53 protein-coding genes, 1 tRNA gene, 6 pseudogenes and 1 riboswitch (1 of these 61 running past the window's edge) are annotated in these 53543 nt (G+C 68.8%); of the genes and pseudogenes, 30 read left to right on the forward strand and 30 right to left on the reverse strand.

Annotated features, from left to right (window positions below; translation table 11 throughout):
- Positions 1-28: 28 nt before the first annotated feature.
- Entirely contained in the window at positions 29-469 is a 441-nt protein-coding gene (locus tag ACZ7IB_RS37900; RefSeq protein ID WP_470918997.1) for a hypothetical protein, read from the reverse strand.
- Here ACZ7IB_RS37900 and ACZ7IB_RS37905 point away from each other — a divergent pair.
- Positions 456-542: pseudogene (locus ACZ7IB_RS37905) on the forward strand (transposase); the annotation flags it as partial. The gene ACZ7IB_RS37900 and the pseudogene ACZ7IB_RS37905 sit on opposite strands and share 14 nt — an antisense overlap.
- 174 nt (positions 543-716) lie before the next feature.
- Here the strand turns inward: ACZ7IB_RS37905 and ACZ7IB_RS37910 are convergent.
- Positions 717-1982, reverse strand: coding sequence for a PTS transporter subunit EIIC (locus ACZ7IB_RS37910; RefSeq protein WP_470918998.1), 1266 nt, complete (start codon positions 1980-1982; stop codon positions 717-719).
- Positions 1983-2241: 259 nt separating this feature from the next.
- Positions 2242-3552 (reverse strand): PTS transporter subunit EIIC, encoded by a 1311-nt coding sequence (locus tag ACZ7IB_RS37915; RefSeq protein WP_470918999.1) that lies wholly within the window; start codon positions 3550-3552, stop codon positions 2242-2244.
- A gap of 222 nt (positions 3553-3774) precedes the next feature.
- Between ACZ7IB_RS37915 and ACZ7IB_RS37920 the strand changes: the two genes are divergently transcribed.
- The 4 genes from ACZ7IB_RS37920 to rdgB all read left to right on the forward strand — a co-directional run bounded on the left by ACZ7IB_RS37920 (position 3775) and on the right by rdgB (position 5984).
- A complete protein-coding gene (locus ACZ7IB_RS37920; RefSeq protein WP_014046255.1) occupies positions 3775-4008 on the forward strand; it encodes a PTS sugar transporter subunit IIB in 234 nt (77 codons plus the stop codon).
- A gap of 119 nt (positions 4009-4127) precedes the next feature.
- Positions 4128-4865 carry a ribonuclease PH gene (gene rph / locus ACZ7IB_RS37925; protein ID WP_470919001.1) on the forward strand — a complete coding sequence of 246 codons (738 nt, stop codon included), beginning with the start codon at positions 4128-4130 and terminating at the stop codon, positions 4863-4865.
- A 102-nt stretch (positions 4866-4967) separates the two neighbouring features.
- Positions 4968-5360 carry a hypothetical protein gene (locus ACZ7IB_RS37930; RefSeq protein WP_470919002.1) on the forward strand — a complete coding sequence of 131 codons (393 nt, stop codon included), beginning with the start codon at positions 4968-4970 and terminating at the stop codon, positions 5358-5360.
- Positions 5361-5381: 21 nt separating this feature from the next.
- On the forward strand, positions 5382-5984 hold the full coding sequence (rdgB, locus tag ACZ7IB_RS37935; RefSeq protein ID WP_470919003.1) for an RdgB/HAM1 family non-canonical purine NTP pyrophosphatase: 603 nt from the start codon (positions 5382-5384) through the stop codon (positions 5982-5984).
- A gap of 53 nt (positions 5985-6037) precedes the next feature.
- On the opposite strand, the gene ACZ7IB_RS37940 is transcribed toward rdgB, so the two are convergent.
- From ACZ7IB_RS37940 to ACZ7IB_RS37950, 3 genes and pseudogenes are all read right to left on the reverse strand, one after another.
- Positions 6038-6111 (reverse strand) — tRNA-Leu (locus ACZ7IB_RS37940).
- A gap of 72 nt (positions 6112-6183) precedes the next feature.
- Positions 6184-6849, reverse strand: coding sequence for an HNH endonuclease (locus ACZ7IB_RS37945; protein ID WP_470919005.1), 666 nt, complete (start codon positions 6847-6849; stop codon positions 6184-6186).
- Positions 6846-7506, reverse strand: a pseudogene (locus ACZ7IB_RS37950) (HNH endonuclease signature motif containing protein). Before ACZ7IB_RS37950 ends, ACZ7IB_RS37945 begins: the two are co-directional and overlap by 4 nt.
- A 191-nt stretch (positions 7507-7697) precedes the next feature.
- Here ACZ7IB_RS37950 and ACZ7IB_RS37955 point away from each other — a divergent pair.
- Positions 7698-8207: a GrpB family protein gene (locus ACZ7IB_RS37955; RefSeq protein ID WP_470919006.1), complete on the forward strand. Its 510-nt coding sequence runs from the start codon at positions 7698-7700 to the stop codon at positions 8205-8207.
- 22 nt (positions 8208-8229) lie between these two features.
- Here ACZ7IB_RS37955 and ACZ7IB_RS37960 read toward each other — a convergent pair.
- The 3 genes and pseudogenes from ACZ7IB_RS37960 to bcp all read right to left on the reverse strand — a co-directional run bounded on the left by ACZ7IB_RS37960 (position 8230) and on the right by bcp (position 10169).
- A pseudogene (locus ACZ7IB_RS37960) lies at positions 8230-9032 on the reverse strand (IS5 family transposase).
- Positions 9033-9127: 95 nt separating this feature from the next.
- Positions 9128-9478: pseudogene (locus ACZ7IB_RS37965) on the reverse strand (MFS transporter); the annotation flags it as partial.
- Between the two features lie 223 nt (positions 9479-9701).
- Positions 9702-10169, reverse strand: a complete 468-nt coding sequence (gene bcp, locus ACZ7IB_RS37970; protein ID WP_470919007.1) for a thioredoxin-dependent thiol peroxidase — start codon at positions 10167-10169, stop codon at positions 9702-9704.
- Positions 10170-10297: 128 nt separating this feature from the next.
- Between bcp and ACZ7IB_RS37975 the strand changes: the two genes are divergently transcribed.
- From ACZ7IB_RS37975 to ACZ7IB_RS37985, 3 genes are all read left to right on the forward strand, one after another.
- A complete protein-coding gene (locus ACZ7IB_RS37975; RefSeq protein WP_470919009.1) occupies positions 10298-10618 on the forward strand; it encodes a DUF3618 domain-containing protein in 321 nt (106 codons plus the stop codon).
- A 61-nt stretch (positions 10619-10679) separates the two neighbouring features.
- The gene (locus ACZ7IB_RS37980; RefSeq protein WP_470919010.1) at positions 10680-11018 is read left to right on the forward strand and encodes a GroES family chaperonin; all 339 of its coding nucleotides are present in this window, start codon (positions 10680-10682) and stop codon (positions 11016-11018) included.
- A 56-nt stretch (positions 11019-11074) separates the two neighbouring features.
- A riboswitch (guanidine-III (ykkC-III) riboswitch) is annotated at positions 11075-11139 on the forward strand.
- Positions 11140-11179: 40 nt separating this feature from the next.
- Positions 11180-11500: a DMT family transporter gene (locus ACZ7IB_RS37985; protein ID WP_093900307.1), complete on the forward strand. Its 321-nt coding sequence runs from the start codon at positions 11180-11182 to the stop codon at positions 11498-11500.
- Here ACZ7IB_RS37985 and ACZ7IB_RS37990 read toward each other — a convergent pair.
- The gene (locus tag ACZ7IB_RS37990; RefSeq protein ID WP_470919012.1) at positions 11494-13887 is read right to left on the reverse strand and encodes a transglycosylase domain-containing protein; all 2394 of its coding nucleotides are present in this window, start codon (positions 13885-13887) and stop codon (positions 11494-11496) included. The two genes, ACZ7IB_RS37985 and ACZ7IB_RS37990, sit on opposite strands and share 7 nt — an antisense overlap.
- Positions 13888-14056: 169 nt before the next feature.
- On the opposite strand from ACZ7IB_RS37990, the gene ACZ7IB_RS37995 reads away from it, so the two are divergent.
- From ACZ7IB_RS37995 to ACZ7IB_RS38010, 4 genes are all read left to right on the forward strand, one after another.
- Complete coding sequence (locus ACZ7IB_RS37995) at positions 14057-14857, forward strand: ABC transporter permease (RefSeq protein WP_470919079.1); 801 nt, start codon at positions 14057-14059, stop codon at positions 14855-14857.
- Positions 14850-15731, forward strand: coding sequence for an ABC transporter permease (locus ACZ7IB_RS38000; RefSeq protein WP_470919014.1), 882 nt, complete (start codon positions 14850-14852; stop codon positions 15729-15731). Before ACZ7IB_RS37995 ends, ACZ7IB_RS38000 begins: the two co-directional genes overlap by 8 nt.
- A 44-nt stretch (positions 15732-15775) precedes the next feature.
- Entirely contained in the window at positions 15776-16810 is a 1035-nt protein-coding gene (locus tag ACZ7IB_RS38005; protein ID WP_470919015.1) for an ABC transporter ATP-binding protein, read from the forward strand.
- Between the two features lie 61 nt (positions 16811-16871).
- On the forward strand, positions 16872-17579 hold the full coding sequence (locus ACZ7IB_RS38010; RefSeq protein WP_470919080.1) for a DUF1707 SHOCT-like domain-containing protein: 708 nt from the start codon (positions 16872-16874) through the stop codon (positions 17577-17579).
- On the opposite strand, the gene ACZ7IB_RS38015 is transcribed toward ACZ7IB_RS38010, so the two are convergent.
- Positions 17576-19057, reverse strand: coding sequence for an MFS transporter (locus ACZ7IB_RS38015; RefSeq protein ID WP_470919016.1), 1482 nt, complete (start codon positions 19055-19057; stop codon positions 17576-17578). The genes ACZ7IB_RS38010 and ACZ7IB_RS38015 overlap by 4 nt on opposite strands.
- Before the next feature lie 24 nt (positions 19058-19081).
- Here ACZ7IB_RS38015 and ACZ7IB_RS38020 point away from each other — a divergent pair, with 24 nt between their 5' ends.
- Positions 19082-19537 (forward strand): MerR family transcriptional regulator, encoded by a 456-nt coding sequence (locus ACZ7IB_RS38020; RefSeq protein ID WP_470919017.1) that lies wholly within the window; start codon positions 19082-19084, stop codon positions 19535-19537.
- 68 nt (positions 19538-19605) lie between these two features.
- Here the strand turns inward: ACZ7IB_RS38020 and ACZ7IB_RS38025 are convergent, their stop codons facing one another.
- Positions 19606-20856 carry an SGNH/GDSL hydrolase family protein gene (locus tag ACZ7IB_RS38025; RefSeq protein ID WP_470919018.1) on the reverse strand — a complete coding sequence of 417 codons (1251 nt, stop codon included), beginning with the start codon at positions 20854-20856 and terminating at the stop codon, positions 19606-19608.
- 146 nt (positions 20857-21002) lie between these two features.
- On the opposite strand from ACZ7IB_RS38025, the gene ACZ7IB_RS38030 reads away from it, so the two are divergent.
- The gene (locus ACZ7IB_RS38030; protein ID WP_470919020.1) at positions 21003-22385 is read left to right on the forward strand and encodes a DUF445 domain-containing protein; all 1383 of its coding nucleotides are present in this window, start codon (positions 21003-21005) and stop codon (positions 22383-22385) included.
- A 175-nt stretch (positions 22386-22560) separates the two neighbouring features.
- Here the strand turns inward: ACZ7IB_RS38030 and ACZ7IB_RS38035 are convergent, their stop codons facing one another.
- On the reverse strand, positions 22561-22863 hold the full coding sequence (locus ACZ7IB_RS38035) for a hypothetical protein (RefSeq protein WP_470919022.1): 303 nt from the start codon (positions 22861-22863) through the stop codon (positions 22561-22563).
- A gap of 175 nt (positions 22864-23038) precedes the next feature.
- Here ACZ7IB_RS38035 and ACZ7IB_RS38040 point away from each other — a divergent pair, with 175 nt between their 5' ends.
- The 3 genes from ACZ7IB_RS38040 (at position 23039) to ACZ7IB_RS38050 (ending at position 25751) form a co-directional block, all read left to right on the forward strand.
- Positions 23039-24541 carry an MFS transporter gene (locus ACZ7IB_RS38040; RefSeq protein WP_470919023.1) on the forward strand — a complete coding sequence of 501 codons (1503 nt, stop codon included), beginning with the start codon at positions 23039-23041 and terminating at the stop codon, positions 24539-24541.
- Positions 24538-25140 (forward strand): TetR/AcrR family transcriptional regulator, encoded by a 603-nt coding sequence (locus ACZ7IB_RS38045; protein WP_470919025.1) that lies wholly within the window; start codon positions 24538-24540, stop codon positions 25138-25140. The genes ACZ7IB_RS38040 and ACZ7IB_RS38045 overlap by 4 nt, the downstream gene beginning before the upstream one ends.
- A 62-nt stretch (positions 25141-25202) precedes the next feature.
- A complete protein-coding gene (locus ACZ7IB_RS38050; protein ID WP_470919026.1) occupies positions 25203-25751 on the forward strand; it encodes a hypothetical protein in 549 nt (182 codons plus the stop codon).
- Between the two features lie 42 nt (positions 25752-25793).
- On the opposite strand, the gene ACZ7IB_RS38055 is transcribed toward ACZ7IB_RS38050, so the two are convergent.
- Positions 25794-26360: a MepB family protein gene (locus ACZ7IB_RS38055; protein ID WP_470919027.1), complete on the reverse strand. Its 567-nt coding sequence runs from the start codon at positions 26358-26360 to the stop codon at positions 25794-25796.
- 203 nt (positions 26361-26563) lie between these two features.
- On the opposite strand from ACZ7IB_RS38055, the gene ACZ7IB_RS38060 reads away from it, so the two are divergent.
- Together ACZ7IB_RS38060 and ACZ7IB_RS38065 are read left to right on the forward strand one after the other, a co-directional pair.
- Positions 26564-26869 (forward strand): hypothetical protein, encoded by a 306-nt coding sequence (locus ACZ7IB_RS38060; RefSeq protein ID WP_470919028.1) that lies wholly within the window; start codon positions 26564-26566, stop codon positions 26867-26869.
- 552 nt (positions 26870-27421) lie between these two features.
- The gene (locus tag ACZ7IB_RS38065; protein WP_470919029.1) at positions 27422-28177 is read left to right on the forward strand and encodes an IPT/TIG domain-containing protein; all 756 of its coding nucleotides are present in this window, start codon (positions 27422-27424) and stop codon (positions 28175-28177) included.
- A gap of 132 nt (positions 28178-28309) precedes the next feature.
- Here ACZ7IB_RS38065 and ACZ7IB_RS38070 read toward each other — a convergent pair whose 3' ends face one another.
- Complete coding sequence (locus ACZ7IB_RS38070) at positions 28310-28864, reverse strand: NADPH-dependent FMN reductase (protein ID WP_470919030.1); 555 nt, start codon at positions 28862-28864, stop codon at positions 28310-28312.
- A 97-nt stretch (positions 28865-28961) separates the two neighbouring features.
- A complete protein-coding gene (locus ACZ7IB_RS38075) occupies positions 28962-29309 on the reverse strand; it encodes a hypothetical protein (RefSeq protein WP_470919031.1) in 348 nt (115 codons plus the stop codon).
- Positions 29310-29884: 575 nt separating this feature from the next.
- Between ACZ7IB_RS38075 and ACZ7IB_RS38080 the strand changes: the two genes are divergently transcribed.
- Complete coding sequence (locus ACZ7IB_RS38080; RefSeq protein WP_470919032.1) at positions 29885-31714, forward strand: acyl-CoA dehydrogenase family protein; 1830 nt, start codon at positions 29885-29887, stop codon at positions 31712-31714.
- Positions 31715-31820: 106 nt separating this feature from the next.
- A complete protein-coding gene (gene cpt, locus ACZ7IB_RS38085; RefSeq protein ID WP_470919082.1) occupies positions 31821-32342 on the forward strand; it encodes a chloramphenicol phosphotransferase CPT in 522 nt (173 codons plus the stop codon).
- A gap of 36 nt (positions 32343-32378) precedes the next feature.
- Here cpt and ACZ7IB_RS38090 read toward each other — a convergent pair whose 3' ends face one another.
- From ACZ7IB_RS38090 to ACZ7IB_RS38100, 3 genes are all read right to left on the reverse strand, one after another.
- A complete protein-coding gene (locus ACZ7IB_RS38090) occupies positions 32379-32855 on the reverse strand; it encodes a GNAT family N-acetyltransferase (protein ID WP_470919033.1) in 477 nt (158 codons plus the stop codon).
- Between the two features lie 133 nt (positions 32856-32988).
- Positions 32989-33816 (reverse strand): hypothetical protein, encoded by an 828-nt coding sequence (locus ACZ7IB_RS38095; RefSeq protein ID WP_470919035.1) that lies wholly within the window; start codon positions 33814-33816, stop codon positions 32989-32991.
- A 257-nt stretch (positions 33817-34073) separates the two neighbouring features.
- A complete protein-coding gene (locus ACZ7IB_RS38100) occupies positions 34074-34637 on the reverse strand; it encodes a DinB family protein (RefSeq protein WP_470919036.1) in 564 nt (187 codons plus the stop codon).
- Between the two features lie 151 nt (positions 34638-34788).
- Here ACZ7IB_RS38100 and ACZ7IB_RS38105 point away from each other — a divergent pair, with 151 nt between their 5' ends.
- Positions 34789-34998: a hypothetical protein gene (locus tag ACZ7IB_RS38105; protein ID WP_470919037.1), complete on the forward strand. Its 210-nt coding sequence runs from the start codon at positions 34789-34791 to the stop codon at positions 34996-34998.
- A 40-nt stretch (positions 34999-35038) separates the two neighbouring features.
- Here ACZ7IB_RS38105 and ACZ7IB_RS38110 read toward each other — a convergent pair whose 3' ends face one another.
- The 8 genes and pseudogenes from ACZ7IB_RS38110 to ACZ7IB_RS38145 all read right to left on the reverse strand — a co-directional run bounded on the left by ACZ7IB_RS38110 (position 35039) and on the right by ACZ7IB_RS38145 (position 42708).
- Positions 35039-37606: an FtsX-like permease family protein gene (locus tag ACZ7IB_RS38110; protein WP_470919038.1), complete on the reverse strand. Its 2568-nt coding sequence runs from the start codon at positions 37604-37606 to the stop codon at positions 35039-35041.
- On the reverse strand, positions 37606-38391 hold the full coding sequence (locus ACZ7IB_RS38115; RefSeq protein WP_398631818.1) for an ABC transporter ATP-binding protein: 786 nt from the start codon (positions 38389-38391) through the stop codon (positions 37606-37608). The genes ACZ7IB_RS38110 and ACZ7IB_RS38115 overlap by 1 nt, the downstream gene beginning before the upstream one ends.
- Positions 38385-38972, reverse strand: coding sequence for a hypothetical protein (locus ACZ7IB_RS38120; protein ID WP_470919039.1), 588 nt, complete (start codon positions 38970-38972; stop codon positions 38385-38387). Before ACZ7IB_RS38120 ends, ACZ7IB_RS38115 begins: the two co-directional genes overlap by 7 nt.
- Positions 38870-39100: pseudogene (locus tag ACZ7IB_RS38125) on the reverse strand (hypothetical protein); the annotation flags it as partial. The gene ACZ7IB_RS38120 and the pseudogene ACZ7IB_RS38125, both read right to left, overlap by 103 nt.
- Positions 39101-39115: 15 nt before the next feature.
- Positions 39116-40324 carry an MFS transporter gene (locus tag ACZ7IB_RS38130; protein WP_470919041.1) on the reverse strand — a complete coding sequence of 403 codons (1209 nt, stop codon included), beginning with the start codon at positions 40322-40324 and terminating at the stop codon, positions 39116-39118.
- 87 nt (positions 40325-40411) lie between these two features.
- Complete coding sequence (locus ACZ7IB_RS38135; RefSeq protein WP_470919042.1) at positions 40412-40723, reverse strand: ArsR/SmtB family transcription factor; 312 nt, start codon at positions 40721-40723, stop codon at positions 40412-40414.
- A 132-nt stretch (positions 40724-40855) separates the two neighbouring features.
- The gene (locus tag ACZ7IB_RS38140; protein ID WP_470919043.1) at positions 40856-41503 is read right to left on the reverse strand and encodes a response regulator; all 648 of its coding nucleotides are present in this window, start codon (positions 41501-41503) and stop codon (positions 40856-40858) included.
- Positions 41488-42708: a sensor histidine kinase gene (locus ACZ7IB_RS38145; RefSeq protein WP_470919044.1), complete on the reverse strand. Its 1221-nt coding sequence runs from the start codon at positions 42706-42708 to the stop codon at positions 41488-41490. The genes ACZ7IB_RS38140 and ACZ7IB_RS38145 overlap by 16 nt, the downstream gene beginning before the upstream one ends.
- Before the next feature lie 110 nt (positions 42709-42818).
- Here ACZ7IB_RS38145 and ACZ7IB_RS38150 point away from each other — a divergent pair, with 110 nt between their 5' ends.
- Positions 42819-43586, forward strand: a complete 768-nt coding sequence (locus ACZ7IB_RS38150) for an ABC transporter ATP-binding protein (protein WP_470919045.1) — start codon at positions 42819-42821, stop codon at positions 43584-43586.
- Complete coding sequence (locus tag ACZ7IB_RS38155) at positions 43586-45967, forward strand: ABC transporter permease (protein WP_470919047.1); 2382 nt, start codon at positions 43586-43588, stop codon at positions 45965-45967. Before ACZ7IB_RS38150 ends, ACZ7IB_RS38155 begins: the two co-directional genes overlap by 1 nt.
- A 228-nt stretch (positions 45968-46195) precedes the next feature.
- Here ACZ7IB_RS38155 and ACZ7IB_RS38160 read toward each other — a convergent pair whose 3' ends face one another.
- Entirely contained in the window at positions 46196-46621 is a 426-nt protein-coding gene (locus ACZ7IB_RS38160; protein ID WP_470919049.1) for a hypothetical protein, read from the reverse strand.
- A 290-nt stretch (positions 46622-46911) separates the two neighbouring features.
- On the opposite strand from ACZ7IB_RS38160, the gene ACZ7IB_RS38165 reads away from it, so the two are divergent.
- Together ACZ7IB_RS38165 and ACZ7IB_RS38170 are read left to right on the forward strand one after the other, a co-directional pair.
- Positions 46912-47265, forward strand: coding sequence for an antibiotic biosynthesis monooxygenase family protein (locus ACZ7IB_RS38165; protein WP_470919050.1), 354 nt, complete (start codon positions 46912-46914; stop codon positions 47263-47265).
- A gap of 81 nt (positions 47266-47346) precedes the next feature.
- Positions 47347-47467 (forward strand): annotated as a pseudogene (locus tag ACZ7IB_RS38170) (IS630 family transposase); the annotation flags it as partial.
- 5 nt (positions 47468-47472) lie between these two features.
- Here ACZ7IB_RS38170 and bla read toward each other — a convergent pair.
- Positions 47473-48402: a class A beta-lactamase gene (gene bla, locus ACZ7IB_RS38175; RefSeq protein WP_470919052.1), complete on the reverse strand. Its 930-nt coding sequence runs from the start codon at positions 48400-48402 to the stop codon at positions 47473-47475.
- Between the two features lie 245 nt (positions 48403-48647).
- Here bla and ACZ7IB_RS38180 point away from each other — a divergent pair, with 245 nt between their 5' ends.
- From ACZ7IB_RS38180 to ACZ7IB_RS38190, 3 genes are all read left to right on the forward strand, one after another.
- On the forward strand, positions 48648-49559 hold the full coding sequence (locus ACZ7IB_RS38180) for a LysR family transcriptional regulator (protein ID WP_470919083.1): 912 nt from the start codon (positions 48648-48650) through the stop codon (positions 49557-49559).
- 2 nt (positions 49560-49561) lie between these two features.
- Positions 49562-50464, forward strand: a complete 903-nt coding sequence (locus ACZ7IB_RS38185; RefSeq protein ID WP_401989778.1) for a serine hydrolase — start codon at positions 49562-49564, stop codon at positions 50462-50464.
- Between the two features lie 380 nt (positions 50465-50844).
- Positions 50845-51624, forward strand: coding sequence for an LPXTG cell wall anchor domain-containing protein (locus ACZ7IB_RS38190; RefSeq protein ID WP_470919054.1), 780 nt, complete (start codon positions 50845-50847; stop codon positions 51622-51624).
- Positions 51625-51738: 114 nt separating this feature from the next.
- Here ACZ7IB_RS38190 and ACZ7IB_RS38195 read toward each other — a convergent pair whose 3' ends face one another.
- Positions 51739-53543 carry the 3' portion of a bifunctional YncE family protein/alkaline phosphatase family protein gene (locus ACZ7IB_RS38195; RefSeq protein WP_470919056.1) on the reverse strand. Its footprint extends 943 nt past the window's final position, so the window shows 1805 of its 2748 coding nt (coding positions 944-2748); its start codon lies off the right edge, out of view; its stop codon occupies positions 51739-51741.

The raw sequence follows: 53543 nt of genomic DNA on the forward strand, positions 1-53543 counted from the left end.
CACGATGTGCTCATCCATCTGCACCGGATCAACGCGGCCGGTCTGCTGGACCACTGAGCTCGGCGCTCTGGTGGCGGGCGTGCTCGCGGCGCAGGCCGCCCCAGAGCAGATTGAGCGGATGGCCCGGGGCCGGTGCGGTGCGCAGGCGCTCATCGCCGGCGCCGGTGGTCAGGGTGCTGCCGCAGACCAGGTCGAGGTCATGGCTGTCGAGTTTGCCGAGCAGTTCGGCGGTACGTACATGGGCGACCGTCAGCCGCACTCCGTCCGATTGGAAGGTGTCCGTCACTCGTTCCACCGCGTTCAGCAGGAAGCCGAGGGTGTAGCGGGTGGAGCCGACGGCGAGCCGGGCGCCGGATCGGCTGCGGCAGCGCTCGGCACCCTCCTCCCACCCGTCCAGGGTGCCGCGTGCCAGCTCGGCGAGGGCCACGCCGGTGGCGGTGAACAGCACGCTCTCGGTACGAGACGGCATACGCTGGCGCACCCGCGCTGGTGCTCCCTGGCGGGACGTGCCCGAGCGGTACGGCCCGTGGGAGACGGTCTACGGCCTGACAAGCTCGCCGTCCGGTACGAGGCAACCGTCCTGTTCGCAGCCATCAACGAGTGGCTGTGACCAGCACTTTCGAAACGCACCCTGGTCGTCCCGCACATCCGGTGCACGACGAAGCCCTCACCTCCCGCGGGGAAGGTGAGGGCTTCGTCGTTCACCGGCGTGAGGCCTACTTCGCCTCGGCCTTGAGGAGCTCGGCAAGCTCCTCGTCGGACTCGCGGCCCGGAGTCGGCAGGTTGAACCTGGTGATCGCGAAGCGGAAGACCACGTAGTAGACCACCGCGAAGCAGAGGCCGACCAGGACCAGCAGCCATGGCTTGCTCGCGATGCCGAGGTTCAGGAAGAAGTCGACCGCACCCGCGGAGAAGCCGAAGCCGTCCTTTATGCCGAGGCCCCAGGTAAGGGCCATCGAGACACCGGTGAGCACCGCGTGGATCGCGTACAGCGCCGGCGCGATGAACATGAAGGTGAACTCGATCGGCTCGGTCACGCCGGTCACGAAGGCGGTGAGCGCGAGGGAGAACATCATGCCGCCGACGACCTTGCGGCGCTCCGGACGGGCACAGTGGACGATCGCGAGGCAGGCCGCCGGGAGGGCGAACATCATGATCGGGAAGAAGCCGGTCATGAACTGTCCGGCCGTCGGGTCACCGGCCAGGAAGCGGTTGATGTCGCCGTGGGCGTCGTTGTACTCGCCCGCCTGGAACCACGGGAACGAGTTCAGCAGGTGGTGCATGCCGACCGGGATCAGCGCACGGTTGGCCACACCGAAGATGCCCGCTCCGACCGCGCCGGAACCGACCAGCCACTCACCGAAGTTGTGCAGCACGGTGCCGAGTACCGGCCAGATGTATCCGAAGACGATGCCGATGAGCAGACCCGCGAAGGCGGAGAGGATCGGAACCAGGCGGCGGCCGCCGAAGAAGCCCGCCCAGGCCGGCAGCTTCGTCCGGTAGAACTTCTGGTAGAGGAGCGCGACGACGATGCCCATCACCACACCGCCGAGGACCCCTGCGTCCACGGGGGCGTCCGTCATGACTATCTTGCCGTCGACCACCGTCGCGATCTTCGGAAGATTGCTGTCCGTGAAGGTGGCGAGCACCTTCTGGAAGACCAGGTAGCCGGTGACGGCCGCGAGCGCGGTCGAGCCGTCCGACTTCTTGGCGAAGCCGATCGCGATACCGACGGCGAACAGCAGCGCCAGATTGGCGAAGATCGCGTTGCCGCCCGCGTCCATGAAGCTCGCGATCTTGGTGACGAAGTCCGGGAACGACTTTCTGCCGAGCATGTCCTCGTGACCGAGCCGGACCAGCAGCGCGGCCGCGGGCAGCACCGCGACCGGCAGCATGAGGCTGCGGCCGATGCGCTGCATGACCGCCATCACGCCGGCGCCCTTCTTCTTGGTGACCGCGGGTGCGGTGTCTGCCGTGGACATCAACTTCCTCCATTGGACAAGGCGCCGCCCAGGTCGTTGACGGGGGGAGGCGGCGACTCGAGAAACGCGGCAGAACGCACGCGGTCTGGACCACTCAGTGGTGTAGACCAGTTGTAGCACGGTATGGGTTGGATAAGGAACCTGCAATTTCCGACTACTTCGCATGAGCTATCACCCACGCTCGGTCACATGGCGAGGGCCCCCGGGCCACAAGGGTCCAAGGGCCTGCTCCGGCCGAGCTGAAAGCCCGTCTGAAGTGCTACTTCGTGAGGTTCCTCTCGATCTCCTCCTCCAGCTCGTCGGGCTCCCGGCCCGGAGTCTGGAGATTGAATTTGGTGATCGCGAACCGGAAGATCGCGTAGTACACGACGGCGAAGGCCAGGCCGAGCGGAATGATCAGCCAGGGTTTGGTCGCCAGGCGCCAGTTGATGACGTAGTCGATCAGCCCGGCGGAGAAACTGAAGCCGTCCTTGACCCCGAGCGCCCATGTCACGGCCATCGAGACACCCGTGAGCACCGCGTGGATCGCGTAGAGCAGCGGTGCGACGAAGAGGAACGAGTACTCGATCGGTTCGGTGATTCCCGTCACGAACGAGGTCAGGCCGACCGAGAGCATCATGCCGCCGACCGCCTTCCGGCGATTCGGCTTGGCGCAGTGGTAGATCGCCAGCGCCGCCGCCGGGAGGGCGAACATCATGATCGGGAAGAATCCCGAGGTGAACTGACCGGCCGTCGGGTCGCCCTGCAGGAACCGGTTGATGTCACCGTGCACGACCGTCCCGTCCGGCTTGGTGAAGTCGCCGAACTGGAACCAGACGAAAGTGTTCAGGAACTGGTGGAGGCCGATGACCAGCAGGGCGCGGTTGGCGATGCCGAAGATTCCGGAACCCACCCAGTCCAGGTCCACCAGCCACCTGGAGAAGCTGGTCAGGCCGTCGCCGATCGGCTGCCAGAGCCATGCGCACAACGCCGCGACGAGAAGGCCGACGAACGCCATGATGATCGGGACGAGCCGGCGGCCATTGAAGAAGCCCAGCCAGTCCACCAGCTTGACCCGGTGGTACCGCTGCCAGAACCAGGCGGACAGCAGACCCATCACGATGCCGCCGAACACCCCGGGGTTCTGGTACTCCGCGGCCGTGACCTTGGCGTTGCCGGTGACGCAGGTGCCGAACCAGGTGCCGCCCGAAGTGAACGTGGAACCGGGCGCGCAGTCCACCGGGAAGGCGTGCAGCACCGCGTAATAGACGAGGAAGCCGGTCACCGCGGCGAGCGCGGTCGAACCGTCCGACTTCTTCGCCATGCCGATGGCGACACCGACGCAGAACAGCAGCGGAAGGCCGAGCCCCGAGTCGAGCAGCGCGCCACCCGCGGCCGCGAACACCTTGGCGACATTGCCCCAACGCAGGCCCTTGTCGCCGAATACGTCCGGCTGGCCCAGCCGGTTGAGAATGCCTGCCGCCGGCAGAACGGCGATCGGGAGCTGGAGGCTGCGGCCCATCTTCTGGAGGCCCTGGAAGAGGCCGTTCCACCACGTCTTCCGTGGAACTGCGGCGCTGCTCGAGCTCATCGGCATCCTCCCGGAACAAGACGCGTTCGGCGGTCGTTGCACACTGGTGTAGACCAGTTGAGGTACGGTGCGTAACCCACCTGGAAGACAGGGCACCGGTGATCGTCATCATTGGGGACGGTCCAGTCGCTCGCTCGCGAAGCTGGGCCAAACGTGCGTTACGGTGACGAAACGGACCCATGGTGGGCCGTCGCATGCATGTGAACAACCAGGGAGAAGGCCATGGCCAGCAAGGCTGAGAAGATCGTCGCCGGGCTCGGCGGTATCGACAACATCGACGAGATCGAAGGCTGCATCACGCGCCTGCGCACCGAGGTCCACGACCCCAGCAAGGTCGACGAAGCCGCGCTCAAGGCCGCCGGAGCCCACGGTGTCGTCAAGATGGGCACCGCGATCCAGGTCGTCATCGGCACCGACGCCGACCCCATCGCCGCCGACATCGAAGACATGATGTGACCAGCCGCCGAATCCCCCGCTGAGCCCAAGCACTCAGCACCACGCAGGCCCTGCCCACCCGGACGGGGCCTGCGGTGCACCCGAACGGCCGCCACCCCGCACCCGATAAAGTCGACACCATGTCTCGTATCGACGGCCGCACCCCCGAACAGCTCCGCCCCGTCACCATCGAACGCGGATGGAGCAAGCACGCCGAAGGCTCCGTACTCATCTCCTTCGGCGACACCAAGGTCTTCTGCACCGCCTCCGTCACCGAAGGCGTCCCGCGCTGGCGCAAGGGCAGCGGCGAAGGCTGGGTCACCGCCGAATATTCCATGCTGCCCCGCTCCACCAACACCCGCGGCGACCGCGAATCCGTACGCGGCAAGATCGGCGGCCGCACCCACGAGATCAGCCGCCTCATCGGCCGCTCCCTGCGCGCCGTCGTCGACTACAAGGCCCTCGGCGAGAACACCATCGTCCTCGACTGCGACGTCCTCCAGGCCGACGGCGGCACCCGCACCGCCGCCATCACCGGCGCCTACGTCGCCCTCGCCGACGCCGTCAGCTGGGCCCAGCGCAAGAAGCTCGTCAAGCACGGCCGCAAGCCGCTGACCGACACCGTCTCGGCGATCAGCGTCGGCATCGTCGACGGCACCCCCCTCCTCGACCTCTGCTACGAGGAGGACGTCCGCGCCGAGACCGACATGAACGTCGTCTGCACCGGCGACGGCCGCTTCGTCGAGGTCCAGGGCACCGCCGAGGCCACCCCCTTCGACCGCAAGGAACTGGGCGCCCTCCTCGACCTCGCCACCGCCGGCTGCGCAGACCTCACCGCTTTCCAGAACGAGGCCCTGGCCCGCACGCTGAGCGAGTAAAGAAGCAACCAAATACGCACCACAACGCGTCGTTACGAACACGGGCGCACGGGTCGAACCGTGCGCCCGTCCGCGTATCCGCACCTGGGGAGGAACCGCACCATGGCCGAGGCCACCCGCCACCGCCGCATCACCGTCGCGCTGACCCTGACCGCCCTCACCCTCACCGCGACAGCCGGCTGCGGGGCCGTCGACAAGGCACTCGACTGCGTCCGCACCGCCGACGCCATCGCCACAAGCGTCGACAACCTCCAACAGGCCGTCTCCAACGCCTCGAACGACCCCACCCAGGCATCCGAAGCCCTCGACGACATCGACAAGGAACTCGGCAAGCTCGGTGACGCGACCGACAACGCCGACCTCTCCAAAGCCGTCGACGACCTCCAGGCCGGTGTCAAGAACGTCCGCACCGCCGTAGACAAGGGCGACGCCACCCCCGACATCACCTCGGTCACCGACGCCGCCAAGGAGATCGGCAAGGTCTGCACCCCCTGATCACCCCCGATACTGGGTGACATGACCCGCCTCATCCTCGCCACCCGCAACACCGGGAAGATCACCGAACTCCACGCGATCCTCGCCGACGCAGGCCTCGACCACGAGCTCGTCGGCGCGGACGCGTACCCCCACATTCCCGACGTCAAGGAAACCGGCGTCACCTTCGCCGAGAACGCCCTCCTCAAGGCCCACGCCCTCGCGAAGGCCACCGGCCACCCCGCCATCGCCGACGACTCCGGCCTCTGCGTGGACGTACTCGGCGGCGCCCCCGGCATCTTCTCCGCCCGCTGGGCCGGCACCCACGGCGACGACCGGGCCAACCTGGACCTGCTCCTGGCCCAGCTCTCCGACATCGACAACCCCCACCGCGGCGCCCACTTCGCCTGCGCGGCAGCCCTGGCCCTCCCCGACGGCACGGAACGCGTGGTCGAGGGCCGCCTGCTGGGCACCCTGCGCCACACCCCGTCCGGCACGAACGGCTTCGGCTACGACCCGATCCTCCAGCCGGACGGCGAAACCCGCACCTGCGCGGAACTGACCCCGGCGGAGAAGAACGCGATCAGCCACCGCGGCAAGGCGTTCCGGGCGCTGGTGCCGGTGGTGCGGGAGCTGGTGGGGTGACACAGAGATGCCTGGTCTCCTCCCGGGAGGAGACCAGGCATCTCTGTGTTCGGTGCGCCCGGTCGGATTCGAACCGACATACACGACCACCTAAAGATCGCCGCTCAACCAGATGGCGTACGGGCGCATAGCAGCGCCTAGCTTACTTCCCTCTGTGGGCTGACGGTGGCAGGTACGAGGAAGACCCCTGTTGCCAATGTCAGACGTCACGGCGCAGGTTGCCACCTCTACACCAAGTGGCCGTGACAGCGTGACAGTTCGGGCAGAGCAGACGGAGGTTCTCCTGACGGTCATCGCGCCAGTCGCCATTGATGTGATCGATTTCCAGCGTCATCGGCTTGCCCTGCCACACGGCGCCGGTTCCGCACTCGGCGCATTCCTCGGGGACACCGATCTCCAGCAGAGCGCGACGGAGTAGGACGGTCTTCGTGCGGCGCTCGCCATCGTGCTTGAGCAGCACATGCTTGGCGGTCTTCAGCGGGGTGGGGCCAGCTCGCCCTCGCTGATGACCCTGGCCCAGAAAATGTGCAGTGGTGAGACCGTCCTCGGCGATCCAACGCCGCAGATGGTTCCGCTCGCTCGTGGTGTCGAGCCGCCCCAGTAGCCGGAGCGTGCCCGCGATGGAAATGGACGCGGCGACGGCTTCGCTGAGCTCCGCTCTGGAGGGACGTGGCCGGATTTTACGGTAGACGCGGCTGCGGAGGTGTGAGATGTCGATACCGAAGTGTTCGAAGCGCTTGAAGAGATGCCGGCGGAGTTGTCCGTAAGGACGTGTGTCCAGGAAAGTGATGACTTCGTCGATGTCGTCGCATTTCTCGGCTGCTTCAGCCAGCCGTTCGCGTGTGTATCGGATGCCGGTGCTCACCGCGTCGTACCTGCCGCCGAGTTATGACGTCCTTTGCCGCGACCCCGGTAAGTGTCTGTCGTCGAGTGGCAGTTAGGGCAGAGCAGACGTAGATTCCGGGGTTGATTGTTCCGCCAGTTGCCGTCGATGTGATCGACCTCAAGCGGGAGCGGTCGGCCCCGCCAGGTCGGCTCTGCGCCGCACATCGCACAGCGCTCCTCGGTGCCGATGGCAATCATGGCGCGCTTGAGTCGGTCGCCCGGTATCCGGCGCGCATTGGACGGATCCTGGTCGATCAGAAGTTCCTCGGGGCGACGGCGTCTTGTTTCCCCTTTCCTGCGGGGGCTGCGCAAAGTGCGACGTGTCGATGCCGAGAGCCTTCACTCGGCGGCTGATGTGAGCGTGATGACCGCCCACCACTTCAAGGCCAAGACTCCGCAGCACCTGGCACATGTTTGTCGAGGAAGCGATCACAGGCTCCAGGACTTCCCTTGTCCAGCGCGTGCCCTCGCGCTCGAAGTGTCCGGTGGCTATGCCCATTTTCCTCATGCGATCGGTGATGTATCGCCGTGTTGAACTCTTCGGATCGACCCCGAGTTTCGTCAGTGCCTCGGACAGTGTCCTCGATGACGAGGCAGCCTGTTCTAGGCGCTCGCGCGTGTACGGGCTTAACGACATGCCCCCTCCGTATCCGACCGCACGTTCGCGGCCTCGTACGGAACAACGAACCGTTTATCGGGAAGTCACGTCCGATATCTGAAAATATGCGGAATGGCCCGCACCGCTTTAGACATCGTTTCTAATGGTTGGATGAGTCGACTACTACCGGCGCACCCACCCGGTGCGCCGGCTGTCGTTACTCTGGCGTCATGGTGGATCTCGATGAGCCCATCCACGTTGTGCCCTATGACCCAGCCTGGGCACAGGTGGGGCATGCGCTCGTCCGTGACGTCTCACGTCAGCTGGCGTGGGCCTCCGCTGACGTCGAACACATCGGCTCCACGTCCGTGCCCGGGCTGGACGCAAAGCCGGTCATCGACGTGCAGGTGGGCTGTGCGTCCGCTCGTATCCCGGCCGTCGTCGAGGCCATCCAGCGTTTGGGATTCGAGCATCTTGGCCCCGCCGGTGTCCCGGGACGCGAGTACCTCAGGAGGCGCTCCGTGTGCCCTGCCAACATCCACGTCATGGAACGCAACGGGCAACTATGGAAGGACAATATTCTCTTCCGGGACTTCCTCATTGCCCATCCGGAGCTGGCACGACGGTATGCCCGTACCAAGCGTGAAGCAGCGGGCCAAGCCCCCACTCTGCTCGCTTACTCCGCGCTCAAGGCACGCATTGTCGCTGAGATCATGGCTGCAGCCCGTCAGGTCGGCTGACAGGCGTGAGGGTCATCACGCATCAAAGTCGCCGGTAGCCGATGAGGACGGCAGCGATACCGACGAACGCGAGGAAGTATTCCGGCTTGCGCTCATAACGGCGATGAAGGCGGCGGCAGCCGGCCAGCCAGGACACCGTGCGCTCGACCACTCAGCGGTGTCGGCCGAGGCGCTGTGAGGACTCGATGCCTTTACGCGCGATCCGAGGCGTGATGCCGCGAGAGCGGAGCCATCGCCGCAGGTGGTCATAGTCGTAGCCCTTGTCGCCGTGCAGCTTCGCCGGCCGTCGGCGGCGCGGGCCACGGCGGGAACGGATGGGCGGGATGCCGCGGACGAGGGGGTCCAGTCCCTGGCTGTCGTGCGTGTTCGCGCCGGAGATACCCAGCGACAGCGGCAGTCCGTTCCGATCCGTGATCAAGTGAATCTTCGGTCCCAACTTGCCTCGGTCGGTCGGATTCGGTCCCGTCAGTGGCCCCCTTTTGCAGCCCGGGGGCTGACGGAATCGATCGCACATCGCGACCAGTCCAGCTCGCCACGGGCACCGAGTTCATCAGGAACGACACGGTGGAGCCGGGCCCAGACCCGGTCCCGGCTCCACTGGGCGAAACGCCGGTACACCGTCTGCCGGCACGGACCGAACGCAGGAGGCAGCTGCCTCCACGTGCAACCCGACGTCGCCACGAAAACGATCGCGGCCAACGCCTCGCGGTCACCCGCCCGGCGCCGGCCCCCGCCCTGCGGACGCTTCACCTCCGTCGCAGGCACCACCCGCCGAAACAGCACCCACAACTCGTCCGGCACCAGCCGCTCAACCAGGTCCGTCATACACCGCTCAACGACCGACAACCGCCATAAGAAACGACGTCTTAATCGAGGCTGAAGCGGTGCAGGCCATTCCATCGAGGGGCGGAGTCCCGGGGTCAGAACCTCGGATCCAGTGTCTGGGCCGCGGCCAGTTCTGCCGCCTCCTCATGTGCCTCCACCGAGGGCGGGGAGCTGGCCAACGGCTTCCGGGCGGTCTCCTTTATGCAGGCCACGGCGATCACGCCGACCAGGGCAGCCGCCATCGCGTAGTAGGCCGGCATCAGGTTGGCGCTGCTCCAGCTGATCAGGGCTGTGATCACCAGCGGGGTCGTACCGCCGAAGAGGGAGGCCGAGAGGTTGTAGTCCACCGAGAGGGAGCCGTAGCGGACCTGGGTGGGGAAGAGGGCCGGGAGGGTGGCGGACATGGTGCCGAGCATGCAGACCAGGGAGAGGCAGATGCAGAGGATCAGCGTCGGCCGGTTACTGCCGGAAGGGTGGGGTGGCGTTTGACCGCTTCCGGATCGGCCGCCTGATGGGGGTCGGAGGCCGCCATGGCCGGGTCCTTTCCTCGGGTGGGTGTTCCGGGAAAGGCTTCTGCGCGGTCATGGCGGCTGCAAACCAGATCGATGGCCGAATGGGATGTCCCTCACATCCTCTCGGCCGTCCGAGGCGGTCCTCGACGGGCTCGGGTCAGATTCCGAGGTCCTTGATGATCTTGGCTACGTGGCCGGTGGCCTTGACGTTGTAGAGGGCTCGTTCGACCTTGCCCTCTTCGTCCACGACGATCGTGGAGCGGATGACGCCCGTCACCGTTTTGCCGTAGAGCTTCTTCTCGCCGAAGGCGCCGTATGCCTCAAGGGTCTCCTTGGTGGGGTCGCCGACCAGGGTGACCTTGAGGTTTTCCTTCTCGCGGAACTTGGCGAGCTTCTCGGGCTTGTCGGGGGAGACGCCGATGACGTCGTATCCGGCGCCGGCGAGCAGGTCCAGGTTGTCGGTGAAGTCGCAGGCCTGCTTGGTGCAGCCGGGGGTGAGGGCGGCCGGGTAGAAGTAGACGATGACCTTGCGGCCCTTGTGGTCGGCGAGCGAGATCTCGTTGCCGTCGGCGTCGGGGAGGGTGAAGGAGGGGGCGGTGTCGCCGGGCTGGAGTCGCTCGCTCATGGTTCTCCTCAGGTGGCACGTGGGGTGTACGGGACCGAGCGTAATAGGGGTGCCGCCGGGAACGTGGGCGGTCGAGCTGACAGACTGTCGATGAAGGTTTACCGGACGAGGACCACGGAGGCGGCGCAGTGTCGGATGCCAGGACCCCTGCGCAGATCGAGGCGGACATCATCAGCAGGCGTGAGCAGCTTGCGGTGGTGCTCGATGAGATCGGGGTGCGGGTGCACCCGAAGACGATCATGGGTGATGCGAAGGCCAAGGCCGCCGAGGCCATGGACCGGACGGCCGGGCGGGCTTTTGTGGCGGTGAACCGGACGGTGTCGGACGTGAAGGCGCAGTTTGTGTCCGAGGACGGCGCTCCGCGTCTGGAGCGGGTGATTCCGGCGGCGTTGCTCGCGGTGGGTGTCGTGGGTCTGCTCGCGGTGTCGAAGCGGCGGCGGAAGAACTGATGCCGAGGTCTGTGTACCCCGGAGGCGTGCGGAGCTGCGGCGGACAGGTAGGTTGCGGGGCGTGAGCGAGAACACCGACGACAAGCTGCCCATCCGCATGCTCCATGACCGTGTGCTGGTCCGGTCCGATACGCCGGAGGGCGAGCGCCGCTCGGGTGGCGGCATTCTGATTCCGGCGACGGCTGCGGTCGGCCGTCGGCTGGCCTGGGCCGTGGTGGTCGCGGTGGGGCAGAACGTGCGGACGGTGGAGCCGGGCGACCGGGTGCTGTACGACCCCGAGGACCGTGCGGAGGTCGAGGTGCGCGGTGTGGCGTATGCGCTGATGCGCGAGCGGGATCTGCATGCGGTGGCGGCGGACCGGTTCGAGGGGTCGGTGGATTCGACCGGGCTGTATCTGTAGGCGGCAGCAGTTGCGAGTGGGGCCTGGTGACCAGTGTCACCAGGCCCTTTGCATGTTCTTTGCTACGGTGGTGTGACCCCGACGAGACGCGCCGTACCGGGCTATGCAAAGACGACGCACCCCGTGTTGTTCGCGTTTTCTGTTTCGTCGGAGGTTCTGTCATGGCGTGGGTTCTGCTGGTTGTCGCCGGTCTGCTCGAAGTGGGCTGGTCGATCGGGATGAAGTACACCGAGGGGTTCACCCGGCTGTGGCCGAGTGTGTTCACGGGCCTCGGGATCGTGATGAGCATGGTGTTGCTGTCCCATGCGGCGAAGACGCTGCCGATCGGTACGGCGTACGGCGTGTGGGTCGGTATCGGTGCGGCCGGTGCGGCGGTTCTCGGCATGGTGGTGCTGGGTGAGCCGGTGACCGCCGCCCGGATCTTCTTCGTTTCTCTGCTGCTGGTGGCCGTGGTGGGGCTGAAGGCGACCTCGGGTCACTGACGCGGCGCCGGGGTGCCCTGCGGTGCCGGGGTGGCCGGGGGTGCCGGGGTTCCGCGGGCGCCCGGGAGGAAGTCGTAGCGGTCCCGGTCGCCGTTGTCCCCGCCGCCGTTCTCGGCGCCGCCGATTTCCGTTCCGCCGCCGGGCGGTGTGCCGGTGTTCGTGCCGCCGGTGGCGGGTTCGCTGATCCCGGGGGTCGACGGGCTGCTGGGCGGGGTGCTCCCGGGGCTGCTGGGCGGTGTGCTGGAAGGGGTCTCGGACGGTGTTCCGGTGGTGCCGGGGCTGGAGTTCTCCTCGGTGGGCTGGGCGGTTTCTTCGGCGCCGCTTTCGAGGCTGAGGTCGAAGTTCTCGACCGTGGTGCCGCGCAGCGCGGCCTCGGTGTACTGGGCCCAGGTCTGGGCGGGCGTGCCGCCGCCGTTGATGCGGGCCAGGCCGAGTGCTCCGTAGAGCGGTTTCTGTGCGCCGGTGTCGGGGTCCTGGCCCATGACGGCGATGACGGTGGTGAGGTCGGGGGTGTAGCCGGCGAACCAGGCGGCTTTGTCCTCTTCGGCGGTGCCGGTCTTGCCTGCGGCGGGGCGGCCGGCGCCCTGGGCGGCGATGCCGGAGCCGCTCTCGACGACGCTCTGGAGGACGGCGGTGGTGGTGTCGGCGGCTTCGCGGCTGACGGCCTGTTCGGTGTTCCTGCCGGGGAGTTCCAGGTCCTCGCCGCCCTTGCTGATCTTGTCGACGAGGGTGTACGCGCCGTGCCTGCCGTGGTTGGCGAGGGTGGCGTACGCCTCGGTCATGTCGAGGACGCTGGCGGTGGCGACGCCGAGCGCGATGGACGGGTAGGGGGTGAGATCGGGGGTGTTCTTGGGGATGCCGAGGTCGATGGCGGTCTGTTTGACCTTGTCGGGGCCGACGTCCTCGGCCATCTGGGCGTAGACGGCGTTGACGGACTTGTCGGTGGCGATGCGGACGGTGATGGGCCCGTAGCTGATGTCGTCCTCGTTGGCGGGGGCGTATCCGGTGGGTCCGTTCGGGCCCTGGACCATGCGTTTGTTGGTGCCGTCGTACACGGTGTTGGGGGTGATGCGCCGGCCGTCCTGGGTGGTGGAGCCGCCCGCGACGGCGGAGGTGAAGACGAAGGGCTTGAAGGTGGAGCCGACCTGGTAGTCGCGTCGGGTCGCGTTGTTCACGTACTGCTTGGTGTAGTCGATGCCGCCGTACATGGCGACGACCCGGCCGGTGCCGGTGTCGATGGAGGCGCCGCCGACGCGGACGTTGCGGTCGGCCTCGCGCTCTGTGCTCGTCCGGGACATGACGTTGTCGTCGACGGCTTTGACGAGCGCGTTCTGTTTCTTCTTCTCCAGTGTGGTGGTGATCCGGTAGCCGCCGGTGGCCAGGGTGTTCTCGTCGATGACCTGGTTGCTGGTGAGGTAGTCCTCGACGGCCTGGACGATGTAGCCGCGCTGTCCGGAGAGCCCGCTGGACGGCTTGACCTTGCCGGGTACGGGGAATTCCATGGTGGCGCGTTCGTGGGCGGCGAGCCACTTCTCCTTGACCATGCCGTCGAGTACGTAGTTCCAGCGCGCGAGGGCCGCGGCCTTGTTCTGGGGGTGGACGACGACGTCGTACGCGCTGGGGGCGTTGAGCAGGGAGGCGAGGTAGGCGCCCTCGGCGGTGGTGATGCCGCCGATGTCCTTGTCGTAGTAGGCCTGTGCGGCGGCTTGGATGCCGTAGGCGTTGCGGCCGAAGTAGCTGGTGTTGAGGTAGCCCTCGAAGATCTGGTTCTTGGACTCCTCGCGGTCGAGTTTGACCGCGATGAAGAACTCCTTGATCTTGCGGATGATGGTCTGTTCCTGGCCGAGGTAGTAGTTCTTGACGTACTGCTGGGTGATGGTCGAGCCGCCCTGTCTGCCCTTGCCGGTGAGGGTGTTCCAGGCGGCGCGGGCCATGGCTGTGAGGTCGACGGCCCGTTCGGAGTAGAAGTTGCGGTCCTCGGCGGCGAGGACGGCGTGCTGGACGGTGAGCGGGACCTGGGCGAGCTTGATGTTCTCCCGGTTGACCTCGCCGGAGCGGGCGATGACGCTGCCGTCCTTGTAGAGGTAGACGTTGGACTGCGCGGTGGCGCTGGCGTTGGCGGGCGGGATCTCGACGAGCTGGTATCCGGCGATGAAGCCGCCGATCAGGAGCAGGGCGAGGACGACGAGTGCGCCGAGGACCATCCGCCAGGTGGGGGAGGCGCGCCGCCAGCCGGTGCGCTTGGGGCGCCTGTGCTTGTTCGCCCGGCCGGCTTTGCCGCCCCGATCTGCGCTGTTGCCGCTGTTGCTGCCGTGGGCGGACGGGTCCCTGGGGTCCCAGCCCCGGGGTTCGTGTTCCCCGTTCGGCTGCTGTGGCTCGTCGCTCATGTCCGTGCAGACTCCTCGGCCGCGGTCAGTTCCCCCATAGTGCCCTTTTCTGTGGAATAAGCCCCGGATCGACCCCTGAAAAGCGGTCGCGGCGGCCGTCTCGTTGGACTAAGGTCTTGCGCTTTGGTGTTCAACGCCGTTGGGCGCCCGGGTGATGGGGGTGGATGCGGTGCGGCTGTACGCGGTGGTGGCGGCGGGTGGGTTCCGGCGCTATGCCACTTACCGGACCGCGACGGCGGCAGGAGTGTTCACCAACACCGTCTTCGGTTTCATCATGGCGTACACCTATGTGGCGCTGTGGGACGAGCGTCCGCAGCTCGGCGGTTACGACATGCCCCAGGCGCTCACCTATGTGTGGCTGGGGCAGGCGCTGCTGATGACCTGCGCCATGATGGGCGGCGGTTTCGAGGACGAGCTGATCGAGCGGATCCGTACGGGCGATGTCGCGGTGGATCTCTACCGGCCGGTCGACCTCCAACTGTGGTGGCTGGCGGGTGACTTGGGCCGGGCGGCGTTCCATCTGCTGGGCCGCGGCATCGTGCCGATGCTGCTGGGCTCGCTCGCCTTCGATCTGGCGCTGCCCGCCTCGCCGGGGATCTGGCTGGCCTTCCTCGTCTCGGTGGCGCTCGGTGTCGTGGTCAGTTTCGCGATTCGCTATCTGGTGGCGCTCTCCGCGTTCTGGCTGCTGGACGGGGCGGGGGTGTCGCAGATGACGGCCCTGGCCGGGATGTTCTTCTCCGGGATGCTGCTGCCGCTGACGCTGTTTCCCGGGGTGCTGGGCGACGTGGCGCGGGTGCTGCCGTGGTCGTCGCTGCTCCAGGTGCCGGCCGATGTGCTGCTCGGTAAGAGCACGGGGTGGGGGCTGGTGGAGGCGTACGCCTTCCAGGGCGGCTGGGCGCTGACGCTGCTGCTGGTGGGGCGGTTGGTGCAGTCGGTGGCGACGAGGAGGGTGGTGGTTCAGGGTGGCTGAGACGGCCGGTGCGGTGGAGGTGGCCGAGGCGGCGGGCACGCCCGAGGTGGTGTTCGTCGAGCGGTCGAGGCTCGTCGAGGGGGTCCGGGCGTACGGGCTGATCGCGACGATGTGGCTGCGCTCGACGATGGCGTACCGCGCCTCGTTCGCGATGACGGCGTTCGGGAACTTCGCGGTGACCGCCTTCGACTTCGTCGCGATCCTTCTGATGTTCCAGCACGTGGATGCGCTGGGCGGTTACACGCTGGCGGAGATCGCGCTGCTGTACGGGGCCTCGGGCACCGCGTTCGGTCTCGCCGACCTGGTGATGGGCTCGATGGACCGGCTGGGGCGGCGGGTGCGCGACGGCACGCTGGACACGCTGCTGGTACGGCCGGTGCCGGTGCTCGCCCAGGTCGCGGCGGACCGGTTCGCGCTGCGCAGGATGGGGCGGATCACCCAGGGGGTGCTGGTCCTGGGGTACGCGCTGGTGACGCTGGACATCGGGTGGACGCCGCTGAAGGCGGCGATGATTCCGCTGATGCTGCTGAGCGGGGCGGCGATCTTCGCGGCGGTGTTCGTGGCCGGGGCGGCGTTCCAGTTCGTCGCGCAGGACGCCTCCGAGGTGCAGAACTCCTTCACGTACGGGGGAAACACGCTGCTCCAGTACCCGCCGTCGATCTTCTCGAAGGACCTGGTGCGCGGGGTCACGTTTGTTGTGCCGCTGGCCTTCGTGAACTGGCTGCCCGCGCTGTATGTGCTGGGCCGGGACTATCCGCTGGGCCTGCCGGACTGGGTGGCGTTCCTGCCTCCGGTGGTGGCGGGCCTGTGCTGGCTGCTCGCGGGCCTGGCCTGGCGCTCGGGCCTGCGCGCGTACCGCAGCACGGGCAGTTGACGAAAACATCGAGCAGGGCGAGGGCAAGGGCGAGGGCATCGGACATGAACGCAGAAACCCACACCGGCACCGGCACGGACATCCGCACGGACAACGGCAAGGGCACCGACACCGGCTTCATCGAGCTCGACAACGTCGAAAAGGTCTTCGACGTGCGCCGCAAGACCGGCTTCATGCGCAGTGAACGCCGCCGGGTGCGAGCGGTCGACTCCATCAGCTTCCGCGTCGCGCGCGGCGAGATGGTCGGCTACATCGGCCCGAACGGTGCCGGGAAGTCGACCACGATCAAGATGCTGACCGGCATCCTCACCCCGAGCGGCGGCCGGCTGCGGGTGGCGGGCATCGACCCGTCCAGGGAGCGTACGAGGCTGGCTCACCGCATCGGTGTGGTGTTCGGTCAGCGCACCACGCTCTGGTGGGACCTGCCGCTGCGCGACTCGTACCGGCTGGTGCACCGGATGTACCGGATTCCCGACGCCCGCTACCGCGAGAATCTGGACCGTTGCGTCGAACTCCTCGATCTGGGCGAGCTGTTGGACGTACCCGTACGACAGCTTTCGCTGGGGCAGCGGATGCGCGGCGACATCGCGGCGGCGCTGCTGCACGATCCCGAGGTGCTGTACCTGGACGAGCCCACGATCGGCCTGGATGTCGTGTCCAAGGCCAAAGTCCGGGGATTTCTACGGGACTTGAACGCCGACCGCGGTACGACCGTGCTGCTCACCACGCACGATCTGACGGACATCGAGCAGCTCTGCAAGCGTGTGATGGTGATCGACCACGGCCGTCTGATGTACGACGGGGCGCTCGCCGGACTGCATGAGGTGGGCGAGAGTGAGCGGATGCTGGTGGTCGACCTGGAGCGTCAACTCCCGCCGATCCGGCTGGAGTCGGCGCCTTCGGTCCGTACGGTGAAGGTGGAGGGGCCGCGCCAGTGGCTGGCCTTCCCGGCCTCGGAGTCGGCCGCGCCGCTGGTCGCCCGGATTGCCGCGGAGTATCCCCTGGTCGATCTGTCGGTGCGGGAGCCGGACATCGAGGCCGTGATCGCGAAGATGTACGTGTCGGCCACCGCCCAGTAGATCGGTGACGGGAGCGCACGCGTTCAATAGGCTGTGCGGTATGACAAGCGACCTCCCTGACATGCGCGCTTCCGATGCCGAGCGCGAGCGAGTCGCCGAGACCTTGCGCGAGGCGGTGGCCGAGGGCCGGCTGGAGATGGAGGAGTTCGAGCACCGGCTCGAAGCAACCTACAAGGCGCGTACGTACGGGGAGTTGGAACCGCTCGTGCGTGACCTCCCGGCGCCGGGCACGGCGGTGGCCCCGTTGGGTTCGGCCCCGGCAGCCGCGGCGACGGGTTCGGCGGTGCGCTGGGCGGACCGTATCGGCAAGCCCGCCACGTCGGGTGGTGCCTTCGCGCTCTGGGGCGGTTTCGGTCGCCGGGGAAACTGGACGGTGGGCCGGAAGTTCACCGCGTTCGCGATGTGGGGCGGCGGCGAGATCGACTTGCGCGAGGCCAACTTCGAGGACCGCGAGGCGGTCATCCGCTGCTTCACGATCATGGGCGGTATCCGCGTGAAGGTCCCGCCGGAGCTGAACGCCCAGGTCAGGGGTATCGGCATCATGGGCGGCTTCCGTGAGCAATCGAAGGACGAGGGGACCGTGTCCCCGGACTCCCCGCGGGTGCGGATCACCGGCTTTGCGCTGATGGGCGGCGTCCGGGTGGAGCGCAAGCGGAGCAAGGCGGAGAAGCAGCGGTTGAGGGACACGGCGCGAGCCCGGGAGTTGGAGGAACGCGAGCGCAGGCGCGAGCGGGGGAGGCTGGAGAAGGGCGAGGGGCGCGGCGACTAGAACTCGCGATTGCGGGCGTCGACAGCGGCTGTTCGGAGATGCGTGCCACGGTCGACCTCCTCGAACAATGTCGCCGCTCGCGCGGCGGTGCCCAAGGCCCAGCGCCCGGTGCTGAGCAGCCCCAGGGCCACGATGCCGGCACCCAGCCCGAGCACCATCCACCACACGCCGTGCTCCGCGTGGGTGAACGCCGTGCCGTTGCGGGCCGAGACCGGTCCCCCGATCGTTCCGGAGATCGCGACGCCCAGGGTGGTGCCGGTCTGCCGGCCCGCGGAGGCCAACGAGGTAGCCACCCCGGCCATCGAGCGGGGCATTCCGGAGACTGCTGTGTTGGTGATCGGCGGGTTGACGGTGCCCAGGAAGAAGCCGAACAGCACATAGACCGAGAGCACAGTCGGCAGCGGGGTGGCCGGTCCCAGCCAGAGCGACGCGCCGCCGCCCAGCGCGAGCGCCGCCCCGGCGGCCGTCAGAGGCAGTCTGGGACCGCGCACGCCGACCAGCCGGCCGGTGAACGGGGAGAGGACCACGACCAGCGCCCCGACCGGGAGCAGGCACAGCCCGGCCGTCAGCGCCGACATGCCGCGCACGTCCTGCAGGTACTGGGTGGTCACGAACAGGAACGCGCCGAACCCGCACAGAGCGAAGAGGGCCATCAGGATCGCCGAGCTGAACGGAACGCTGCGGAACAGGCGCAGTTCGAGGAGCGGGTCGGTGCGGCGCGGTTCGTAGCCGAGGATGCCGAGCACGCCGAGCACGGCCACGGCGAGCAGGCCCAGGACGACCGGCGAGGTCCAGCCCAACCGCCGGGACTCGGTGATCGCGAAGACGACGCCGCCCAGTACCAGGATCATCAGGGTCTGGCCCACCGGGTCGAACCGGCGGGCCCGGGCGGCGCGGGACTCGGGCACGAACAGCGAGGTGCACACGATCGCGGCGGCCACGATCGGCACGTTGATCCAGAAGATGGAGCGCCAGCCGAAACCGTCGACCAGTGCACCGCCGAGGATCGGCCCCAGAGCCAACGACAGACCGGTCATCGAGCCGAACACACCGATGGCCCTGGCCCGTTCGACCGGGTCACGGAACGTGGTGGCGACGATCGCCATCGCCACCGGGTTGAGCATCGTGCCGCCGACGGCCTGCATCGCACGCGCCGCGATCAGCCAGGTGATGCTCGGCGCCAGGCCGCACAGCAGCGAGCCGAGCCCGAAGGTGGCGAGGCCGATCTGGAAGATGCGCCGACGGCCGACCCGGTCAGCGGTGGATCCGGCCAGCACCAGGAAGCCGGCCAGCACCATGGTGTACGCGTCGACCGTCCACTGCAGGCCGGACACGGAGGCGTGCAGATCGCGACGGATCGACGGCAGCGCGACGTTGACGACGGAGATGTCCATCACCACGACGATCACGCTGGCACAGCAGATCGCGAGCACCAGGAGCCGGCGGCGAGGGCTGAGTTCAGGCAGGTGTTCTGGCATGTCCCGGACGCTAGGATCTAGACCGTGCTCGAAGTCAACCGACAGCTGCCCGAGCCGGTTCCGGAGACGGGGCTGAGCATCGCCGAGGCTGCTCGCCGTACCGGAGTGAGCGCCCACACCCTGCGTTACTACGAACGCGCCGGCCTGGTCGTCACCCCCGTCGAACGCACACACGGCGGGCGGCGCCGCTACCGTCGGTTCGACCTGGAGTGGATCACCATCTGCACCAGATTGCGGGCGACCGGTATGCCCATCATGGGCATCCGCCGCTACGCCGAGCTCGTCGCGGCGGGCCGGGGCAACGAAGACGAGCGATTGGACCTGCTCGAGTCGCATCGTGACCAGGTGCTCGCCGGGATAGCCGAACTCCAGGAGAACCTGAGACTCATCGACCACAAGATCGACGTCTACCGGGACCGGCTCGCCGCCGGCGACGCCGAACACCTGTGGGCACCCAACCGTCCGCCCGGTGCCCGCTGAGCAATCCCCTCCAACGCACCCGCGGGCGACGGGTTGTTGCGGCAACCGGTTGCGGCGGCCCCGGAGCGTCAGAGCTCGTCGGAGACGGGACCGCTGTGCTCCAGGACCGGCAGGTCCGCCAGTGAACCCAGTCGCCGGTAGCCCGTGTCGTTCAGGTGGAGATGGTCGCCGCAGTCGTAGGCGGGCAGCAGCCGGGTCGGGTGGTACGGATCGCGGGCCGCCTTGTCGAAGTCGATGACCGAGTCGAAGATCCCGCCCGCCCGGATCAGCTCGTTGACCTGTTCCCGTACGGCGTTCTGCGTGGGTGTCCAGGTGCGGAACCCCTCGTACGGCATCAGCGTCGCCCCGACGACCCGCAGTCCGCGTGCGTGGGCGCGCCGGGTCATGGAGCGCAGCGCGTCCGCGATGCGCTGCGGGTCGGTCTCCTGCGGGAACTGCTGCACATCGTTGATGCCGAGCGCGATGACGACCGTCTTCACCCCGGCGGCGTCCAGTACGTCGCGGTCGAAGCGGGCGCTCGCCCGTACACCGCGTCCGTCGCGCAGGATGCGGTTGCCCGCGATGCCGGCGTTGACCACTCCGTACCGGCCGTGCAGCCGGTCGGCGAGCACGTCGGGCCAGCGGCTGTTCGCGTCGAGGGTGGAGCCGGTGCCCGCGGTGAGCGAGTCCCCGATCACCGCGATCGTTCCGGCGGCGGTCTCGTTGTGTACGTCGACGGCGGTGAGGTAGCGCCAGTCGGTGGTGCGCCGGGTGCCCCGCCCGTCCTCCACGTACGACGTCTGGTGGGTGCCCGGGTGGATGGTGACGGGGCCCTCGGCGGTGGGGGTGCGCAGGGTGACGACGAGATCGGCGTCGGCGGCGACCGGGACGAGGACCGGGTCGCTGACGATCTGTCCGCCCGCGGCGACGGTCACGGCGGCGGCGCCCCGGAAGGTCACGGGGCGGGTGTCGACCGTGGCGTGGTCCACGACCAGCGGGTGCGTGCCGAAGAGGTTGGAGAGGGTGATGCGGGCCGCGTCGCCGCCGATGCTGGTGTGTACGACGTTACGGATGGTGCGCCGGGTCAGGTCGCTGCCGTTGTATGTGTCGATCACCCCGGTGGTGGGGGCCGCCGCCCAGGTGCCGAGCCAGAGGCCGGTGGAGTGGGCCGGTGCGGCGGGCGTACGGGCCACGGACCGCGGGTCGGGTGCGGCGGTCTGCTGCGACCGGGTGCCGGAGCCGGAGAAGAGCAGGGAGCCGGCGAACGCCACGCCGGCGGCGAGCGCGGCGGTGCCCGCCACGAGGGCGGTGTGCAGGGCGTACCCCTGGCGCCTGGGCATGGACGGTGTGTCTCCTCGTGGTTAATCGGACTGATCCCATGATGGGGCAAGGTGTCGGGAACTCGACGTGCGGCCCGGGAGTACGTCAGGTAAGGACAATGCGTACGGGACACCGGGGGCGATGCGTACGCGGACGGGTGGAGCGGATGGAACGGATCGATGGGACCGGACCCGGGGAACAGGGTGCGGGGCGGCCGGAGCGTGCCCGGGAGCAGGTGGCGGGCGCGGCCCGTCCCGCAAGCGGGGGCCGCCCGGCCCCCCTCGCCTCGTTCGCGTACACCGCAGCCGACGAGGAGAAGCGTCGCGGCGTACGCCGGATGAAGACCACGGCCACGGGCCTCCTTCTGCTGGTCGCCCTCGTGTACGTCCTCGCCACCTGGGCGAAGAACGCGGGTGTGGGCGGCTGGCCGGGCTTCGTCGCCGCGGCGGCCGAGGCGGGGATGGTGGGTGCGCTGGCCGACTGGTTCGCCGTCACGGCGCTGTTCAAGCGTCCGCTCGGCCTGCCGATCCCGCACACCGCCATCATCCCCACCAAGAAGGACCAGCTGGGAGCCTCCCTGGGTTCCTTCGTAGGCGAGAATTTTCTCTCCGGCGATGTCGTACGCAGCCGTATCCATGCCCTGGGTATCGGTGGCCGGCTCGGCGCCTGGCTCGCCGAGCCGGAACACGCCGGCCGGGTGACCGCCGAGCTGTCGACCGCGCTGCGCGGTGCGTTGACGGTGCTGCGGGACTCCGATGTGCAGGCCGTGGTGGGTGAGGCGATCACCCGGCGGGCCAATGCGGCGGAGATCGCTCCCGGTCTCGGCAAGATGCTGGAGAAGATCGTCGCGGACGGCGGCCACCGCAGGATGGTGGACCTGATCTGTGTGCGCGCCCACGACTGGCTGGTGCTGCATGGCGATTCGGTGATGGACGCGGTGCAGGGCGGGGCACCGGGCTGGACGCCGCGGTTCGTCGACAAGCGGGTGGGGGAGCGGGTCTACAAGGAACTGCTGCGCTTCATCACGGAGATGCGGGACATGCCGGGGCACCCGGCGCGCGGTTCGATCGACACGTTCCTGACGGACTTCGCGGCCGACCTCCAGACGGACTCGGACACCCGGGCACGGGTGGAGCGGCTGAAGTCGGAGATCCTGGGGCGCGGCGAGGTCCAGGAGGTCATCGCATCGGCCTGGTCGTCGGTGCGCACGATGATAATCGCGGCTGCGGACGACGAGCAGAGCGAGCTGCGGCTGCGCGCGCGGGCCTCACTGCTGACGTTCGGCGCGCGGCTGGCGACGGACGGGCGGATGCAGGCCAAGCTGGAGGGCTGGCTGGAGGACGCGGCGGTCTATGTCGTCACGACGTACCGCGCGGAGATCACGTCGCTGATCAGTGACACGGTCGCGAGCTGGGACGCGGACCAGACATCGAAGAAGATCGAGGCGCACATCGGCCGTGACCTGCAGTTCATCCGGATCAACGGCACGGTGGTGGGTGCGCTGGCGGGGCTGCTGATCTATACGGTGTCGCGGGCACTGGGGGCGTAGGGCCCGGTTTCCGGCTCGGCGGAGCCTTGAGGGTTCCGGGTGCGTACCCGTCCTGTCGTACGGATACGCACCCGGCTTACGCGGGGGAGTGCCCTTGAATACGCACATGGTCCCGCCCGCGTTCAACGCGTCCGGCAGATGATCACCGGCTGATCACCGGCAATCCGTACGCGATTCAGGCGGCCCGGCGGGTGACCGCCCACGACGCGGCGGCCACGCTGCCCGCCACGGCGAAGACGGCGGGCCAGGCGCCGACCTTCTTGGCCAGCGGGTGCGAACCGGCGAACGCGGCGACATACGCGGTGGTCAGCCCGACGGCCGCGCGCGGCCCGGCCTGCCGGTTCCACTCGTACGCGGCGACGCTGCCCGCGGCGGCGAGGGCGACCCCGCCCAGCGGCCGCTTCTTGGTCCACCGTGCGACGGCGTACCCGCCGACCAGCCCGCTCGCCGCCACCGCCGCTGCCGGAACCTTCGCCATCGCAGCCACCTTCGCCTTCTTGTCTGAGTTGTCCGGACCCGGAGCCCGGGTCTTCGAGGCTAACGCGGCGTGCGGACTTCCTGTCGCCGAGGGGGTGCACAAGCGTTTACCCTTGGGGTGAACGAGCGTGCACCCCTGCGCGAAGCCCCTGCCGCCGAGCACCGTACGGAGAGCCATGCCCGCGGACATACCTGCCCCGACCGCCGCCACGGACGAGGCCCCGCATCCCCGTTTCGCCGTAGGCGTCCTCGCGTTCTGCGGTGTCGTGGTCGCGGTCATGCAGACGATCGTCGTCCCGCTCCTCCCGCACATCCCGGCCCTCACCGGCGCGACCCCCGCCGCCGCGAGCTGGCTGGTCACCGTCACCCTCCTCACCGGCGCCGTCTTCACGCCCGTCCTGGGCCGGGTCGGTGACATGTACGGCAAGCGGCGGGTGCTCGTCGCCTCGCTCATGGTGCTGGTGGTGGGCTCGGTCCTGTGCGCGGTCAGCTCCCACATCGGGGTGCTGATCACCGGCCGCGCCCTGCAGGGTGCGGCGCTCGCCGTCGTACCGCTGGGCATCAGCATCCTGCGCGACGAACTCCCGCCCGAGCGGGTGCTGTCCGCCGTGGCGCTGATGAGCTCCACACTCGGCATCGGCGCGGCGGTCGGGCTGCCGGTCGCCGCCCTCGTCGTCGAGAACTTCGACTGGCACACGATGTTCTGGGTCTTGGGAGTGATCGGCGTCATCGACATCGTGCTGGTGCTGCGGTGCGTACCGGAATCCCCGCTCCGTACCCGTGGCCGTTTCGACGCCGTCGGTGCGCTGGGGCTGTCCGGGGCCCTGGTCTGTCTGCTGCTCGCGGTCACCCAGGGCGCCGACTGGGGCTGGACGTCGGCGCGGACGGTCGGTCTGCTGGTGGCCGCCGTCGTCGTGGCGCTGGTCTGGGGTGCGTACGAGCTCCGCGTCCCGACGCCGATGGTCGATCTGCGGGTCTCGGCCCGTCCGGCCGTCCTGCTCACCAACGTCGCCGCCCTGCTGATCGGCTTCGCCTTCTATGCGAACTCCCTGGTCACCGCGCAGATGGTGCAAGAGCCGAAGGCGACGGGTTACGGGCTCGGCGCCTCGCTCGTCGTCAGCGGGCTGTGTCTGCTGCCGGGCGGCGTGATGATGGTGGCGCTCTCGCCGGTCTCGGCGCGGATCTCCGCGAAGTACGGTCCGAAGGTGAGTCTGGCGCTGGCGGCGGGCGTGATCGCGGCCGGCTATGTGGTGCGGTACTTCACCAGCCACAGCTTCTGGCTGATCATCGCCGGTGCGACGGTCGTCGCCTCGGGCACGGCCATCGCGTACTCGGCGCTGCCCGCGCTGGTCATGCGCGGCGTCCCGGTCGGTGAGACGGGCGCGGCCAACGGCCTCAACACCTTGATGCGGTCGATCGGGCAGGCCTTCTGCAGCGCGACGGTGGCCGCGGTCCTCGCCAACATCACGTTCCTGGCGGGCGGCCGGACGGCCCCGACGCTCCACGCCTACCAGGTGGTCTTCCTGATCGCGGCGGGCGCGGCGCTCGCGGCGCTGCTGGTCACGCTGTGCCTGCCGGGCAGCCGTACGCCCATGGCGGGTACGGTCGAAGAGAGCCGCAACGCCCCGGGCGACCGGAAGGACGGTGTGCGGACGATGCCGATCCAGGAGGGCGCATGACCAGCCGCCAGGCCACCGTTCCGGCCCCGGCTCCGGCCCCGGGACCGGAGCCGACCGCTGTCGATCCGGGCACGGGCCGGGACGCGATCCTGCGCGCCGCCCGCCGGGCGTTCACGCAGCGCCCCTACGCCGAGGTGACCATAAGGGGGATCGCGGCCGACGCCGGAGTGAGCCCGTCCCTGGTCGTCAAGCACTTCGGCCGCAAGGAAGAACTCTTCAACACCGTCGCCGACTTCGGCCCCGCAGCCGCCGAACTCTTCGACGCGCCGCTCGACATGCTGGGTCGCCACATGGTGGTGACGCTGGTGAGCCGCCGCCGCGAACTGCAGTCCGACCCACTGCTGCGGGTCGTCTTCTCGCTCGGCAACCGTGACGAACGCTCCCTGCTGCGCGACCGCTTCCACGAACAGGTAACCGACGCCCTGGCCGCCCGCCTCACCGGCCCCGAACGCACCCTGCGCGCCGAACTGATCGCCGGCCACCTCCTCGGCCTCGGCGCCACCCTCAGCCTCCACCGCGAGGGCGCAGGCGCGGACGCCACCCCCGAACACATCGCGGACCTGTACGCACCCGCGCTGCAGACCCTGATCACGGGGTGAGGAACGGGGGCGACGCCGGACCGGGGATGTAAGGTCTGGGCCAACCGGAAGAGGGGGGCCTCATGTCCATCCGCACCAACGCGCGCGGCGCTGCAACGGCCGTGGCCGCGGCGGCGGTTCTCGGAGCGTTCCTGGTGGGCTGCACCAGCGTCTCCACCTCGCAGGGACCGGGCGACGACGTTCCCTATGCGGCGCCGTCCGCGAAGGCGTCGGCCGTGGCCAAGGCGGCCGACGACGCCACCGCGGCGAAGAGCGCCTCGGACGAGGCGAGTGCGGAAGCCGGGGCCGCCGGGAACAGGCCGGAGGCCGTACGCGACGCCTTCGCGGGTCTCCAGGCCACGCTGAACGACAGCTGCACCCCGGGATCGGCGAACTGTGCCTACTTCCTGGGCCGGGTCAACGACGAGCTGGCGCGCCTGGACAAGGCGATGAAGGCGGACGCCCAGGGCCCCGGCCACTTCAAGGAGCCGCTGGCCTGGATCAGCGCCCTGCGCAAGACGCTCAACGGTGACACCTCCACGGCCAGCCTGGAGAAGCACCGTTCCGAACTGATCGGCACCCGCGACCGCATCAACACCTGGATGCAGGGCCACCCGGAGGACTACCGCTGACGGCTGCCGTCCTGTGCCGACCGCGCCGGGCGGGCCGCGCCGTCACGGGTGATAGAGCGCCCGGGACCGGCCCGGGTCGACCGCCCCACCCTCCTCCGTGGGCAGGCCCACACGCAGGAAATAGTCCGCCTGCCACTCCTGCGTACGGCCGGCCTGGCGATTGGTCGTCTTCACCCAGGGCGGGTAGACGCGGAAGGCGCGCTTCCCACCGGAACCGTTCCTCGACACGATGCCCCGCTCGCAGAGCACGTCCCGCGGAAACACGAACTGCCCGAAATGGCCGGCGTCACGGGTGCTGATGACGAAGAGATCGACAGGGTCCTCGGAGTCGTAGGGCTGAATCGGCCCACCGGCGGACCGCTTCCACACCGTCACGAACTGGCCGACCTTCGTCGGGGTCGTCCTGGCCACCCGGAACCTGACGGCTGCGCCGTCCACGGTGAGTACATGCGCCCCGTACTCGGCGCTCTCCGCCTCGGGCACCGGCCGGGAACATATGAACCCGCACGGGTCGTAGACCAGCGCCTTCGCCGCGAGAAGGTCGGCGTGCATCGGCCCGTCGCACGACCAGGGCTCGGGTGCGGGTCCGGGCCCACAAGACGTCGTCATTCATCCGATTCTGCCATCGCGCCGCAGGCGGGGCGCCGACGAGTGCATGGAGCCGACCGCACCCGTGCTCGGCCGCCGCGGCCGGCCCCGAAGCCCCGCCCGGCCGGCGGGGCTTCGCCATGCCCTGCCCTCGGCCACTCCGCCGCCCTCCCGGCGCTATGCTTGGCGCACGATTTGAACTCGTTCAAAAGGGGGAACGGTTCATGCCTGAGCCGACGGTGCCCGACCGAACCGACACACCCGCCGTCGCCCTGGGCCCCACCGCACTCGTCCTCGGCGCCTTCTCTGCCATCTCCGCCATAGCTGCATGGGTGCCCGGGCTCGCGCTCGCGTTCGTCACGTTCCCATGGGCGATCCTCGCCGGAGCCCTCGCCGTCACCCTCGGTGCGGCGGGCATCCACTACGCCCGCCACGGCACCGGCCGCCTGTGGACCGCAATCGCCGGAACCACCCTCGGCGCCATCGGATTCGTCGGCACCATCACCCTCATCTGGGCGATCAGCGCCTGACCCCGGAGCCCCTGCCGACAGTCACTCGGTCGCCCGACTCCCGCCGGGCGGGCCGCAGTTGCCTCGCCCTGACGAGAGTCTCCATCAAACCCGGAACGGTTCACTGCGGGCCCCGAGGAATCCCGGGGCCCGCAGTGTCCAGCCTGGCGCCCTGGCCTACGAGAGGTCGGTGGTGCCGGTGGCGGCGCGGGGCCGGTTGCGTGCCCAGTGCTGAGCTCACCGCCGACAAGCTCCATCTGCTGGCCGACCTCGTCTCGGTGTACTCCATATGGCTGATTCTTCTGCTTATGCCCTTGTTGATTATGCGGCCGCATGGGTCACTGTGGATATCGAACCGGCGGGTCGCCCATCCCGTGCCGAGGAAACGTGGTAATGGCGACGTCCGCCGGTTTTCTGCGTCTGTGCGCAGGGCGGCTGCCGTGCGGCATCGCATGTCCCTCTGGAACTGCTCGCTCACCTGGATTGCCGGCTGGTTGCCGGCTGTCAGGCGGTGTGGCTGATCGGCCGGTTCGTGGTTTCTCCGTCCGTCTCATCCAGCAAGGGAGAACAGTCATGCCTATCTCTCCGAACGAGGGTTCCACCGGTGGCGGCACTCTGGTGACCATCACCGGCACGAACCTGTCCAACGCCGGCGCGGTGAAGTTCGGTTCCAAGTCCGCGACGGGCGTCACCCAGGTCTCGCCGACCCAGGTCACTGCCGTGTCCCCCTCGGGGGCCGGCACGGTCGGTGTCACCGTGACCACCCCGGGCGGGACCAGCAACCCGGTGCCGTTCTTCTATGTCGGCGCCCCGTTCGAGTCCTCACTGAGTGCCACCTCCGGCCCGCTGGGCGGCGGCAACAGCATCACCGTCAACGGCAACGGGCTGTCCACCGCGACCAGTGTGTCCTTCGGCGCTGTCACCGCCACCCCGACGGTGATCTCCGACAGTCAGGTCAGCGTCACAGTGCCCGCAGGTGCCGCGGCCGGAACCGTGTCGGTGAGTGTGACGACCGCAGGCGGCACCAACAACGGCCTGTCCTACACCTACATCGACAACCCCACCATCACCACCATCGCCCCCAACTCCGGCCCGGCGTCCGGAGGGACGGCAGTGACCATCACCGGCACCAACTTCGACACGACCGACTCGGTCACCTTCGGTGCCGTTCCCGCCCCGTTCACTGTCATCAACGCGACCACCCTGTCCGTGGTCGCCCCGCCCACCACCGACGGCGCGCCCGGCCCGTCAGACGTCCGGGTCACCAACGCCGCCGGGACCGCCCTGGCAGCAGACGGATTCACCTACCTCGCCACTCCCGGCATCTGACCAAGAGTCCCGGCCGTGAGACGGTCCATCGGACCGTAGAGCGGCGACCGCGTCGACGTAGGCGCGGTCGCTGAGGGGCAGGGTGGTCATGCCGATCACGTCCCCGGCCTGGGAAGGGTCTATGAGTGTGACCTATCCGCGCTCGACCTCCGCGGCCCGGCCCGTCAGCAGCCCGAGCACCCGCCCCAACTGCTCGCGGGCGCCCGGATCGGTGATGACCGCGTCCGCGTCGACCGCGTTCCGGTCCACGGTGATCCGTACGCAGGCCGGCTCCACGATGTCCGCACCGGTGTAGCCGAGCACCGTCCGCAGCGTGGCCTCCGCGCCCTGGCCACGGCCGGGGGCGGCGGCGTTCACCCACGCGGTCGGCTTGTCACAGATCTCGGTGCCGCCGACCGTCCAGTCCAGCAGATTCTTGAACGCCCCCGGCAGGGTCCCCGCGTACTCCGGCGTACAGACCAGAACGGCATCCGCCTCGTCGATCGCCGCACGCAATGCGACCACCGGCTCCGGCAGCGGGTCGGCGTCGTCATCGGGATTGAAGTGCGGGAGCGCCGCGAGGCCACCGTAGAGAACGGTCCGCACGCCCGCAGGCGCCACAGCCTGCACGGTGCGCAACACGGTCTCGTTGGAGGAGCCGCTGCGCAGACTTCCGGACAGCAAAAGGACCACACGGTGCGTCGGCATGTCCCGTCAACCAGTGACGGGCGGCCCTCATTCCCCGCATGAGAGAGGGGCCGCCCCCGGGACGGCCCCTCTCTCGGTCTGCGCGATGCCGGCGGGATCAGCCGAAGGCGACGGAGCGGAGCTTCAGCCGGCTGGAGGCGTGGCCGCCGTTCGGCCGGAGGAGGAAGAATTCGCCCTCGCAGTCGACGCCGGTGAAGACAACGGCGGTCGCGTCGGTGTTGTTCCGCGGAGAGTGGGCGGGGCTCGACGAACCGGGGTCGGCGACCTCGGGCAGGGTGATGCACACCCTGCTCGGCGGGTCGAACAGGAAGGCGACCCGCGGGGAGCCGTCGAGACCGCTGTACATGTAGCCGAAGTCTCCGGAGGCCGCGCCGGCCGAGGTCGGCACAGCGACGATGAGCGCGAGCGCGCCGAAGGCGGCAGCCACGGTGGAACGAAGACGCATGAAGGGCACTCCTTGTGCGGGAAAGAAATCGGAACCGGCCCAAGTCTGTGCCGCTGACCTGCGGTTACTGTCAGATATAGGGTTCCGTCACCCGGACGGGAGCTGCCGAATCGGTTCTGCCGACGGCCATGTGGGTCATGTGCCGCGCTCGCCGAGTTGACCGCCGCCGCAGCCGCTCACGACAGCACGGGCGGCGCTTCGGAGGCGGGGTCCGGTCGTTTGGTGGCGCGTACGGTGTCGAGGTACTCGCCGATGGCGTCCCTGTTGCAACTTGAAGGTGCTCTGCGAGGTGTAGAGGGCATGACCGAGGAGGGTGAGCAGCTGCAGTGTTCCCACTCCGGCAACAGCTCCGAATGCGCCCCCGCGCACAGCCGACCGCTCGGAACTCTCACTCTGCGGCGTGGCATTGACGGCCCCCTGGGCGTATTGATCAGGAGCGTCGAGAAGGGCCTCACGCACCCCCGGAGAGCAGGGATACCCGCACCTCGAAACGAGCGAGTACCAACATCCGGGTGATCTCAATCGTGTTGATCATCACGCCGTGCTCACTGAACGTATGAGCTAGCGTTCCGAAAGTGATCAACACCTCAATCCCCTCTGACCAGGCCTCTTCAACCGTCGCAGCGCTGACGCAGGCGCTCTTCGGCGAACGACTGGATCAGCTCCACGAGCCCTGGCGCAAGCTGTTCAGTACTGAGCCGTTCAGCTTCAGAGAAGGGCTGTCGCCTGATGAACGTGCCGCACTGTCCTACGAGCGTTTACGTCTGATCAACGAGGCGCTCGACAGCCCCGAGGACTTCGTGGTCGATGTGGAACGACTCGCGGCACTCCACGAATGGGTCGGCCCGGTGGACGCGGGATTGGGAACGGTGGCGAGCATCCACTACAACCTCTTCCTCGGCAGCCTCCTGGAGCACACGTCGGGCCCGAACCGCGATCTGCGGGAGTTCGTCGAGCTGCGGCGTACAGGAACGTTTCTGTGCACGGAGGCCGGGCACGGCAACAGCGCCTCCCAACTGGAGACCACCGCCACGTACGACCGAACCGCGGGCGAGTTCGTGCTGAACACTCCCAGTGCGGCCGCCCGCAAGTTCATGCCGAACACCAGCTCCACCGGCGGTCCCAAAACCGCTGTCGTCGCCGCCCGCCTCATCACGGACGGCAAAGACCAGGGCGTCTTCCTGTTTCTTACTCCGCTCAGCGACGAGACCGGGCGACCGATGCCAGGAGTCGAGATACGCAGGCTGCCTCAGACAGCCACCGCCCCTGTCGACCACTGCATTACATCCTTTGACAACGTCCGTCTGCCACAAGAAGCGCTTCTGCAGTCCGACCACGGACGCCTCACACCGGAAGGCGACTTCACGAGTTCGATCGGCAGCCCCCGAAAGCGTTTCCTGCACTCCATCGGCCGCGTCACCGCCGGCAAGCTCTGTATGAGCGCCTACAGCCTCGGCGTCACGCGCCACGCGCTCGCTGTGGCCGTACGGCACGCCCACGCGAGGCAGACTTCCGGCGTGACAGCCGGCGGCAGCGTTCCGCTGTTCGCTCACCGCAGCCACCATGCTCCGCTCCTCGACGCCATCGCCACCACCTACGCCGCGACTCTCCTGCACCGCGCCGCGGTACGGCAGTGGGCGCAGGCAACGGAGCCGGAGCGGGAGAACGGTGAGCGGTTCGCAGCCATAGCCAAGGGCTGGATCACCTGGCGGGCCCGCGCTGTCATGACCGAGTGCCGCGAACGCTGCGGTGCACAGGGGCTCTTCCTGGCCAACGGAATCGCGGGTCAGTTGGCAGCCAACGAGGGAACCATCACCGCGGAGGGTGACAACCTCGTCATCTGGGTCAAGGCCGCCGGCGAAATGCTTCTTGGACACTTCACTCCGAAGGAGCCCCGTGACGCGCCGCCCGAGGCTCGCGACCTCGACGATCCGTTCTTCCTCCAAGACCTGTTGGCGGACATCGAACGCATCTGGCACCAGCGTGCACGTACGCGCCTGCGCAGCGCACCGGCCGGCAATCCCCTCAACCGATGGAACACCGCCGTCACACCGGCTCTGGAACTGGTCGACGCCTACGCACACAGCCAGGCTGCCCAAGCTCTTCTGGACGCCGCCGACCAGGCTCCTCACCCCGAAGCGCAGCGCCAGCTGCGTTTGCTGCACCGCCTGTTCACCCTGCGCCGTGTGGCGGCTCACAGCGGAGACCTGCTTGCGGAGGGCTACCTGACCAGCGCTCAGGTGAGGCAGCTCCCCGACGCGGCCGAGAGCGTCGTCGCAGACCTCGCACCCGAGGCCTTGACCCTCACGAACGGATTCGCCGTCGTGGAGGACGTTCTCCGTGACCATCCCATCAACCATCCTGATGCCTTCGATGGCATCGAAGGCAGCCTGCTGCGCCGGTGAGAGCATCGGAGTGAGATCCCCGAGCCGTGCGCCCGGCGGCGTCGTGCCGGTAAAGGGCGTGTCACCACAGGGGACACGGCCCTAGAGTGGCGCGGTGATGACCCGGATGATCGTGCTCAACGGTGGCTCCAGCTCGGGGAAGTCCGGGATCGCCCGGTGCCTGCAGGCGGTCCTGCCGGACCCCTGGCTGGCCTTCGGGGTCGACACACTGATCCAGGCGATGCCCGCGTCCATGCAGGCGTCGGACGCGGGCATCGAGTTCGCTCCGGACGGTGAGGTGACCGTCGGCCCCGATTTCCGTACGTTGGAGACGGCGTGGATCGAGGGTGTCGCCACGATGGCCCGGGCCGGAGCCAGGGTCATCGTCGACGAGGTCTTCCTCGGCGGGGCGGCGTCCCAGCAGCGATGGCAGAAGGCGCTCGGCGGAGTGCAGGTGTTGTGGGTCGGCGTCCGGTGCGAGAGCGCGGTTGCCGCAGCCCGTGAGATCGCGCGCGGCGACCGGGTCACGGGAATGGCGGCGTCGCAGGCGGACGTGGTCCACCGGGGCGTGATCTACGACCTGGAGGTGGACACGACGCGGAGCGAGTCCATGGAATGCGCGCGGATCATCGCCGAACGCATCGAGTGATCCATCGGGTTGTTGCGGCCGCTTCCGGCGACAGCACTACACGTCGCCGAGCTCCAGCTCACCGACGACCTGATCCCCGCTCATCTCCCCGGTCAGCCGGAACCCGAGCTTCAGATAAAACCTCTCGGGCCCGTGCGCCCCGGGAACCCAGGTCACGGTCGTACGCGTCTGCCCGCGCCGCCGTATCTCCTCGCACACCGCCTCCACGGCGAAGCGGCCGTAACCGCGACCCTGTTCATCGGCGGCGATGTTCAGCCGCCAGAGCCCGGAGCGGAGCCTGTCGTCCGGCTTGTCCGGATCGAACCGGACATCGAAGAAGGCCATGACGAAGCCCACGAGCCGCTCACCGTCGAAGATCAGCCGGGGCCAGGCGACCTCGGGTGCGGCATACGCCTGAGCCAGCGACCAGGCGACCGGCTTCACGAGCCCGTCCTGGTCGGGGCGTACTTTCAGCAGGCAGGCGGCCTCGACGTTGTCGGACGTGACCTCTTCGAGGCGAAGTGATGAAGACATGTCTGCAACCTACAGAGCGTGCTGAAAAACCACTGGTATTAACAGCCGGCGCACGATGCAGGAGCGCCTTCGCCCCCGCTACGGCCATCGGGCCGTGACGGGGGCGTCTGAACGAACTCCCTTGCAGGAAGCGTCAGTTGGCGGGCGCCTGGTACAGGCCTCGGCCGGCGCGGTGCGCCCGGGAGGTGCCGACGAGCCGGTCCAGGGTGCTGCGGACGGTGTTGATGCTGCTGGGGGTGAGCTCACGCCCCAGGGCCTTCGTGACCTCACGGGCACGGACAGGTGTGTCGCCGAACGTGGACAGCACCTTCATGGCCATCTCGGTGAGGCTGCCGCTGTCGTCGACGGCGGGTGCGGCAGGCGCTGCCTTCTTCGTCGCCCTGGCCTTTGCGGGCTTGGCGTCCTTTGCGGGCTTGGCGTCCTTGACGGGCGCGGTGGCCTTTGCGGGCTTGGCGTCCTTGACAGGCGCGGTGGCCTTCGCGGGCTTGGCGGACTTGGTGGCGACGGCCTTCTTGGCCTGCCCGCCCTCGCTCTTCGGCTTGGCGGGAGCCTGCTTGCGGCCCTTGGGTGCAGAAGTCTTCCGGGCGGTGCGGCGCGCGGGGGCGGCCGCTGCCGGCTCCTGCGGGACCTCCGCCGGGACGGCGGAGTCAATGGACTTCTGAGCCTGCTGCGGAATCTTGGGAGCCGCAACGCTCTCGGTCTCCGCCGCCTTGACGTCCACGGCTTCTGCCTTGACGTCCTCCGCCCTGGCCTCCTGCGCCTCCGTGGTCGAGGAGGAAACAGGGGAAGTGGACAGCGAACGCAGCGCCGTCAGTGCGGTCCGCACCGATTCCAGACGCTCGGTGACGGTCGCGAGCTCCTTTTCCAGGGTTTGCTGGTGCTGCTCCAGGCGCGGAAGTTCCGCCTGCAGCAAGGCAGTTGTGGCATCGATGGTGCCGAGTGTGTTGGTCTCGGAGGTCATGTTGTCGCCCTTCTCTCCCGGCCGACCGATGGTGACCGATATGTTGCAGCGTACGGGGCGTTGTGTTGTGGCCGGAAATCGACCTCGGTGCGAACTTTCAAGAGCCACCTTCAGCACTGACTGCCAGTCTCCTGAAACTCCCTGCCGCGCGTCCCGGAGACGGCCTGATCGGCACTCGTTCGGACGCACATGCTTCACCGGAGCCGAGCCCCTCCAGCCGCCTCCTCCGACCCGCTTCCGCCCCCGGTCGCCCGCCGTCAGCCGCCGGCCACATCGCCGCCGCGCGAGGCGGCCTCAACCATGCGAGCCGTAGTACTGGCACCGTCCAGCGCCTCGCGGATGATGTCCGCGTGCCCACTGTGGTGCGCGATCTCCCGGAAAACATGCAACAGCACGTGGCGGACGGTCCAGGTGATCGGTTCCGGCGGCGACCACGGGTACTGCGGGAGAGTCACGAGGCGGTCGAGGTCGGGCTCCTGCCGGACCGTGCGATCGAACTCCGCTGCCGCCGCGTGGAAGGCATCGAGCAGCCCGGCCAGGGTCTCGCCCTTGGTCATCCGGTTGCCGTCGGGGTCGAGATCGGCCCAGTCGACCTTGCCCGGCGCCGTACCGTCGACCACCGCGAGCCACGTCCGTTGTACTTCGCCGAGATGCTTGATCAGGCCGCCGAGCGTCAGCTCGCTGACGGTGGCGGCGATGCCGGCCTGCTCATCGCCGACGCCCGCGACGGTATAGAGAAAGTTGGTGCGCTGATCAGCGACGAGCGTGAGCAGATCGTCGCGCTCACCGCCCGGTAAGTCGTTCGCGCTCGTCGTCCCCATGGGTCTTGGCCCTCCTGGTCGGCTCGTGGGAGCCACACTAGGGTCTCTCTGGATTGTGATCATGTGGCGGGGCGGAGGCTGCGGAGCCGGATCACCGCCCTGCGCAGGTGGAGCGCGGCGGAAATTTCCGACCGGCCCAAGGAACGTCCACATGCCCGGGACCCATACGCTTTCCCTGCCGCTTTCGGCAGCAGCGGCCGGCGCCGTCGTGGAACTGACCGAGGCCGAGCAGAACGCACTCGTCGCCGTCGTCGAGCAGCTGACCCCGAAGGGGTTCGCGGACGCCAGGATCGACGATCTCCGCCGGCTGGACGCCGCACGTGATGCCTTCGTGCAGCACTCAGGGGTGCACGGGAGCTGAACTGCCGTACACCCCTGCGGTGTTGACGTGGTGCGTCGGCCTACTGGCGGGCGTTGATGACGTCCGCCGGGCGTCCGCCGAGTGCGACGCGACCGGGGACCAGCGTCGCCACCGCGGTGAGCACCGCGGCGAAGCCGAGGACCCCGAGGAACATCGGCAGGTCGACGGACGGCTGGGCGACGCCCGTCATCCCGACGCTGAAGGCGGTGAGCACCGCGAGCGAGATGGCCGTGCCGAGCACCGCGGCGACCAGGACGATCAGGGCGGACTCGATCCTGAGCATCGACATCACCTGGCGGCGGGTCGTGCCGACGAGCCGCAGCAGGGCGAACTCGCGGGTGCGGTCCGAGACCGACATGGCCAGGGTGTTGACCACGGCGATCGCGGTGAACGCGATGATCAGGCCCATCGCGAGGTAGTTGACCTCGGCGTTGGACTGCTGCACGTCGGCCTGGAGGTCGTCGACCTGGGTGCGGTCGAGGACGCCGATGCCCGGGAAGCGCTTGAGGGCGCCGGTCAGTTGCTCGCGGCCCGCCTTGCCGTCACCGGCCGTCTTGACGAGGACGGAGGAGGCGAGCGGGTTGTCGACGTGCCGGGCGACCAGGTCGTGCGACATGGTCAGGTCGCCGAATCCCAGACCCCGTTCGTAGACGGCGGCGACCTTCAGCTCGGCCACGGTGGCGTCGCCGAGCGTCACCTTGAGCGTGTCGCCGGGCTTCTTGCCGAGGTGGTCGGCGGAGACGTCGCTCATCGCGATGCTCTTGTCCCCGAAGCCCTTGAGACTGCCGCGGGAGACGTCCGGGTCCCAGTTCGTGGTGAGGCCCTGCGCGGAGATGCCCTGCGCCGGGTACTTGTCGAGGCCGACGCGGACCTGGGTCCGGACGATCTCGGTGACCTGGGTGACGCCCGGTACGGCGCGCAGCGCGTCCGCCGCCTGGGCGGGGACGCCGGGGCCGTTCGAAGCGACCACCCAGTCTGCCTTGTTGCCCGCCTTGGCCTGGGCCGAGGCGGCGTCGCCCATGGTGGTCTGCACGAACAGGACGGTGCAGGCCATGCCGATGAGCAGGACCAGTGGGGTGACGGCAGCGGCCATCCGCTTGGCGTTGGCCCGGGCGTTGGCGGTCGCAAGGTGGCCGCCGACGCGCGAGAACTTCAGCGGTATCCCGAGGATCGCGACGGCGACGCGGGCGATGACCGGGCCGAGCAGCGAGACCGCGACGGCGAGGACCACGACGGACAGGAACGTGACGGGCTGCGAGGCCGGTTCGGTGTGCAGGAAGCCCAGCAGGACGACCACACCGATGCCGAGGGCCAGGACGAGCATTCCCACGCCGAGCCGTCCCCACGCGAAGTGGCGCTGTTCCATGGACGCCTCGGACAGGGCCTCGGCCGGGCGGATGCGGGCGGTGCGGCGTGCGGAGATGCGGGCCGCGACCCACGCCCCGAGCAGGGCCGCGCCGAAGGCGGCGGTGAACGGCACGAAGCTGAAGGTGAGTTCGAGGGTGTCGGGGATGGCCTTGAAATCGATGAACTTGCTGTGCAGCCAGTACGCGATGGGCAGACCCACGACCGAGCCGAGTCCGCCCGCGAGGCCGCCGATGATCAGGGCCTCGCGGCCGATCAGCTGACGGACCTGCTTGGGGGTCGCGGCGACGGCGCGCAGCAGGGCGAGCTCGCGGTATCGCTGTTGGATGGAGAGCGCGAATGTGCCGACGACGACGAGGATCGCGACGAGCAGCGACGTACCGCCCATGGCGCCGCCCATGGAGACGAGCTTGACCCGGGCCTTGCCCGCGTCGAGGAACTCGATGGGGCCGCGCTCGCCACCGGTGGCGACGGCGTACTTGCGGCCGTCGCCGGCGAGGGCCTTCTTGGCCTGGTCCGCGAGTTCGCTCGCCAAGACGCCGGGCTTGGGCAGCAGGCCGACGGCCGCGACCTGGCCGGCCCGTCCGGAGAGGTCGCGGGCGGTCTCGTCGGAGAAGAACAGCGAGGTCTGCTGGTGCAGGTCGCCGCCCTTGGCCGCCGCGATGCCGCTGACCTTGTACGTCGTCGGGGCGCCGGTCGACTGGATGACGAGGCTGCTGCCGGTCTTGAGGCCGGTGCGGGCTGCGAGTTCCCGGTCGAGGACGACCTCGTCGGCGCCCGCGGGTGCCTTGCCGTCGGTCAGCTCGAACGGGGTCAGTGCGGCGGAGGACCAGGCGTGGCCGTAGGACGGCTTGCCGTCGATGCCCGGCACGATCCGGCCCTGGGGGCCGACCGCGTACGCCGGGAAGTTCGTCTCGGCCACCGCCTTGCGTACACCGGGCAGGCCGGCGAGAGTCTCGGTGGTCCCCGCGGGCAGCCAGACCCGCTCGGCCAGCGGCTTCGCCTTGTGCTTCTTCTTGACCTTGCCTTTCTTCTCCTTGATGGTGGTCTGGTGGACGTTCTGGTCGGCGCCGACGATGACTGGGGCGGCGGCGTAGCGCTCGGTGGCGATGGTGCCGCGCAGACCGGTCTCCAGGAGGATGCCGCAGGCGGTGACCAGGGCGGCGGCGCAGAACAGGGCGAGGAAGGCGCCGATGAAGCCGCCCTTTCTGGCCTTGAGCGTCTGCAGTGCGTAGCGCAGCATCAGGCCCACGCTCCCAGGTGTGTCATGCGCTCGGCGACGAGGTCGGCGGTCGGGGCGTCCATCTGTCCGGCGATCTTGCCGTCGGCCAGGAAGAGGACGGTGTCGGCGTACGAGGCGGCCACCGGGTCGTGGGTGACCATGACGACGGTCTGGCCGGTCTCGGTCACGCAGGAGCGCAGCAGGGAGAGGATCTCCTTGGCGGTCACGGTGTCGAGGGCGCCGGTCGGCTCGTCGCCGAAGATGACGTCGGGCCGGGTGATGAGGGCGCGGGCGATGGCGACGCGCTGCTGCTGGCCGCCGGAGAGTTCGGCGGGCCGGTGGGCGGCCCGGCCGCCCAGGCCGACGCGGCCGAGGATCTCGTCGAGCCAGTTCTTGTCGAGGCTCTCGCCCGCGAGGCGCAGTGGCAGCTCGACGTTCTGACGGACCGACAGGGACGGGATGAGGTTGAACGCCTGGAAGACGAAGCCGATGCGCCGGCGGCGCAGCTTCGTCAGCTGGGTCTCGTTCATGTCGTTGAGCTGGGTGTCCCCGATGTAGGACTGGCCCGTGGTCGGCTTGTCGAGGCCGGCCGCGCAGTGCAGGAACGTCGACTTGCCGGAGCCCGACGGGCCCATCACCGCGGTGAAGGAGCCGCGCTCGATCCCGACGGAGACCCCGTCCAGGGCACGGACGCCGCGGTCGTTCCTGCCGTACACCTTGGTCACGTCGGCCAGACGAAGGGCGTGCCCCCGGTTGACCGTGTTGTAGCCGTTGTCGAGGGAAGGGCCGCTCGTCTCGGTCACCATGTTGCGACCTGTCCTCTCCATAGTGCGGTTCCGGGTCTCAGGGGGTGATTTTCGAGCGTATATGGCATCGAGTCGAGCGTGGTCCGTAGTTCTGTATTCGATCTACTCCGGGGCCGTTTGGGGAAGTTGACCCGGTGCTCGCCGGTGGGCCGAGGCGCGTCCGCGGCGCTGCATCTGGGCCCGGCGGCGGCCGGAAAGGCCGCGTACGAGGCGACCACCCAGGGGGCCGGCGGCCGGCCCGCGGTGAGGCCGTGGACCACGGCGGCGGCCCAGCCGGCGTACGAGGCCCCGCGCAGGACACGGAACGGGCGGATCCGGCGGCAGGTCGCGAAGACACCGCGCCAGACGCCGGTGGCGGCGGCCAGCAGGAAGAGGTGGCAGGCCAGGGCGCCCAGCGCGTGCCGGAAGTCGGCCGCTGTGGGGAGCAGTTGGCGGGTGAGGAGGGCATCGCCGGGGCCGATGCGGTGGCCCGCGATCTTCACGGTGATGTGCAGGGCCAGGAAGCCGATGCCGAGGAGTCCGGCCGCGCGGCGAGGCAGCTCTCGGGCGTCTTGCCGTAGCGAATGGTGATCCCGCGCCACGCCTTGATCTTGTTGGTGCAGCGTTCCACGGTGTTGCGGTCTTTGTGGAGCTCGGCGTCGTGGGAGACGGGTCGTCCGCCCCGGCTGCCCTTCTTCTTGCGGTTGGCGGCCTGGTGCAGTCCCGATGGCCGGCTCCGGTCGTCTCAGCTCCGTACGTCCCCGAGTGTCCAGACCTCCTGGCCGGCGGGCGGCGTCTGTCGCGCACCGGTGCGGTCCAGTCCCAGCCGCAGAGCCATGACAATCAGTGCGGCGACCGCGAACCCGCTTCCTGCCCAGGCGAGTTGACGGGCACCGTACTCTGCCAGGACCCAGCCCCCGACCGCGGTTCCGACGGTGATGCCGAGGTTCGAGAACGAGATGAAGAGGCTGTTGCCGAACTCGGGCGCGTCGACGGCGTCCCTCCCCAGCCAGCTCTGGCTCACGACGAGCCCGCCCGAGTGCACGGCCCCCCAGACCAGTACGGCCAGGACCATCGGCGCGAACAGCGGGCCGACGGAGTACAGGAGTACGTAGACGAGCAGACACAGGACGGGGTAGGCGACCACCGTGCGAATCAGGTTGCGCCGCAGCAGCCCGCCGAAGACGAAATTGCCGAGGATCATGATGACGCCGAACGCCATCAGCATGGCGCTGACCCAGGTGCCGTCCATGTGCGTGACCTGGCCGAGGTACTCGGCGAAGTAGCCGTAGACCGAGAACATCGCCGCGAAGACGAGGACGACCGACGTAATGGTCAGCCACATCCGGGACCGCTTGAGAACGCTCAACTGGGCACCGTAGGACACCCGTTGCCCGACAGGCATCGACGGAACGAACCGCAGGATGCCGAGGAAGGCGATCAGGTTGACGAGCGCACCGAACCAGAACGCCGACGCCAGGGACACATGCTCGGCGAGGTACGAGGTCAGCGGCACACCGAAGGCGAAGCCGACGGTGACTCCGCCGAACACGGTCGTCGTGGCCCGGGTCGCGTCCCCGGCGGGCACCAGCCGCGCGGCGGTCGCGAGCGCGACCGCGAAGAACACCGGATGGAAGAGGGCGGGAACGATGCGGAAGGCCAGCATCACCTCGTACTGCGTGGTGAGCGCGTAGACGGCATTGGAGACGGCGAACACCGCGATTGCGGCGGCGAGCACCTTCTTGCGGTCGACGCCGGAGGCGAGCAGTGTGGTGAACGGCCCGGACACGGCGATGACCAGGGCAAAGACGCCGACGAGCCACCCCGCGGCGGACGGCGTGACACCGAGCTCGGCCGAGACCTGGGGGAGTACGCCGACCATGCCCATCTCGGTGGTGATGATCCCGAACACGCCCAGGGCGAGCACCAGGACGGTGAGGGAGGTCTTTCTCATCGCGACCTTTCATCAAATCTAGAAAAGTAGATACATTGAGTTGCGGGAGAGGGTATGCGCGCGGAAATCGGGTGGGCTACAGGTGGACTACAGCTCGTCGCGGACGTGCGCGGCGAACTCGGCGATCATCGTTTCGTCGCGTCGGTAGTACGTCCACTTGCCGATGCGTTCCGAGGTGAGCAGCCCCGCGTCCTTCAGGGTCTGCAGGTAGCCGGACACCACCGACTGTGCCAGCCCGGCGCGCTTCTGGATGTCGCCGACGCACACGCCGATGTGGAAGCCGAGCCCCTGCTGCCGGTAGGAGTCCTCGTCGAAGTGCTTCTCCGGCTCCTTGAGCCACTGCATGAACTGCAGGCGCGCGGGGTTGGCGAGCGCCTTGTGTACGGCCAGGGGGTCCATCGGTCTGCCTCTCCGTCCGCCTCTCCATGGGGATGCATCTAGCTTTCGCGATATGTAGTGGCAAGTCAAATCGACCGGAAGGGGTGAAGCCGAATTCGACGAACCGCAGACCGCGGAGGAGTACGTACGGCATCAGGCTCCGAGAAACGCCAGCACCGCCAGGACCCGGCGATGCCCGTCCGTGCAGACCGGCAGATCGAGTTTATTGAAGATGCTGCCGATGTGTTTGTTGATGGCGGCTTCGCTGATGAACAAGTGCGCCGCCAGGTTCGCGTTGGACCGTCCTTCCGCCATCAGGCTCAGTACCTCCTTCTCGCGGGCGCTGAGCCGCCCCAGAGGGTCGGGGTGGAGCTTGACGAGCTGGTGGATCACCTCAGGGTCCACCACGGTCCCGCCGGCGGCGATGTGGTCGAGCGCCGCCATGAAGTCGGCGACCGCACCGACCCGTTCCTTCAGCAGATAGCCCACCGCGGCGCCGTTGCACGAATCGAGCAGTTGCAGGGCGTACGACCGCTCGACGTACTGACTGAGCACCAGCACCGGCAGCCCGGCGTACGTCTCCCGCAGGGCGACGGCCGCACGCAGCCCGTCGTCCCCGTTCGAGGGCGGCATCCGTACGTCCGTGATCACCAGGTCCGGCCGGTCCCGGTGAACGGCCTCGACGAGTGCGTCCGCGTCGCCGACCACGGCGAGCGTCTCGTGGCCGAACCGCTGCAACAGGCCGACCAGCCCTTCGCGCAACAGGACCGCGTCTTCTGCGAGGATCACGCGAAGTGACATGGGATCTCCACATGGAGAAGAGTCGGACCACCGGTTGGGCTCGACACGCGCATGCGGCCGTCCAAGGCGGTGAGCCGGTCGGCAAGGCCGGTCAGACCGGTTCCGACGGCCGGATCAGCGCCGCCGTGTCCGTCGTCCGTGATCTCGAGGACCAGCATGTCGGAGTGGTAGCGGCCGTGCACTTTTGCGCTCCGGGCGCCGCTGTGTCGCGCGATATTCGTCATGGCCTCGTTGATCAGGTAGTACACGTTGGTCTCCAGCTGCCGGGGAAGTCTTCCTGGCAGCTGGAGATCGACGGTGACCGGGACGGGGAAGCGGCTCGCATGGTCCTCGACTGCGGCGACCAGGCCGTGGTCCGCCAGCACCGAGGGACTGAGCCCACGGATCAGACTGCGCAACTCCTGGTGAATGGCGGAGAGTTGGTTCTCGGCCTCGGTGAGCTGCGCGGCGAGCGGGGACCCCTCGGGGATGTCCAGACGCATCAGACCGAGCGTCATCCCGAGCGAGACCAGCCGTTGCTGCGCGCCGTCGTGCAGGTCGCGCTCGATGCGTACGCGCTCCGCGTCGAAGGAGTCGATGAGCCGCACCCGCGACGCGTGCACCTCCTTCAGCGACTCCCCGAGCTCGTCGTCGCGCGGGGCGAGGAAGGTCCGGGCGAGCGCGGCGCGCGCACCGGCCCACGACGTCACGGTGTACGGCGAGGCCAGCAGGACGATGGCGCCGAAGACCGCCCATGGCCAGGTGGCGCTGTCGACCGCCTGGAAGGTCAGCGCCGGCAGACCGAAGGAGAAGGCGAGCACCAGCAGGTCCAGCCACCACAACGCCGCCACGGAGATGAGCGTGAAAAGCAGTTCCCGCCAGGTGACCTGTTCGGTCAGGCGGGTCGACATCCAGGCCCGGAAACCGGGCTCCTCCGGCCGCCGGTGCGGGTCCGGCATCCCGTCGAGGTCGACGAGACGCAGTCGGAGCCGCTCGACCGTCGCCACGGTGATCGAGGACAGGACGACGCCGACGAGGGGGGCCACGCCGACCAGAACCACCAGCAGGATCAGCCCGGCCACGAGCCCGGTCACGAACACCGCCACGGCGGCCGCGCCGACCACGACACCGGTGGCCAAGTACGCCAGTGACCGCCACGGCCAAGTGGAGGTCAAAAAGCTCAGTGGACGCTGAGTCATCGCCTGCCAAGCCGTTCTGGGACGCATGGGGCAACGGTATGGCAGGCGACTGTTTCACCGCGGTAGAGCTAGCACTACTTGCGAAGTAGAGCGCAGATCAATGTGGTGCACCGAGTCGCTCCACTGAAATCGACCCCATGACCACTACCAGGCAGGCACCCGCATCGGATGCGGTTCAGCTGCAGACCGTCCGGAAGATCTACGGGGCCGACGACCGCTCGGTCGCCGCGCTGGACGGCGTTTCCATCGGTTTTCCGCGCGGGACGTTCACCGCCATCATGGGGCCGTCCGGCTCCGGGAAATCCACGCTGCTGCAGTGTGCGGCCGGCCTGGACCGGCCCACCGAGGGGCGGGTGATGCTGGCCGGCGTCGACATCGGCCAGGAGAGCGAGAAGCAGCGCACCAAGCTGCGGCGCGACCACATCGGCTTCGTGTTCCAGGCCTTCAACCTGGTCGAATCGCTGACCGCGGCGCAGAACGTGGAGCTTCCGTCCCGTTTCGCCGGGCGCCGAGTCAGCCGGCAGCAGGTCGACGCCGGGCTCGCCGCGGTCGGGCTGGCCGAGCGGGCCGGCCATCGGCCCAGCGAGCTGTCCGGTGGTCAGCAGCAGCGCGTTGCGCTCGCCCGCGCCCTGGTGACCCGGCCGGACGTGCTGTTCGCGGACGAGCCCACCGGTGCCTTGGACACCGCCACCTCGCGTGAGGTGCTGCGGATGATGCGCCTGCTGGTCGACAAGGAGGGGCAGACCACCCTCATGGTCACCCACGACCCGGTGGCCGCTGCGGTCGCCGATGTGGTCGTGTTCCTCAAGGATGGCCGCCTCGCGGACCGGATCAGCCTCAGCCGCGACTCCGACGGCCGCAACGCGGCCTCGATCGCGGCGCACATGGCGAGCCTGGAGGCGTGATGCTGGTCTTCGCGAACGTCCGTGAACGCTGGGCCGGCTTTCTTGCGGCCTTCGTCGCGGTACTGGTCGGCGTGGCGCTCATCACCACCACCTTGATCATCTACGACTCCTCCCGCCCCAAGGTCCAGTCCCGGCTGTCGGCCGCCTCCGCGATCGCCATCCCCGACCAGGCGGTCAACCAGGACAAGACCCCGGAAGACCGGGTGCCGTGGAGCCGCGACGAGGCCCAGCCGCTGATCGACAAGTTGGGCGCGGCGCCGGGCGTGGGCTCCGTGGTGGTGGACCGCTCGTTCTACGCGCAGGCGTTCCTCGGCAGCAAGCCGGTCGAGGACGAAGGAGCCCTGGAGGCGGGGCACGGCTGGTCGAGCGCACGGCTCGCGCCGTACAACCTCGTCACGGGACGGGCGCCCGCCGGGGCCGACGAGGTCGTGGTGGACCGGGCGCTCGGAGTGGCGGCAGGCACGACGCTCACGGTGAACATCACCGCCGGGCGTACCGAGTTCCGCGTGGTCGGTACCGTGGACGGACCGGGCTACTACTTCACCGACGACTTCGCCACGCGGCAGCAGCCGGGCGTCGGCGCCATCGCGATCCTCGCCGACAAAGGCGCGTCCGTCAGCGACATCAAGGCAAGGGCCGAGAGAGTCGTCGGCGACAAAGGCACCGTGGTCTCTGGCGACGGCCGATCCGCGCTCCAGCCGGCGTACGTGGAACACAAGCGGTTCCTCGGCACGCAGCTCATCGGAGCCATGGCGACGCTCGGCCTGTTCACCACCGTCTTCGTGGTCGCGTCCATGCTGGTCCTGGCGACTGGGCTGCGGCGGCGGGAGATCGGTCTGCTGCGGATGATCGGTGCATCTCCGAGCCAGGTGCGCCGAATGATCCTGGGCGAGGCGGGCCTCATCGGCCTGCTGGGCTCGCTGGCAGGCTGCCTGGTGGGCATCGGGGCCGCGCCGCTGCTGCGCAATATCCTGCAGGGGCTCGACGTGACGCCCCCGGAGCTCAAGGTGCGGGTGGCGATGTGGCCGCTGTTCACGGCGGCCGCGATCGGTGTCGGCGTCAGCGTCCTGGGGGCGTGGTCGGCCGGCCGGATGGCCGCGCGGGTGGCGCCGATCGAGGCACTGCTGGACAGCAGGGCGAATAGCCGGATGATGAGCCGCGCCCGTTGGACCGGCGGCCTGACCGTGCTCGGCCTCGGTGTGGTGCTCGCGATCGTGACCGCCACTGTCGGTGCCGACGCCCGGATCAACATGGCGATCTTCGCGACGATGGTGCTCATCGTGGCGGCGGCGCTGCTCGCCCCGGTGTGCGTCGGCCCCGTCGGACGGGCGCTCACCTCGCCCTTCAAGCGTCTCGGCTCGGCCGTCCCGCTTCTCGTGCGGGCGGAACTGCGCGCCGACTCGCGCCGGGCGGCCTCGCTTGCGGCCCCGGTGATCGCGGCTGTCGGTTTCGCCGTCCTGCTCAGCGGCATGGGGGAGACGATGCGTGTGGCGTACCCGGCGGGCGACGCGCTCAAGCTCATGGGACAGCTGATCGTGACGCCGGACAAGACCCCGGGCAACACCGACGAGGCGGTCGCCGCCAACCCGGTGGGCAAGGCCGCGCTGCCGACCCGGGCCTTCGTCCGCGACAAGGACGGCACGCTCACCGTCATCGACGCGCTCGGCTCGCGCGATACGCGCTGGAACAAGCCGGGCCAGGCGGTGCTTGGCAACAAGATGGCGGACTTCCTCGGTGTGAAGGCCGGTGACGACCACGCGGTGAGGTTCGCCGACGGTGCCACGGTGAAGCTGCGCATCGCCCAGGTCCTGCCGGACGACCCCGCCCGAGGCGACTTCGTGATGTCCCGTCAGCTCGTGCGCGCGCACGACCCGGCCGCGCTCACCGACGACATCTTCGTCCCGTTGAAGTCGAAGCCCGCCTCGGTCGTTCCCGGCACGGCCGTGCACGACGCGGTGCAGTACGCGCTCGACGACTACGCCACCGACGCGAAACTGACCGACAGCCTCGCGGTCATGCTGATCGTCATCGCCGTCGGCTACAGCGGGATCGCCGTGGCCAACAGCATGGCCATGACCGCGCACGGCCGGCGCCGCGACTTCGCCGTGATGAAGTCGGCCGGCGGCACGGTACGGCAGCTACTGCTGTTCTCCGCTGCCGAGACCACCCTCGTCGTGGCCGTCGGCGCGGCACTCGGCGTCCTGGTGACCTTGGGCCCGCTGGCCGGCATGGCGTCCGGACTGTCCCAGGCGACCTCCACGGATATCGGCCTGCACCTGAACCTGTCCACCATCGCCGCGGTGATCCTCGGCTGCCTCGTGCTGGCAGTTGGGGCGAGCGTGGTCGTCACCTGGCGGACCATGCAGCGGGAGGCGGCGTAGGACGGCAGCGCGAGGCACACAGGCCGGGCCCGCGGCCCGGCCTGTCGGCGTTCGTCGCCGGCGTGCTCGCTGGGAGATGCGGTTCTGCCCCGAGCGCGTAGTGGTGCTGTCCCGGGTCTACGCCGGGGGTGCTTCTCAGAGGCGGGCCGCTGTTGTGAACATGGAGACCGGCCAGGGGGAGGGACGCATGCGCGCACAGTCCTCGCTGGAGGCGGAGTTCGCTCACGCTCAGGCAGCGCGGTCACGGCGGAGTGGCGGCGGTGAACTTCCGCGTCGGCCCCCGGCCCGAGGACAGACGAGCGTGACGATCCGCGCGTTCGGCAGGGTTGCCGCCAGGTCGGCCAGGCGCTCGCGCAAGTGGGCGGGACTGAGGTCTCCCTCGATCAGGGTCGTCGGTATTCCGAGCGTTGCGAAGCGATCAGTGCCGACGCCGAGCGCGTCGATCGCTTCGTCACCGGCGATCAGCGCCTCCGCGTGGGCGGAGAGTGCCGCTCGCCCCCGCTGGTCGGCGAACATCGCATCGACCGCGCCCGCGGGCGTGGGGACGATGTCGCGCATGTGGATCCGCATCGCCTCGACCGGGTCGCCCGCGTCGAGCGCCGCACGGGCGTGAACCCCCGACCAGTGGGGGTCTGCGCTGTGATGCGCGGCCACCGCAGGATCTCCGGTTGTCCTCACAAGCCATCGGTGATCAACGCGGTGGCCGTCCTCATGCCCGCGCCACGCCCAACGTCGAATCCGAGTGACGTCGGACTGGCCGCATCAGCCAACGTTCGCCCTGGTGTTCCCCGTCCCTTGCGCCGTTCTGTGAGCCGGTAGGCTCGTGGCCGTTTCCGGGAGCTGGGGGAGAGCTCGGACGGCTTTGGTCAGGAGCCCGATCCCTCATGTATCCCGTTCAGGAAAGACGCTGGATCGTTGGGTGCATCCCGCCTTACGGTGGCGCCATGAGCGATCACTCGGAAGCGCCTGTCGCGCCCGTCGAGGCCTATGAACCCCCCTACTACGTGGCTGTCTTCACTACGGTGCGAACCCAGGATCAGAGCGGCTACAGCGAGACCAACGCACGCATGGAAGACCTGGTGAAGGGCGTCCCTGGGTTCCTGGGGATGGACCACGCGCAGACTCCCGGCGGGCTGGGCATCACCGTCGGGTACTTCCGCGACGCCGACGCCCTTACGGAGTGGCGGTGCAACGCCGAGCACCGCGCGGCGCAAAAGCGTGGGCAAGCCGACTGGTACCAGAGCTATACGCTGCATGTGGCGAAAGTGGAGCGGAGCCACGGGTTCATGCGAGCGTAGGTCCTGCAGAGCCCGACAGCAGGCTGACCAACCGAAGTCACCTCCTGGTCCGGTGAAGCGCCGTCCCGCCAGGCTGTCCGGGTGGCAGAACGAGTACGCGTCCGCGAGATCGATGACGACGAGGGCAAGCGCCTGCTGCGGATCATCCGCAGGGGGCGCCGGCTCGGTGGTGACCTGGCGGCGGGCCCAGAATTGCCTGATGCGGCACTAGGTGAGAGTAGACACCACGTACGCGGCGGCCTCGGCGAGGAGGGCCTGGTCGTACTCGGCGTCCTTGGTGGCCTTGCTGGACATGATCGCGATGACGAGTGGCGCGGCATTCGGGGGCCACACCACAGCAATGTCGTTGAGGGTGCCGTAGTCACCGGTCCCGGTCTTGTCCGCCACGTTCCATCCCCGCGGTACGCCGGCCCGGATACGTTGCGCGCCGGCAGCGGTGGCGTTGCGTTCCAGCAGGTGGCGGAGGAAGGCGCGCTTGTCCGTCGGCAGGGCGTCCCCCAGCAGGATCTTCCGGTAGTTGGTACCGAACGCCCGGGGCGAGGTGGTGTCGCGGGGATCTCCCGGGGTGGCTTGCGCGATCGTCGGCTCGATCCGGTCCATCCTGGTGACCGTGTCGCCGAGGCTGCGCACGTACGCCGTGAACCGGGCCGGCCCGCCGAGATCGCGGAGCAGGAGATTGCCGGCCGTTCCGTCGCTGTAGCGGACCGCGGCATCACACAGCTGTCGGATCGTCATTCCGGTGGCCACATGCCGCCTGGTGATGGCCGAGCTCTTCATCAGGTCGCCTTCGGTGTACCTGATGACCGTATCCAGGTGCGACAGCGGATTGCGGTGCAGGACCGCCGCTGCCGCCAGCCCCTTGAACATCGAGCAGAACGCGAACCGTTCGTCCGCCCGGTGGGTGATGGTGGCCCCGGTGCCGGTGGCGAGGGCGTACACCCCTAAGCGGGCTTCGAACTTCCTTTCCAATTCGGCCAGTTGAGCGTGGCGAGCGCTCGCCGTGGCGGAGGGGGACGAGGGTGCGTTCGCTGACGGTCGCGTCGCCGGCCTCTTGCCCTCCGCGCATCCGGCCAACGGCAGGAGTGCCGCCACCCCTAGAAGAGTGCGGCGCGTGATGGCCGGCTGTCGTGACGTCATGGTCTTCCCTCCACTGGGGCGAGTTACGACTACGGCAAGCGGGCTCGAGTTCGTTTGCCGCAGATGGGGTGACCGCCTGGCAGCATTTCCCCTCCGGAAGCTCATTACCGGCAAACCGGTATCTACCCCGAGAGATGACCCAGGTCGGGCAGAAGGCAATCTGGCATCCGGCAGTACATGCTGTCCAAGACAGAAATGCGCAGACCCATGCTGATCCGGCATAGCTATAAGCTCCGGCCGTGGACATGGTCAGGGCCTGCGAGGCGTTCGTGGCGGTGAGTGGGCATGGCAGCTTCACCGTCGGTGCCGCTGCGGCAGGCATGCCGCAGTCGGTCGTCAGCCGGCGGATCGCCGCCCTGGAGGAGCACTTCGGCGCCAAGCTGTTCGACCGGTCGTCACGAAACGTCACTCTGACCCCGTTCGGCCGGGACATGCTGTCCTCGGCCCGGCGGCTGGTCGAACTCGTCGAGGCGATGGAGCACGACGCCGAGTGTGCCAAGCGACGCCGGTTCCGGCTGGCCGTACCGGCGGTCTCCGCCCCACGCCGGCTCGCCGGGCTCGTTGCCGAGGCGCGTCGGCACGACCTGAATCTCGCCCTGCACACAGCCGGGCCGGGTGAACGCGCGGCGCTCGCCCGGACGTTGGAGGTCCGGGCGGCGATCGTGTCCGTACCCGCGGACGGAGCGCCATGGCGGATACCGTTGGGGCTGGCCGGCAGCGCCGAGCCGGCGGGGCAGGCGATATACGTGGAAAACCTGCGCGCGGGCCGGGCCGGACGTAACGCACGCCGACGACGCGTCTGGATCCAGCCGGAGGACGACGTGCCGCACGTACGCGACCGGGTGATCCGCCTACGGGACGGGGTCGGCCTCCAACCCGCCCAGGTCGTGGTCTCGGCCTCACTCGTCGACGCCGCGGCCGAGGTGCTCGGCTCGGCCGACCTGTTGCTCTGCTCCGCCGTCCAGGCCGATGAACTGGGGCTGTACTGGCGGCCGATCGGCGAGTTGGAGCTGGTACGGGGTTACGACGTCGAGGCCGGACTGCGCGAGGATGCCCAGCGCATCCGGACCCTCCCGCTCGCCACGATCGGACGCTGCCTCGGCATGTCGGACCACGGTAGCCGGAGCGGCGACGTGGCGGGCGACGGTGAGGCGTAGTGGTGGGGACGACCAAGGTCCTGCGCGATGCGAGGGAGGCCCTGCACGACGGCGGCCTGCGCGGCTCGTTCCTGGTGCGTGACCTCGACACCGGCGATGAACTCGCGATCGACGCCGAGGTGGAGTATCCGATCGCTTCCCTGGTCAAGGTGCCGCTCGCGATCGCCACACTGGAACGTGTCGGACGCGGCGAACTCGACCTGGCCGCAACGATCGTGGTGCAGCCCGGCCGCGTCACCGTGCCGGGACCGACCGGCCTGACCAAGTTCCGGCACCCGGCCACGGTCGCGCTCGAGGACCTGCTGTATCTCAGCACGGCGATCAGCGACGGCACCGCGGCCGACGCGCTGTTCGCCCTCACCCCGCCCGCCGCGGTCACCGCGGAGCTGCGGCGGCTCGGCTACGACGGCATCGTGGTACGCCACCTCATGGGGGACCTCACCCAGACGCCGGCCGAACGGTTCGCGCCGACCGAGGTGCACCTTGCCCACGCCCTCGCCATCGGCGCGGCGACAGCGGGACAGGGGCATCCCGTGGCCCAGCTCGACATCAGCCGCGCGAATGTCGGGTCGGCCCGGACCTTCGTCGACCTGCTGGAGGGATTGTGGCGGCCGACGACGATCCAGCCCGCCACCGCGGCGCGGGTCCGCGAGCTGATGACGAACAACGTGATCCGGCAGCGACTGGCTCCCGACTTCAGCTCCGACGCGTCCCGGTGGTCGTCGAAGACCGGTACGTTGCTCAACCTCCGACACGAGGCCGGGGTCGTCGAGCACGCCGACGGGCAGACGTTCGCCGTCGCCGCCCTCACCGAATCCCGCGTACCGGCCGTGCTGCAGCCCGAGACGGAAGCACTGATGGCGCAGGTCGCCCGGACGCTCCGCGACCAGTTGCGGATGGCCTGAACGGGTGGACGCTCCCACCACTCCTGACTGACTCAACGGGCCTTCGCCCGATGAGCCGTCAGGTGCGCCCTCACCGCCCGGTTGGCCTCTCAGCCGTCGGGGAACTCGACCGGGACGTTCAGGTGGACCGGCTCGGTCGACTGGCTCGCCTGATGGTGAGAAGTCCTGTTCGCGTGGGGCTGCCCGCGCCACGGTCATGGGAACACGCTCGGAGCCTACGTTCTCAATCGTTATGTGGGACTAATGGGGCAAGCGGTGCGCTGTGTGACACAAGTGGTCAGAGGTGCATTGACGGGCGCACGCGGTCGCAGGAGGCTGAGCGGACCCCCCACGCAAGCCCCCCACGGTAGCCCCCTGTCTCCTTCACCGTTGGATTGCCCATGCGCCCACTCGTTTCCGCAGGCACGCTCACGGCCGCCGTCACCGCGGCCCTGCTGCTCGCCCCCACGGCCTACGCCACCGCCCCCGGCGACAACGGCACCGTGAAGATCCACGACGCCGCGACCGGCGAGGAGCTCCGTAAGAACGAGCCCCACGTATGCACCTTCTATCTCGACGCCTTCGGTTTCGATGCCGGCCAGAACGTCGACTGGCGCATCGAAGCCTGGGCCCCGACCGCCCACGTCAAGGGCGAGACCGTGAAAACCGGTTCGCTGACGCTCGACGGCAAGGGACACCTCCGTTCGGAGGACCAGTCCCTGCCCGACGGCCACTACAAGCTGTTCTGGAACTTCGACGGCGAGCACGGCCGGGCCAAGCACAAGGTCTTCTGGGTCGATTGCGACGGCAAGGGTCAGCCGGGCGGTGGCAAGCCCGGCAAGCCCGATGAGCCCGGTAAGCCTGGCGAGCCCGACGAGCCCGGCAAGCCCGACGGCGGCAAGCCGTCGACGCCTGCCACCCCGTCAGCGCCCGGCGCTCCGTCCGGCCCGGCGCAGCCGACCGCGGCGCCCACGTCGTCCGCCCCCGAGGGCACCAAGCCGACGTCCTCGACCTCCTCCCCCTCGTCCCCCTCGTCGTCACCCTCCGCGCAGAGCGGCGGGGACCTCGCCGAGACCGGTAACGGCGCGCCCGTCGGCCTGCTGTCCGCAGCGGCTGCCGCGCTCGTCGCGGCCGGTGGCTACCTGGTGTTCCGCCGTCGCAAGGCGCAGCAGCAGCACTGACGCATGACTGTGCCCCCGTGCTTCGTAGTACGACCGGGGACACGACCGGCGACAGAAGAGGCCCCTGGCCAGCGGTGACGCCGGCCAGGGGCCCCTTGACGCGATCTGCCTACGTCAGCCGTCGTTCTCCGACGACGGGATGTAGGCGCCCGGCACGTCCTTCGGCGCGAAGATCTTGTTCTCGCCGGGGTACGGCTTCTTCCAGTCGTGCGTCTGATACCACGTGAAGCGGTTCAACTGCGCGGGGTTCGCGTAGTCGGGCACAGCGTTGGGCCCGGTCAGCCGCTGATGCGACTTCCAGTCCTCCCACTTCGCCGCGACCTCCTGCTTGTCCGCCGGCACCGTCGCCGACGGCGCGGCCGCCGCACTGGGGTTCTGCGGCGCCGGAGTGTCCACGCCGCAGGCAGGCGGGGTCTTCAGACCATCGGTCAGCGAGGTCCGGTTGGGCAGAGCGGTGAACGGCGTGAAGTCCGCGTGCTGGGTGAACGCCCCACGCATCGGGCTGGCCGCGCTGTCCTTCTGGTTCATCGGGTGGATCCCGAGGATCTGCTCGATGGTCCGCATCATCGTGATCTGCGAGTAGTAGCGGCTGTCGACCTTGCCGTGCTGCGCCCAGGGGCTGATGATCTGGACCGGGGCACGGTGGCCGTCGACGTGGTCGAGGCCGTTCTGGGAGTCGTCCTCGACGACGAAGATCGCCGAGTCCTTCCAGTACTTGCTGTGCGAGATCTGGTCAACCATCTTGCCGACCGCGAGGTCGTTGTCCGCGACCGCGGCGGCCGAGTTCGTCGGACCACCGGTGTGGTCGTTGGAGAACCAGAACATGTTCAGGTTCGCCGGACCGTTCTTCTCGAAGTCCTGCTTCCAGATCTGGTACTTGTAGACGTCCGGGACGTCGAGGTCGAACTTCGGGAAGCCGGGCACCGACACCTTGTTGAGCGACGGGATCGCCGAGCCCGTTTGTATGGGGTAGGCGGTCTTCTGCCCGGTCGCGTCCATGTTCTTGGCGTCGCAGTACAGGTTCTGCCAGTTCGCTCCGGCCGGCTTGCTCTCGAACGACTGGAACTGGCCGAAGTCCCGCACGGTCTTCCCGGCCGCCTGCGCACCGGTCCAGATGAAGCCGGACTTCTGGTGGCCGAGAGCGTCGTCCTGGGTGTCGTAGCTGCGCTTGTACTCACCGGCCGAGGACTCGGTGTACTCCGGGTTGTCGGCCTGCATCAGCCAGTTGTGACCCTCGGCGGAGTTCGTGCCGATGTCGTACGTGTTGTCGTACAGCCCGAACTGCCGAGCCAGCGCGTGCTGGTTCGGCGTCACGTTGTCGCCGAACTGCGTAAGCGACGGGTCTCCGTTGCCCTGCGGCATGTCACCGAGGACCTGGTCGTAGGTCCGGTTCTCCTTGACGAGCAGGAAGACGTGCTTGATCGTCGAGGGGTCGCCGAGCTTCACCGGGACCGGCACCGGCTTCTTGTCACCCGTGCCCTGGGTGACCGAGCCGCCGTGCCAGCCGTTCTGGGTGAAGACCTTGCCGGTCTCGGACTTGATGACGCCGTCGTCCGGCAGCGTGAACTGCGTCAGGCTCGACGTCGTGTCGTGGGTGCCGTGCCCGGCCTTGTTGGTGGGGCGGCGGGCGTCGATACCACGGGTGTTGGAGACGACCACGTTCTTGCCGACGGTGGTGATCTCCGCGGGGAAGTAGTCCGTCGGAAGCAGGCCGACGTAGTCGGCCGGCTCCTGCGGGGAGGTGTACCGGTAGACGGCGACCGCGTTGGCGCGGCCGAGCGTCACCAGCAGGTGACCGTCGTCGGTGAGCGTCACCGCGTTGGGCTCGTAGCCGACCGACGCCTGCGGCCACGGCCGGGTGGCGATGGTCTGCACGACCTTGTCGTTGGCGGTGTTGATGACCGACACGTCGTTGTCGG

The sequence above is a fragment of the Streptomyces sp. NPDC037301 genome, from assembly GCF_055602785.1.

What these genes read in the sequence shown, in the direction of transcription:
- ACZ7IB_RS38040 (WP_470919023.1), top strand. Translation starts at nt 23,039, where the DNA reads ATGCCCGCGGACATACCTGCCCCGACCGCCGCCACGGACGAGGCCCCG.
- ACZ7IB_RS38190 (WP_470919054.1), top strand. Translation starts at nt 50,845, where the DNA reads ATGCGCCCACTCGTTTCCGCAGGCACGCTCACGGCCGCCGTCACCGCG.
- ACZ7IB_RS38055 (WP_470919027.1), bottom strand. Translation starts at nt 26,360, where the DNA reads ATGACGACGTCTTGTGGGCCCGGACCCGCACCCGAGCCCTGGTCGTGC.
- ACZ7IB_RS37985 (WP_093900307.1), top strand. Translation starts at nt 11,180, where the DNA reads ATGGCGTGGGTTCTGCTGGTTGTCGCCGGTCTGCTCGAAGTGGGCTGG.
- ACZ7IB_RS38115 (WP_398631818.1), bottom strand. Translation starts at nt 38,391, where the DNA reads ATGGTGACCGAGACGAGCGGCCCTTCCCTCGACAACGGCTACAACACG.
- ACZ7IB_RS38065 (WP_470919029.1), top strand. Translation starts at nt 27,422, where the DNA reads ATGCCTATCTCTCCGAACGAGGGTTCCACCGGTGGCGGCACTCTGGTG.
- ACZ7IB_RS37930 (WP_470919002.1), top strand. Translation starts at nt 4,968, where the DNA reads ATGGCCGAGGCCACCCGCCACCGCCGCATCACCGTCGCGCTGACCCTG.
- ACZ7IB_RS38100 (WP_470919036.1), bottom strand. Translation starts at nt 34,637, where the DNA reads ATGGGGACGACGAGCGCGAACGACTTACCGGGCGGTGAGCGCGACGAT.
- rdgB (WP_470919003.1), top strand. Translation starts at nt 5,382, where the DNA reads ATGACCCGCCTCATCCTCGCCACCCGCAACACCGGGAAGATCACCGAA.
- bla (WP_470919052.1), bottom strand. Translation starts at nt 48,402, where the DNA reads ATGACGTCACGACAGCCGGCCATCACGCGCCGCACTCTTCTAGGGGTG.
- ACZ7IB_RS38075 (WP_470919031.1), bottom strand. Translation starts at nt 29,309, where the DNA reads ATGCGTCTTCGTTCCACCGTGGCTGCCGCCTTCGGCGCGCTCGCGCTC.
- ACZ7IB_RS38025 (WP_470919018.1), bottom strand. Translation starts at nt 20,856, where the DNA reads ATGCCCAGGCGCCAGGGGTACGCCCTGCACACCGCCCTCGTGGCGGGC.
- ACZ7IB_RS37955 (WP_470919006.1), top strand. Translation starts at nt 7,698, where the DNA reads ATGGTGGATCTCGATGAGCCCATCCACGTTGTGCCCTATGACCCAGCC.
- ACZ7IB_RS37910 (WP_470918998.1), bottom strand. Translation starts at nt 1,982, where the DNA reads ATGTCCACGGCAGACACCGCACCCGCGGTCACCAAGAAGAAGGGCGCC.
- ACZ7IB_RS37915 (WP_470918999.1), bottom strand. Translation starts at nt 3,552, where the DNA reads ATGAGCTCGAGCAGCGCCGCAGTTCCACGGAAGACGTGGTGGAACGGC.
- ACZ7IB_RS38035 (WP_470919022.1), bottom strand. Translation starts at nt 22,863, where the DNA reads ATGGCGAAGGTTCCGGCAGCGGCGGTGGCGGCGAGCGGGCTGGTCGGC.
- ACZ7IB_RS37900 (WP_470918997.1), bottom strand. Translation starts at nt 469, where the DNA reads ATGCCGTCTCGTACCGAGAGCGTGCTGTTCACCGCCACCGGCGTGGCC.
- ACZ7IB_RS37990 (WP_470919012.1), bottom strand. Translation starts at nt 13,887, where the DNA reads ATGAGCGACGAGCCACAGCAGCCGAACGGGGAACACGAACCCCGGGGC.
- ACZ7IB_RS38095 (WP_470919035.1), bottom strand. Translation starts at nt 33,816, where the DNA reads ATGACCTCCGAGACCAACACACTCGGCACCATCGATGCCACAACTGCC.
- ACZ7IB_RS38005 (WP_470919015.1), top strand. Translation starts at nt 15,776, where the DNA reads ATGAACGCAGAAACCCACACCGGCACCGGCACGGACATCCGCACGGAC.
- ACZ7IB_RS38030 (WP_470919020.1), top strand. Translation starts at nt 21,003, where the DNA reads ATGGAACGGATCGATGGGACCGGACCCGGGGAACAGGGTGCGGGGCGG.
- ACZ7IB_RS38045 (WP_470919025.1), top strand. Translation starts at nt 24,538, where the DNA reads ATGACCAGCCGCCAGGCCACCGTTCCGGCCCCGGCTCCGGCCCCGGGA.
- ACZ7IB_RS38105 (WP_470919037.1), top strand. Translation starts at nt 34,789, where the DNA reads ATGCCCGGGACCCATACGCTTTCCCTGCCGCTTTCGGCAGCAGCGGCC.
- ACZ7IB_RS38135 (WP_470919042.1), bottom strand. Translation starts at nt 40,723, where the DNA reads ATGGACCCCCTGGCCGTACACAAGGCGCTCGCCAACCCCGCGCGCCTG.
- ACZ7IB_RS38155 (WP_470919047.1), top strand. Translation starts at nt 43,586, where the DNA reads ATGCTGGTCTTCGCGAACGTCCGTGAACGCTGGGCCGGCTTTCTTGCG.
- ACZ7IB_RS38090 (WP_470919033.1), bottom strand. Translation starts at nt 32,855, where the DNA reads ATGTCTTCATCACTTCGCCTCGAAGAGGTCACGTCCGACAACGTCGAG.
- ACZ7IB_RS38010 (WP_470919080.1), top strand. Translation starts at nt 16,872, where the DNA reads ATGCGCGCTTCCGATGCCGAGCGCGAGCGAGTCGCCGAGACCTTGCGC.
- ACZ7IB_RS38140 (WP_470919043.1), bottom strand. Translation starts at nt 41,503, where the DNA reads ATGTCACTTCGCGTGATCCTCGCAGAAGACGCGGTCCTGTTGCGCGAA.
- ACZ7IB_RS37920 (WP_014046255.1), top strand. Translation starts at nt 3,775, where the DNA reads ATGGCCAGCAAGGCTGAGAAGATCGTCGCCGGGCTCGGCGGTATCGAC.
- ACZ7IB_RS38060 (WP_470919028.1), top strand. Translation starts at nt 26,564, where the DNA reads ATGCCTGAGCCGACGGTGCCCGACCGAACCGACACACCCGCCGTCGCC.
- cpt (WP_470919082.1), top strand. Translation starts at nt 31,821, where the DNA reads ATGATCGTGCTCAACGGTGGCTCCAGCTCGGGGAAGTCCGGGATCGCC.
- ACZ7IB_RS38145 (WP_470919044.1), bottom strand. Translation starts at nt 42,708, where the DNA reads ATGCGTCCCAGAACGGCTTGGCAGGCGATGACTCAGCGTCCACTGAGC.
- ACZ7IB_RS38070 (WP_470919030.1), bottom strand. Translation starts at nt 28,864, where the DNA reads ATGCCGACGCACCGTGTGGTCCTTTTGCTGTCCGGAAGTCTGCGCAGC.
- bcp (WP_470919007.1), bottom strand. Translation starts at nt 10,169, where the DNA reads ATGAGCGAGCGACTCCAGCCCGGCGACACCGCCCCCTCCTTCACCCTC.
- ACZ7IB_RS38180 (WP_470919083.1), top strand. Translation starts at nt 48,648, where the DNA reads ATGGTCAGGGCCTGCGAGGCGTTCGTGGCGGTGAGTGGGCATGGCAGC.
- ACZ7IB_RS38165 (WP_470919050.1), top strand. Translation starts at nt 46,912, where the DNA reads ATGAGCGATCACTCGGAAGCGCCTGTCGCGCCCGTCGAGGCCTATGAA.
- rph (WP_470919001.1), top strand. Translation starts at nt 4,128, where the DNA reads ATGTCTCGTATCGACGGCCGCACCCCCGAACAGCTCCGCCCCGTCACC.
- ACZ7IB_RS38015 (WP_470919016.1), bottom strand. Translation starts at nt 19,057, where the DNA reads ATGCCAGAACACCTGCCTGAACTCAGCCCTCGCCGCCGGCTCCTGGTG.
- ACZ7IB_RS38050 (WP_470919026.1), top strand. Translation starts at nt 25,203, where the DNA reads ATGTCCATCCGCACCAACGCGCGCGGCGCTGCAACGGCCGTGGCCGCG.
- ACZ7IB_RS38110 (WP_470919038.1), bottom strand. Translation starts at nt 37,606, where the DNA reads ATGCTGCGCTACGCACTGCAGACGCTCAAGGCCAGAAAGGGCGGCTTC.
- ACZ7IB_RS38150 (WP_470919045.1), top strand. Translation starts at nt 42,819, where the DNA reads ATGACCACTACCAGGCAGGCACCCGCATCGGATGCGGTTCAGCTGCAG.
- ACZ7IB_RS38130 (WP_470919041.1), bottom strand. Translation starts at nt 40,324, where the DNA reads ATGAGAAAGACCTCCCTCACCGTCCTGGTGCTCGCCCTGGGCGTGTTC.